39 protein-coding genes and 1 pseudogene are annotated in these 41,384 nt (G+C 60.8%); 12 read left to right on the top strand and 28 right to left on the bottom strand.

Annotation, left to right across the window (positions count from 1 at the left end):
* Positions 1-241: 241 nt before the first annotated feature.
* Both IP76_RS19270 and IP76_RS19275 read right to left on the bottom strand, forming a co-directional pair.
* A complete protein-coding gene (locus IP76_RS19270) occupies positions 242-2,131 on the bottom strand; it encodes an ABC-F family ATP-binding cassette domain-containing protein (protein ID WP_054159856.1) in 1,890 nt (629 codons plus the stop codon).
* A gap of 152 nt (positions 2,132-2,283) precedes the next feature.
* Positions 2,284-3,360 carry a GGDEF domain-containing protein gene (locus tag IP76_RS19275; protein ID WP_054159857.1) on the bottom strand — a complete coding sequence of 359 codons (1,077 nt, stop codon included), beginning with the start codon at positions 3,358-3,360 and terminating at the stop codon, positions 2,284-2,286.
* Between the two features lie 235 nt (positions 3,361-3,595).
* Between IP76_RS19275 and IP76_RS19280 the strand changes: the two genes are divergently transcribed.
* The 3 genes from IP76_RS19280 (at position 3,596) to IP76_RS19290 (ending at position 6,410) form a co-directional block, all read left to right on the top strand.
* Positions 3,596-3,925, top strand: coding sequence for a hypothetical protein (locus tag IP76_RS19280; RefSeq protein WP_054159858.1), 330 nt, complete (start codon positions 3,596-3,598; stop codon positions 3,923-3,925).
* Between the two features lies 1 nt (position 3,926).
* Positions 3,927-5,516: a methyl-accepting chemotaxis protein gene (locus IP76_RS19285; protein ID WP_054159859.1), complete on the top strand. Its 1,590-nt coding sequence runs from the start codon at positions 3,927-3,929 to the stop codon at positions 5,514-5,516.
* Between the two features lie 210 nt (positions 5,517-5,726).
* The gene (locus IP76_RS19290) at positions 5,727-6,410 is read left to right on the top strand and encodes a glutathione S-transferase family protein (RefSeq protein WP_054159860.1); all 684 of its coding nucleotides are present in this window, start codon (positions 5,727-5,729) and stop codon (positions 6,408-6,410) included.
* Between the two features lie 17 nt (positions 6,411-6,427).
* Here IP76_RS19290 and IP76_RS19295 read toward each other — a convergent pair whose 3' ends face one another.
* Both IP76_RS19295 and IP76_RS19300 read right to left on the bottom strand, forming a co-directional pair.
* Positions 6,428-6,976, bottom strand: a complete 549-nt coding sequence (locus IP76_RS19295; protein WP_054159861.1) for a YbhB/YbcL family Raf kinase inhibitor-like protein — start codon at positions 6,974-6,976, stop codon at positions 6,428-6,430.
* Between the two features lie 43 nt (positions 6,977-7,019).
* A complete protein-coding gene (locus tag IP76_RS19300; RefSeq protein ID WP_054159862.1) occupies positions 7,020-7,886 on the bottom strand; it encodes a helix-turn-helix transcriptional regulator in 867 nt (288 codons plus the stop codon).
* Between the two features lie 148 nt (positions 7,887-8,034).
* On the opposite strand from IP76_RS19300, the gene ndk reads away from it, so the two are divergent.
* A complete protein-coding gene (gene ndk, locus IP76_RS19305) occupies positions 8,035-8,457 on the top strand; it encodes a nucleoside-diphosphate kinase (RefSeq protein ID WP_054159905.1) in 423 nt (140 codons plus the stop codon).
* Between the two features lie 113 nt (positions 8,458-8,570).
* On the opposite strand, the gene IP76_RS19310 is transcribed toward ndk, so the two are convergent.
* Positions 8,571-9,095: a hypothetical protein gene (locus tag IP76_RS19310; RefSeq protein ID WP_054159863.1), complete on the bottom strand. Its 525-nt coding sequence runs from the start codon at positions 9,093-9,095 to the stop codon at positions 8,571-8,573.
* A complete protein-coding gene (locus IP76_RS19315; protein WP_054159864.1) occupies positions 9,092-9,643 on the bottom strand; it encodes a CGNR zinc finger domain-containing protein in 552 nt (183 codons plus the stop codon). Before IP76_RS19315 ends, IP76_RS19310 begins: the two co-directional genes overlap by 4 nt.
* Before the next feature lie 59 nt (positions 9,644-9,702).
* Between IP76_RS19315 and IP76_RS19320 the strand changes: the two genes are divergently transcribed.
* Positions 9,703-10,599 (top strand): branched-chain amino acid ABC transporter permease, encoded by an 897-nt coding sequence (locus tag IP76_RS19320; protein WP_054159865.1) that lies wholly within the window; start codon positions 9,703-9,705, stop codon positions 10,597-10,599.
* On the opposite strand, the gene IP76_RS19325 is transcribed toward IP76_RS19320, so the two are convergent.
* The 5 genes from IP76_RS19325 to IP76_RS19345 all read right to left on the bottom strand — a co-directional run bounded on the left by IP76_RS19325 (position 10,589) and on the right by IP76_RS19345 (position 14,833).
* Positions 10,589-11,059, bottom strand: coding sequence for a molybdenum cofactor biosynthesis protein MoaE (locus tag IP76_RS19325; protein WP_054159866.1), 471 nt, complete (start codon positions 11,057-11,059; stop codon positions 10,589-10,591). The genes IP76_RS19320 and IP76_RS19325 overlap by 11 nt on opposite strands.
* A 38-nt stretch (positions 11,060-11,097) precedes the next feature.
* Positions 11,098-11,352 (bottom strand): molybdopterin converting factor subunit 1, encoded by a 255-nt coding sequence (gene moaD, locus IP76_RS19330; RefSeq protein WP_054159867.1) that lies wholly within the window; start codon positions 11,350-11,352, stop codon positions 11,098-11,100.
* A 1-nt stretch (position 11,353) separates the two neighbouring features.
* Positions 11,354-11,935 (bottom strand): CDP-diacylglycerol--glycerol-3-phosphate 3-phosphatidyltransferase, encoded by a 582-nt coding sequence (gene pgsA / locus IP76_RS19335; RefSeq protein ID WP_054159868.1) that lies wholly within the window; start codon positions 11,933-11,935, stop codon positions 11,354-11,356.
* A 115-nt stretch (positions 11,936-12,050) separates the two neighbouring features.
* A complete protein-coding gene (gene uvrC, locus IP76_RS19340; RefSeq protein ID WP_054159869.1) occupies positions 12,051-14,078 on the bottom strand; it encodes an excinuclease ABC subunit UvrC in 2,028 nt (675 codons plus the stop codon).
* Positions 14,075-14,833, bottom strand: a complete 759-nt coding sequence (locus IP76_RS19345; RefSeq protein ID WP_054159906.1) for an SDR family oxidoreductase — start codon at positions 14,831-14,833, stop codon at positions 14,075-14,077. The genes uvrC and IP76_RS19345 overlap by 4 nt, the downstream gene beginning before the upstream one ends.
* A 363-nt stretch (positions 14,834-15,196) precedes the next feature.
* On the opposite strand from IP76_RS19345, the gene IP76_RS19350 reads away from it, so the two are divergent.
* Positions 15,197-15,859 (top strand): outer membrane protein, encoded by a 663-nt coding sequence (locus IP76_RS19350; RefSeq protein WP_054159870.1) that lies wholly within the window; start codon positions 15,197-15,199, stop codon positions 15,857-15,859.
* A gap of 73 nt (positions 15,860-15,932) precedes the next feature.
* On the opposite strand, the gene IP76_RS19355 is transcribed toward IP76_RS19350, so the two are convergent.
* Genes IP76_RS19355 through IP76_RS19365 form a run of 3 tightly spaced genes read right to left on the bottom strand, consistent with a single transcriptional unit; the run spans position 15,933 to position 18,206 of the window.
* Positions 15,933-16,529, bottom strand: coding sequence for a glutathione S-transferase (locus IP76_RS19355; RefSeq protein ID WP_054159871.1), 597 nt, complete (start codon positions 16,527-16,529; stop codon positions 15,933-15,935).
* 29 nt (positions 16,530-16,558) lie between these two features.
* Positions 16,559-17,329: a ribonuclease T2 gene (locus IP76_RS19360; protein ID WP_054159872.1), complete on the bottom strand. Its 771-nt coding sequence runs from the start codon at positions 17,327-17,329 to the stop codon at positions 16,559-16,561.
* Between the two features lie 13 nt (positions 17,330-17,342).
* Positions 17,343-18,206: a 23S rRNA (adenine(2030)-N(6))-methyltransferase RlmJ gene (locus IP76_RS19365; protein ID WP_054159907.1), complete on the bottom strand. Its 864-nt coding sequence runs from the start codon at positions 18,204-18,206 to the stop codon at positions 17,343-17,345.
* Positions 18,207-18,282: 76 nt separating this feature from the next.
* On the opposite strand from IP76_RS19365, the gene IP76_RS19370 reads away from it, so the two are divergent.
* Both IP76_RS19370 and IP76_RS19375 read left to right on the top strand, forming a co-directional pair.
* The gene (locus IP76_RS19370) at positions 18,283-20,397 is read left to right on the top strand and encodes a molybdopterin-dependent oxidoreductase (protein ID WP_054159873.1); all 2,115 of its coding nucleotides are present in this window, start codon (positions 18,283-18,285) and stop codon (positions 20,395-20,397) included.
* 4 nt (positions 20,398-20,401) lie between these two features.
* Positions 20,402-20,992: an NUDIX domain-containing protein gene (locus IP76_RS19375; RefSeq protein ID WP_054159874.1), complete on the top strand. Its 591-nt coding sequence runs from the start codon at positions 20,402-20,404 to the stop codon at positions 20,990-20,992.
* A gap of 2 nt (positions 20,993-20,994) precedes the next feature.
* Here the strand turns inward: IP76_RS19375 and IP76_RS19380 are convergent, their stop codons facing one another.
* The 3 genes from IP76_RS19380 to purM all read right to left on the bottom strand — a co-directional run bounded on the left by IP76_RS19380 (position 20,995) and on the right by purM (position 23,790).
* Positions 20,995-21,957, bottom strand: a complete 963-nt coding sequence (locus tag IP76_RS19380) for an omptin family outer membrane protease (RefSeq protein ID WP_054159875.1) — start codon at positions 21,955-21,957, stop codon at positions 20,995-20,997.
* A 106-nt stretch (positions 21,958-22,063) separates the two neighbouring features.
* Positions 22,064-22,720, bottom strand: a complete 657-nt coding sequence (gene purN / locus IP76_RS19385; RefSeq protein WP_054159876.1) for a phosphoribosylglycinamide formyltransferase — start codon at positions 22,718-22,720, stop codon at positions 22,064-22,066.
* Positions 22,717-23,790, bottom strand: a complete 1,074-nt coding sequence (gene purM, locus IP76_RS19390; protein ID WP_054159877.1) for a phosphoribosylformylglycinamidine cyclo-ligase — start codon at positions 23,788-23,790, stop codon at positions 22,717-22,719. The genes purN and purM overlap by 4 nt, the downstream gene beginning before the upstream one ends.
* A 237-nt stretch (positions 23,791-24,027) precedes the next feature.
* Between purM and IP76_RS19395 the strand changes: the two genes are divergently transcribed.
* The 4 genes from IP76_RS19395 to ppx all read left to right on the top strand — a co-directional run bounded on the left by IP76_RS19395 (position 24,028) and on the right by ppx (position 29,675).
* The gene (locus IP76_RS19395) at positions 24,028-25,173 is read left to right on the top strand and encodes an AI-2E family transporter (RefSeq protein WP_054159878.1); all 1,146 of its coding nucleotides are present in this window, start codon (positions 24,028-24,030) and stop codon (positions 25,171-25,173) included.
* Positions 25,174-25,887 (top strand): DnaA regulatory inactivator HdaA, encoded by a 714-nt coding sequence (gene hdaA / locus IP76_RS19400; protein ID WP_054159879.1) that lies wholly within the window; start codon positions 25,174-25,176, stop codon positions 25,885-25,887. It begins immediately after the preceding gene.
* Between the two features lie 101 nt (positions 25,888-25,988).
* Complete coding sequence (locus IP76_RS19405; protein ID WP_245281514.1) at positions 25,989-28,142, top strand: RNA degradosome polyphosphate kinase; 2,154 nt, start codon at positions 25,989-25,991, stop codon at positions 28,140-28,142.
* Positions 28,143-28,154: 12 nt separating this feature from the next.
* Positions 28,155-29,675 carry an exopolyphosphatase gene (gene ppx / locus IP76_RS19410; RefSeq protein ID WP_054159881.1) on the top strand — a complete coding sequence of 507 codons (1,521 nt, stop codon included), beginning with the start codon at positions 28,155-28,157 and terminating at the stop codon, positions 29,673-29,675.
* Positions 29,676-29,706: 31 nt separating this feature from the next.
* Here the strand turns inward: ppx and IP76_RS19415 are convergent, their stop codons facing one another.
* From IP76_RS19415 to IP76_RS23380, 11 genes and pseudogenes are all read right to left on the bottom strand, one after another.
* The gene (locus IP76_RS19415; protein ID WP_054159882.1) at positions 29,707-30,207 is read right to left on the bottom strand and encodes a hypothetical protein; all 501 of its coding nucleotides are present in this window, start codon (positions 30,205-30,207) and stop codon (positions 29,707-29,709) included.
* A 149-nt stretch (positions 30,208-30,356) separates the two neighbouring features.
* Positions 30,357-31,715, bottom strand: coding sequence for an esterase-like activity of phytase family protein (locus tag IP76_RS19420; protein WP_054159883.1), 1,359 nt, complete (start codon positions 31,713-31,715; stop codon positions 30,357-30,359).
* Positions 31,716-31,812: 97 nt separating this feature from the next.
* Complete coding sequence (locus tag IP76_RS19425; protein ID WP_054159884.1) at positions 31,813-33,504, bottom strand: aconitase X; 1,692 nt, start codon at positions 33,502-33,504, stop codon at positions 31,813-31,815.
* Positions 33,501-34,514 carry a DUF2891 domain-containing protein gene (locus IP76_RS19430; protein ID WP_054159885.1) on the bottom strand — a complete coding sequence of 338 codons (1,014 nt, stop codon included), beginning with the start codon at positions 34,512-34,514 and terminating at the stop codon, positions 33,501-33,503. Before IP76_RS19430 ends, IP76_RS19425 begins: the two co-directional genes overlap by 4 nt.
* Complete coding sequence (locus IP76_RS19435) at positions 34,511-35,488, bottom strand: small ribosomal subunit Rsm22 family protein (protein WP_054159886.1); 978 nt, start codon at positions 35,486-35,488, stop codon at positions 34,511-34,513. Before IP76_RS19435 ends, IP76_RS19430 begins: the two co-directional genes overlap by 4 nt.
* Before the next feature lie 9 nt (positions 35,489-35,497).
* Entirely contained in the window at positions 35,498-35,980 is a 483-nt protein-coding gene (locus tag IP76_RS19440) for a GNAT family N-acetyltransferase (protein WP_054159887.1), read from the bottom strand.
* A 3-nt stretch (positions 35,981-35,983) separates the two neighbouring features.
* Entirely contained in the window at positions 35,984-37,129 is a 1,146-nt protein-coding gene (gene rnd / locus IP76_RS19445) for a ribonuclease D (RefSeq protein WP_054159888.1), read from the bottom strand.
* A 117-nt stretch (positions 37,130-37,246) separates the two neighbouring features.
* Complete coding sequence (locus tag IP76_RS19450; protein WP_054159889.1) at positions 37,247-38,134, bottom strand: MBL fold metallo-hydrolase; 888 nt, start codon at positions 38,132-38,134, stop codon at positions 37,247-37,249.
* 1 nt (position 38,135) lies between these two features.
* Positions 38,136-39,542 carry a multicopper oxidase family protein gene (locus tag IP76_RS19455; RefSeq protein WP_156318649.1) on the bottom strand — a complete coding sequence of 469 codons (1,407 nt, stop codon included), beginning with the start codon at positions 39,540-39,542 and terminating at the stop codon, positions 38,136-38,138.
* A 111-nt stretch (positions 39,543-39,653) separates the two neighbouring features.
* Complete coding sequence (locus tag IP76_RS19460) at positions 39,654-40,892, bottom strand: MFS transporter (protein WP_054159891.1); 1,239 nt, start codon at positions 40,890-40,892, stop codon at positions 39,654-39,656.
* Between the two features lie 130 nt (positions 40,893-41,022).
* Positions 41,023-41,384 (bottom strand): annotated as a pseudogene (locus IP76_RS23380) (hypothetical protein); the annotation flags it as partial.

Here is a 41,384-nt window from a genome sequence, read left to right on the forward strand (position 1 = left end):
CACGCCTGAACGAACCCTGAATTGCAGCGACGAAGAAACTCGCGTCGATGATGTGGGTCTGGACTTAAAATTTTACTAAAATGCTCGCCATGGTTTCGAAAGATACCATGAATATTCAATATTTCTTGCTGATATTCAGCAGAAATGACGGAGACGCAGCGGATTTATCGCAGGGGTCTTTACAAGATATCGCGTATTGGTTGCTTTTTAAGGCTTCTTGATTTCGCCGAGCCAGACGGTTTCACCCTGACATCGCATCTTCATACTCGGCGGAAAGCTCAAGCCATTGCTCCTCTGCAGCAGAGAGCTTGGCTGCAGCCTCGCCACGCTGCTTCGCCTTCTCCGCGGCCTTGGCAGGGGCCTTCTCATACAGGGCAGGATCGGCAAGTTCCCTGTCGAGCGCTTGAATCAATGTCTCCAGCTTTTTCGTCAAAAGTTCGATTTCATTGATCTTTTTCTTCAGTGGCGCGAAGCTGGCACGCTTCTCGGCAGCAGCTTTACGTTGCTCTGCCTTGTTGACGGTCTCGGCACCTGCATCGTCCTTGCCCTTTTCCACCGGCCGCCTGGCCGACGCGATGATCAGGTTTCGATACTCTTCCATGTCACCATCGAAGCTGGTGACCGTGCCGTTGTTGACCAGCCACAGCCGGTCGACCGTCGCTTCGATCAGGTGGCGGTCATGAGAGATCAGGATGACGGCGCCTTCATAGTCGTTCAGCGCCTCGATGAGTGCCTTGCGGCTGTCGATATCGAGATGGTTGGTCGGCTCGTCAAGGATGAGCAGGTTCGGCGCGTGGAAGGCCGCAAGGCCCATCAGAAGGCGGGCTTTTTCGCCACCCGAGAGATCCTTGGCCGCTGTCTCCATTTTCTCTGTCGCCAAGCCCATCTGCGCGACGCGGGCCCGCACCTTGGCTTCCGGCTCCAGCGGCATCAGCCGACGAACGTGGTCGACGGGGCTTTCGTTCGGGATCAGGTCATCCAGCTGGTGCTGGGCGAAGAAGCCGATCTTCAGGCTCGAGGCCGTCTTCAGCTGTCCCCCTTGCGCTTCGAGGCGTCCGGAGATGAATTTGGCGAAGGTCGACTTGCCATTGCCGTTCGAGCCGAGAAGCGCGATCCGGTCGTCATTGTCGATCCGCAGATTGAGGTTCTTCAGGATGGGTTTGCCCGGTTCATAGCCGACCAGGCCGCCCGACACCGCAACGATGGGGGAGGCGGGCTGCTTTTCCGGCTTCGGGAAGGTGATTGGATTGATGTGGTCTTCGATCACCGCAGCAACCGTGCCCATGCGCTCCAGCGCCTTGATGCGGCTCTGTGCCTGCTTGGCCTTGGTCGCCTTGGCACGGAAGCGGTCGATGAAGCTCTGCAGATGTTTGCGCGCCGCATCATTCTTCGCCTTGGCCTTGGTCTGCAACTCGTCGTTTTCGGCCTTTTGCCGCTCGAAGCTGTCATAGCCGCCGCGATAAAGCGTGAGCTTCTTCTGGTCGAGATGGATGATCGAATTGACGGCGGTGTTCAGCAGATCGCGGTCATGGCTGATGATGATGACGGTATGCGGATAGCGACGCACGTAATCTTCAAGCCAGAGCGTGCCCTCAAGGTCGAGATAGTTGGTCGGTTCGTCGAGCAGAAGCAGGTCTGGCTCGGAAAACAGAACGGCCGCCAGCGCCACGCGCATGCGCCAGCCGCCGGAGAAGGAGGAGGCGGGACGAAGCTGCGCCTCGTGGTCGAAGCCGAGGCCTGACAGGATGGTGGCCGCCCGCGCCTCTGCCGAATGGGCGCCGATATCGGCAAGCCGGGTCTGGATCTCGGCGATGCGGTTAGGATCGGTCGCGGTTTCCGCTTCAGCGAGCAGGGCGGCGCGTTCCTTGTCGGCCGCCAGCACGATGGAGATCAGCGAGTCCTCGGTGCCCGGCGCTTCCTGAGCCACCTGGCCGATCCGGGCATTCTTCGGGATCGCAACATTGCCGCTCTCGGCGGAGAGGTCGCCGGTGATGATCCGGAACAGGGTCGACTTGCCGGCCCCGTTCTTGCCGACGAGGCCTGCCTTGGTGCCGCTTGGCAGCGAGACGGTCGCGTGGTCGATGAGGAGGCGTCCGGCAATGCGGGCGGAGATATCGTTGATGGTGATCATGGCTCTGGCTTTTGGCCGAAAGCCGCGACGCTTTCAAGGGGCGAGACCTCTTGCGAGCTCGCTCAACCGGCGGAACATTCAATAGGGGTTGAAACCGGTGAATTCATCAGGGCTCTTCTGCGCCGGATGTCTTCCTTCGAGCTCCAGCGGCGTCAGGCGGCGGGTCTGGCCGCCTGGCTGTTCTTCTCACCCTTGTAGCCGGCGATCGGCTGACGCGTATTACCATGCGCCACGGCAAGGGCTGCCTCCGCGCAGGCGATCATCTGCATGGCGTAATCCGCGTCGTCACTCATGGCAAAGCCGATCGAGAGCTCAAGCGATGTCTGTCCACCCTTATGCTCGGCGGCAAAGACGAGATTGTCCTCGACAGCGGCATGCAGTCGCTCTGCAATCGCATAGGCGTCTTTCGACGTGACGTCGCTGAACAGGAAGGCGAATTCGTCTCCACCGGAACGGGCGACAAAATCATGCTTCTTGATCGTCTTGCGGAAGATTGACGCCAGGCGCTTCAGGATTCGGTTTCCGGCTTCCTCGCCATATTGCTGGTTGATCTGGCGAAAATCGTTGATGTCGACGAGGATCAGAGCGGTCGAGACCCCGGCAACACCGGTCTCGAACAGCGATTCAAGCCGGTTGACCAGCGACAGCCGGTTCGGCAGGCCCGTGAGCCTGTCGCGTGTGGTGAGGCTGCGGGCAGCCTCGACAGTGCGGTTGTTGGTATTGAGTTCCTCGATACCGCCGCGCAGCACCTGTTCGATCTCGGTTTCGGCCGAAAGCAAGTCGCGGGTCGCGACTTCAAGGAATTCCAGCTCTTCGATCAGTTCGGAAACACTGCGAGCGCTATCTTCACGCACGGAATGCTGAATGGTTTCCAGTCCGCGTGCATAGGCCATTTTCTGCATGATGCCGAGGGAGATCTTCTCCTCGATCCGCCGCAGTGTCGCGATCGCCTGGCTGTGCAGCTTTTTCTCCGCAAGCCCGCAATGGCCGAGCACATGATGCTTCAGGCCGATCTGGTCGAGGGCTGTCTGGGTAATGGTATTGCCCAGTGCCGCAAGTTCTCGCGCCAGTGGCGGATTGCGGCCGTAAAGGGCTTCATGAATGAGCTCGAAGTTTCGCGGCAGGCCCTCGATCTGGTGTTTCGCCATGAAGCCGGCCACACGGTGTAGCCGGTCTGCTCCGCCTTGCCGTCCGCCTCCGACCGGCGATGCTACGCCTTCCTGCGTCATACTTCGAAAATCCCTTTTTGCTCTTTGCGACAATGATGATCACGCCGCCTTTGAAATCGGGTTAACCCACTGCCGCTGATGCGCAATTTCCCCTTCGACGGTTAATGAATATCTCCTTCGTTGCTCGGTTATATTGATATTGTCTATCGACCTGCAACTTAACGATAAATTAGAAAAAATGAAATAAATGTGATTGTACGCATGCATCTGGAACGGACATCGCAGATCAACGGACATGGCAGATTGTGGACATCGACCCGACGCATCTCCGCTCGATCTGAAGATCGTTTTTGCGGCGTTGCTCCTGTTCTTCTCTCTTGTGACCACAGTTTACGCGCGGCCCACGGGGCGGTTCGTCATGGTGATCACATCGCCTGATGGTGGCGCTGCAGCCAACATGCAGACGATCGCACAAGCCGGAGGAAGCTTCGTCTGGAGCGGACGCTTGCCCTGGATATCCGTTGCCTATTCCCCCGAATTGACATTCGCCGAGCGACTGCGCGGGGCCGGGGCGATACTTGTTCTTAATCATCGACTCGCGCTCGGTTGCGCGAAGGAGACCTGAAATGAATGCACTGGCGAAACTTCGTGGTTGGGCCGGAACGGCCATCATCTCGCTCCTATGGGTGAATCTGGCGCTGCTGGCCGCTCGTCTGGGTTTGCGCGAGGCTGGCATGGATCTTATGGCCCTCGTTGCTGGTGCAGCGATTGTCGGTCTTTCGACCATGATCTGGCTGCGTGACCGGACCGGGTCGACGACGCGCCTTGTAACCTCGATGGGGCAGGCAGCCATGGTCGCGTTGCTCGTGCTGGCCTTCGAAGGCTCGCCGCTTCAGATCGACATCCACATGTACTTCTTCGCAACCTTGGCCATCTGCGCGATTTGGATCGACTGGCGTGCGATCGTTGGCTACGCGGGCCTGGTCGCGCTCCACCACACGGTCATTTACTTCCTGTTGCCGGCAGCGGTCTTCCCTGGGGAATCCGATTTCAGCCGTGTCCTTTTGCATGCGGTCGTCCTGATCCTGCAGAGTGCAGTGCTGATTGCGCTGGTGCATGCGGTTGTTACCGCCTTCGTCGCATCGGAAGAGGCCGTGGCTGCTGCGACGGCTGCAGAGCGCTCGACCCGTGAGATGTCGGAACAGGTTCGGGCCTCTGATCTGGCCGCGGCCCGGGAGCGGGACAAGCGCGAAGAAGAAAAGGCACGCCAGGCAGAAGCAACGCGCGTCGTGGTCCAGACGCTTGATGCAGCCCTCGCTCGCCTGGCGGCCGGAGATCTATCCTGCCGGATCGAGACCGCCTTCCCGGACGCGCTCGACGCGTTGCGTATCTCGTTCAATGCCTCGCTGCAAAATCTTGAGCGGGTCGTGTCCCAGGTCCGTGGTGCGGTGCATGTTGTGCAGCATGGCTCGGCCCAGATCACGTCAGCCAGCGGTCAATTGTCCGAACGGACAGAACGCCAGGCCGCCTTTGTCGAGGAAACGGCGAGTGCGCTGACGATCATGATGAAGACGGTCCGCGATACGGCTGGTATCGCCGACAATGTTGGCAAACTGGTCGATCATGCGCGCCAGGGCGCGCAGCGGTCGGGTACGATCGTGACCGATGCCGTAGAAGCCATGAGCCGCATTGAATCGTCGTCTCAGGAAATCAGCCAGATCATCTCTGTCATCGATGAGATTGCATTCCAGACCAATCTTCTGGCGCTGAATGCTGGTGTCGAGGCCGCTCGTGCCGGTGAAGCGGGCAAGGGTTTTGCCGTCGTCGCTCAGGAAGTCCGCGAGCTTGCTCAGCGCTCTGCCCAGGCAGCCAAGGAAATCAAGCAGCTGATCAATTCCTCGGCGGATCAGGTGAAGCACGGTGTGGCCCTCGTCGACCAGGCCGGTGAGGCCCTGCGGACCATCGCTGACGAGGTCAATTCGATCAGCGGAGAGGTCGGCAAGATTGTTGCCGGTGCGCGTGACCAATCGACGGGTCTTACCGAAATCGACTCGGCAATCGGCCATATCGACCGCAACACCCAGCAGAACGCAGCCATGGTGGAGGAATCCTCCGGTGCAGCCCAGCAGCTCTCCAACGAAGCGCGGCAGCTGGAAAAGCTGATGGCCATGTTCAATCTCTCGAACGGCACGCAGACTTTCGCTCGCGTCGCCTGATCGTTGCCTGTTGGAACGGCCCCGATTGCGCAAGCGGTCGGGGCCGTTGTCGTCTGTGGTGTGAGCACTGGCGCGGACCTCGGGCAGGAAGCGGGCCGTTCTCGGGCAGCTGGACCGCGCGTTTCAGTGCGATATCCATCAAATCTCCTGAATTGTCCCCGCCCGCTCTCTCGGCCATCATCCGGCTTTCGATCCAGTCGGAGACCAAATATGGCGATCACCCTCTATTCCCTCTGCGGCGTCGACCAGACGCGGCCCTTTTCACCTCATTGCTGGAAGGTGGTGATGGCACTGCGCCACAAGGGCCTGGATTTCGAGGAGCGGCCGTTACCCTTCACCCAGATCCCGAATGCGGAGCAGGGGTTCTCGAAGACGGTTCCGATCCTGCGCGACGGGGGACATCTGGTTTCTGACAGCTTCTCCATCGCGGTTTATCTCGAAGACGCTTATCCGGACCACCCAAGCCTGTTTGGCGGGGACGGAGGCCGCGCTGCGGCCCGTCTCATCGAAGGTTATGTGCAGCACATCGTGCACCCGGTGATCACCCGGATTGCAGTCTTCGACATCCATCAGATGCTGGGCCCGGTTGACCAGGACTATTTCCGCACCACCCGGGAGAAGCGCCTCGGAAAACCGCTCGAGCAGATCCATGCAGACCGTGCCGAGGCCATCGCTGCATTGCCAACGCAGTTGCAGCCATTGCGCCACATGCTCGCCTTTCAGCCTTTCATCGGTGGAGAGGCGCCGCTGTTTGGTGATTATATTCTATTCGGCGCGCTGCAGTGGCTCCGTATCACCACCGGTGCCATCCATCTTGCAGATGGCGATCCGGTTCAGGGCTGGTTCGAGCGCTGCCTGGAGCTTCACGAAGGTGCTGGCCGCCTTGTAGCCTGAGGCGGCCTCTGCGCACATCACCGTCCGTAGCGCACCGTAATCGTCGATTGGGCAAGCGCATGGGCGCGCGTCATGAAGCCGACCATGGCGCCGCTCGCCGATCCGTCGAGGTCGAGCCTTGCCGTGTCGAGCGCGGTCACGGTGAAGACGTAGCGATGGTTCTGGCCCTCCGGCGGACATGCGCCGAGAAACCCGGGATAGCCGGCATCGGCGCGGCTCTGCACGGCACCCTCAGGCGCGCCGGCCAGTGCCGAAATGCCAGCCGGCAGTGCGGAAACGTTGGCCGGGATATTGAACATCACCCAATGCCAGAAGCCCGATCCGGTCGGGGCGTCCGGATCATAGAGAGAGACGACAAAGCTCTTCGTACCGTCCGGCACGTTGCTCCACATCAGGGCGGGAGACTGGTTGGCCCCGTCACAGCCGAAACTATTGGCGACCTGTGATACGGGCAGCACCCCGCCATCACGTAAATCCGGACTGGAGAGAGAGAATTCGGCGGCCTCAGTCTGTCCGGCAAGGACCGTCAGCGTCAGTATGGCGGCTCGGATCGTCTGTTTGGTCATGGTGGGCTCCTTTGGTGTTAGGAAGCCCAATCTAGCCGATCGCCTATTCGGCGGCGGCTCCAACCCGATCAAGCTCCGCCCCGTTTCGCGCAATTTCCAGTGCCGAAATCCGAATGTCGCGTGGGGATAGCCCGAAACGTTCACGAAACCTGGCCGCAAACTTGGAGGCTGACTCGTAGCCGACGGCGAGCGCCACCTGGTTGATCGGGAGTTCGGTTGCCTGGAGCAGGCCCACGGCGCGGGTCATGCGCATGTCGGCGATAATGTCGGTGAGACTGGTGCCGGAAAACGCGAGCTTGCGACGCAACGTGGCTTCGCTAACGCCAAGCGCCGAGGTGATGCGGCTTGTCGACCAATCGGTTGCGAGGTCTCCGGCGACGAGCGACCGAACCCGACTGTGCAAAGTCTCACCTTCGGCAGAGCGTAGACCCATGCCGAGTGCGTCCAGCCGAACGATGATTTCCCCGACAAGATGGCGGCAGAGCGCATTCGCTGGATCTTTTCCTGCCAACGCGTGGCCCGCGCGTTCGACTGCGCTCTCGAAGTCTGTATCCGGCTGGAAGATCGCTGCCTCGCGAAGCGGAGGCTTTCCAGAATCAGTGTAGGCCATGACGAGCTCGGGTGAAAACACCAAAGCATCGGCCTTGTAGTCTCCATCGGCGGCAACCTCGTTGACCACCGTCCATTCCTGGTTCATCGGCAACACAATCGCTTCGCCGGGACGCGCTTCCAAGGTGATCCTGTCGGAGGAAACGCTTTTCATCCCGTGCCGGACGATGATCAGACCAGGCTGATCGGAGCGCAGCCGACGGAATGTGCCAGACGTAGCCTGGATAATGAGGCAGTGTGCGCCGATTCCTGGGCTCACATGGGTAAACCGTGAGATACGACCCGACATTCTTTCGATCACGCCGAAATCTTCCTTCTCACGACTGCAATTTCCTTCATAGCTTCGATTATGACGCCGGCGTGAAATTCGTCCATCCCTCTTGTCTTCGTGATTCGGGCCTTGTAGATACCGCCCACTTTCCCTTCAGACACCAACAAGGATGAGACAGATGGCGATTGAACGCACCTTCTCGATGATCAAGCCGGACGCAACCAAGCGCAACCTCACGGGCGCCATCACCAAGATGCTCGAAGACGCTGGCCTGCGCGTCGTCGCTTCCAAGCGCGTCTGGATGTCGACCCGCGAAGCCGAAGGCTTTTACGCCGTTCACAAGGAACGCCCTTTCTTCGGCGAACTGGTTGAAGGCATGACATCGGGCCCGACCGTAGTTCAGGTTCTCGAAGGCGAAAACGCCATCCTGAAGAACCGCGAAATCATGGGCGCGACCAACCCTGCCAACGCTGACGAAGGCACCATCCGCAAGACCCACGCTCTCTCCATCGGCGAGAACTCGGTTCACGGTTCGGATGCTCCGGAAACCGCTGCTGAAGAAATCAAGTACTGGTTCTCCGACACCGAAATCGTCGGCTGAATCAAGATTTGAGCCTGATGGCTCAAGTGACTGATGCACAACAAGAACCGGGGTCGAAAGGCTCCGGTTTTTTCATGCCCGGCAGGTGCCTTGTCGCGATGAGCTGACAGGCTTCACTTGTTGGCAGGTGCGCCTGTCCGGCAATCTTCCTGTGCATAGTCAGCTTCGCCTTCCGAATTATAGACCTCTGGATTGGGCGTATAGACCGGCCCGATGACCAGCGGTTTGCCCGGAAGCAGGCTCTGGTCGAGGGTCGAGGTGAGGGTGGTTTCGATCTCTTGCAGCGTTACGTTCTGGCCGTCGGTCACCCGGATCGATACCGCATAAGGCCGTCCCTTGACCACGCAATGCACAGGGGGACTTTCCAGCGAGATCTTGTCCCAGAAGGGAAAAATCTGACTGCGGGTGATGAGCGCCGCGCCGCCAGCCGGGTTTTCATAACGTGCCTCCACATAGCTCGGATCGGGCAGCGGACCATTGCGGGCGAGCGTGAGGACATAAGTTGCCTGCGCGATCCGATAGTTAAAGATGAACACCTTGCCGCTTAACTTCAGCGGTTCGACTGCATCTTCCCGCTGACAGGCCGGAAGGACGGTCAACATCACGATCAGGAGCATTCCCCCGCGCACGGCCTTCATGGCGCAGTATCTCCTTTGCGGCGGTGATAGTGCCGGTTGGCCTTGACCCGGTTGCCGCAGACGGCCATGTCGCACCAGCTGCGGCTGCGGTTCTTGCTGCGGTCGATGAACAACCAGCCGCAATTGCCGCAGATTTTCACACGCTCCGGCTCGGGTTCGCAGATCAGCCCGAGCGCCGATCGGGCTGTCGCTGCGTCAAGGTGGCTGTCTGTTGGCGATGCACGCAGCGCCGAAGCGATGGCCTCCAGCAGAGCCGCCAGCTTCTGCCGGTCCTCGCCCTCCAGAATGCGCGACCGGAAGTAAGCGTCGATCGCCTCGCGCAGACGCAGAAAGAGCGGCTCGTTTCCGGCCAGAAGCGGCAGGAAGGGCCCGAACCTGGTGTGTTCGGCACAGAGATGGCTTGCCGCCTCGGCAAAATCCGAAAGTTGCGTCGGCACAGCGAAGCGATCGCGCCGCGCCTCCGGATCATCCCGCAGGATGACGCTATTGGCCACATCGAGCGCCAGCGCGCCGCCTGCGAAGCGGTGAGGGGTCCATGAGAAGGTCATTGCTCAAATATAACTGGTAAAAGCGCTTTTGTCAGTTATAAATGTCGAGGGAGGGATCGATGGCCTATCTGCTGCAACAGCTTCTGAATGCGCTGCCGGTTGCCAGCCTCTATGCCTGCCTGGCTTTCGGCTATGCGTTGGCCTTTGGCGTGACCCGTAGGCCCGATATAGCCTTCGGCGCCTTCATTGCCTTTGCCGGGCAAATCTGCCTTCTCTTCTTCGACTATGGATGGAGCCGCCTCTACCTGATCCTGCCGGCGGCCCTCGCACTCGGTCTCGCCGCAGGTCTCCTCTATGCCATGCTTGCCGGGGCATGGGTTGCGCGGCATGTCGTTCAACCGCTCTCCCGACAGTCACCGTACGCCATCATCGTGGCCTCGCTCGCCGTGATGATCCTTTTGTCGGAAGGCGCGCGCCTGGCGCTTGAAACGCGCAGTCTCTGGCTGCCGCCGCTGGGACAGGACGTGTTCGCGCTCGGGGCGGTGGAGGGGACGTCGCTCCGCCTGACGCATCTTCAGGTCCTGCATGTCGCCGCCATGCTCGCCGTTCTGGCGCTTGGACAGGTCATTCTGTCAACCAGCCGGGTAGGGCGGCTGTGGCAGGCCGTCAGCCAGGACCCGCTGGCCGCACGCCTTTGCGGCGTCGCGGTCGATCGGGTCTTCGTTCTCTCGTTGATGGCCGCAACTGCAATCGCAGCGGTCGGCGGTCTCTCCGCCACAGTCCTCTACGGTACGATGGATTTTGGAGCAGGGCTGGTCTTCGGGCTGAAGGTTGTTCTTGTCGCCGCGGTTGGCGGATACTCGCGACCGCTGCGTTCGGCAGCTGGCGGCGCGGCGGTCGGCTTCGCCGAAACGCTGTGGAGCGCCTATGGCCCGATGATCTGGCGGGACGCCGTCCTGCTCTCGGGTCTCGTCGTCCTGCTGGTAATGACGCGGCGCGAGCGGATCATTCCTTGATCCATCGGTCCCTTGCGCTGTCGTCGGCATCCTTGGCGGCGATCCAGTTGCCGGATCGGCCGTCGCGCCCGTGTTCCTTCTTCCAGAAGGGGGCGGATGTCTTGAGAAAATCCATGACGAAATTGGCACCGTCAAAAGCCGCCTGACGATGGGGGGCAGCGGCAATCACCAGCACGATCTGCCCGCCGGCTTCAATGCGGCCGTGGCGGTGAATGGCGGTAAGACCGAGCAGCGAAAAGCGGGACATCGCAATCTCTGCGATCCGCCGCATTTCGGCCTCAGCCATGCCGGGATAGTGTTCGAGCTCGAGTGCGGCAAGCGTGCCCGCCTCATCCCGGCAGAGGCCGACAAAGGAGACGAGCGCGCCGATATCCTTGCGGCCCGATGTAAGAGCGAGGCTCTCCGCAGCCGGATCAAAATCCTCCGATTGGACGCGAATGATCGGTTCGGCAGCGTTCATCGACCTGTCTCCGCCCGGATTGGGCCTGTAAGTCCGGTTCAGCCGCCTGTCATCGGCGGGAATATGCCGATCTCGCGGGCACCGGCAATGCTCTCGTGGTGCTCGACATGTTCCTGGTTGACCGCCACGCGAATGGCGTTCGGCACGCGCAACGCCTCCGCATAGTCTTCCCCGAGCGTGGCGAGATGGGCGATCAGGTCGCCCGCCGTCTTGACGCTCTCGGGCAGATCGATTTCTTCCTCGCCTTTGCCGATCCGCTCGCGGACCCAGGCGAAATAGACGAGCGTTACCATCTCAGTCCACCATATGCTTGGCGCCGGCGCGGAAGTAATCATAGCCGGTGTAAATGGTCAGGATCGCCGCGATCCAAAGCAGTGTCATGCCGACCTCGGTCGTATAGGGCAGAACCTTGTCACCCGCCGGACCGGCCAGCAGGAAGGCGAGCGCGAACATTTGCGCGGCCGTCTTCCACTTGGCGATCTGCGTAACCGGTACGCTGACCTTGAGGGCCGCCAGATATTCGCGCAGACCCGAGACGAGGATCTCGCGGCACAGAATGGTGATGGCCGCCCAGAGCGACCAGCCGGCGATCGTGCCATCGGCCGCCATCAGCAAGAGGACGGAGGCGATCAGCAACTTGTCGGCGATCGGGTCCAGCATTCGGCCGATATTCGAGGTCTGATTCCAGATCCGCGCCAGATAGCCGTCGAGATAGTCGGTGATCGAGGCGACGATGAAGATGGCAAGCCCTGCCCAACGAGCGAAGTCGGAGGATTCCAGCCGGCCCTCGATAAAGAAGCACAGCACGATCAATGGCACGGCGAGGATGCGGGCGTAAGTGAGCAGATTGGGAATGTTGTATGCGCGCGAAGCCATGGTGACCTGTCTTTGTGAACTGCCTGTCATTAGATGAGAGTGATAGGCGGGGTCGTCAACTCGTGTTTTGCAAATCCCCTGATATCACGTCAGGAATCGAGGCGGGGGATTTTCGTCAATTCGACGCGTTCTCGTGGAAATGGTTGTAGATCAGGCGGGCAACGGCCTCCGAAATCCCCTCAACCGCCATGAGATCGCTGATGGCGGCTCGGGAGACGGCTTTCGCCGTGCCGAAGTGCTGCAACAGCGCCCGCTTGCGCGTGGGTCCAATGCCGGAAATCTCGTCGAGCGGATTTTTCACCAGCTCCTTCTTGCGCCGTGCCCGATGCGAGCCGATTGCAAACCGGTGTGCCTCGTCCCGCATGCGCTGGATGAAGTAGAGCACGGGATCGCGCGGCGGCAGCGTGAAGTCTGGTTTGCCGGCGACGAAAAAGCGCTCGCGTCCGGCATCACGGTCGACGCCCTTGGCAACACCGATGGCAATCACGCTGTCGGTGATGTCGAGTTCATCGAGGATCTTGCGCACGGCGGACATCTGCCCCTGGCCACCATCGATCAGGATCACATCTGGCCAGGCGGGGAAGGCAGTATCGGCGCTATCGTCAGGCGTGACACTGCGATCCGGCTTGCCCTCTTCCTTGAGGAGGCGGGAGAAGCGCCGTGTCATGACTTCCCGCATCATGCCAAAATCGTCGCCGGGCGTGATGTCGGTCGATTTGATGTTGAACTTCCGATACTGCCCCTTCACGAAGCCCTCCGGCCCCGCGACCACCATGCCGCCGACGGCATTCGTGCCCATGATATGCGAGTTATCGTAGATCTCGATCCGGCGCGGCACATAGGGCAGGGCAAAGGTCTCTGCGAGCCCTGCCAGCAGGCGCGATTGCGATGCGGTTTCCGCCAGCTTGCGGCCATGCGCCTCGCGCGCATTGGCGCTGACGTGATCGAGCAGGTCCTTCTTCTCGCCGCGCTGCGGAACGGAGATCGAAACCTTGTGGCCCGCCTTCTCGGTCAAGGCCGTCGCCAGCAACTCCTGCTCCTCGACCTCTTGTGACAGCAGGATCAGCCGTGGCACCGGCTTGTCGTCATAGAACTGCGCCAGGAAGGAATTGAGCACTTCCGCCGCCGTCAGTTGCGGATCGGCCTTGGGAAAATAAGCCTGGTTGCCCCAGTTCTGGCTGGCGCGGAAGAAGAAGACCTGAATGCAGGACAGCCCGCCCTCGTGATGGATGGCGAAGACATCCGCTTCTTCGACACCGGCCGGGTTGATGCCCTGATGGCTCTGCACATGGGAAAGGCCGGCAAGCCGGTCGCGGAATACGGCGGCGCGCTCGAAGTCCAGCTCTTCTGCCGCTTCGTTCATGGTGCGCGCCATGGCTTCCTTGACGTTCTGGCTTTTGCCCGAAAGGAAGTCCTTGGCCTCTCGCACGAGGCCTGCATAGTCCTGGTCGCTGATTTCATGCGTGCAGGGGCCGGAACAACGCTTGATTTGATAAAGCAGGCAGGGCCGGGTGCGGCTTTCAAACACACTGTCGGTGCAGGTGCGCAGAAGAAAGGCGCGCTGCAGCGAATTGATCGTGCGGCCGACGGCGCTGGCCGAGGCGAACGGGCCGAAATAGTCGCCCTTGCGGGCGCGGGCGCCGCGATGCTTGTAGATAGCCGGCGACCGGCTGTCACCGGTGATCAGGATATAGGGAAAGCTCTTGTCGTCACGCAGAAGCACATTGAAGCGGGGCCGCAAACGCTTGATCAAATTAGCTTCAAGCAGCAGCGCCTCGACCTCGGTGCGGGTCGTGACGAACTCCATATGCACGGTATCGCGCACCATGCGCGACAGCCGGTTGGAGTGCACCCGGCCTTGCGCATAATTGCTGACGCGCTTTTTCAGGCTGCGCGCCTTGCCGACATACATGACTTCGCCATCCTTGTTCAGCATGCGGTAGACACCAGGCGCATTCGGCAGGCGCTTGACGAACTCGGCTATGAGGTCAGCACCCGTCAGGCCCGTTTCGTCCAGTCCGTCCTCGTGCCAGTCGATTTCAATGCCGGCACGCGCGGGCTCGACGTCGAGAACTGTGTCGTCGTCGTCCTCTTCCGTTCCATCATAGAGTATGCCGCCATCCGGCAGCTTTCCTCCACTCATTCATTGATCTCCTGACCGGCCCAAATCAGATGTTGGCCTCCATCTAGGGCGATCATTTGGCCGGTGATCGACGGTGTGTCAAAAAGAAAGCGGATCGTCTGCCCGAATTCCGCAAGTAAAGGCCCCCGCTTCAGCGGCAGGCTGTCTACCTGCGCCTGAAAGTCCTCCGGCCGCTGCCGCTCCGAAATGAGGCTGGGTCCGGGGCCGATCGCATTGACCCGGACGCGGGGCGAGAAAGCCTGCGCCATTGTGCGCGTCGCCGTCCAGAGCGTCGATTTGGAAAGTGTGTAGGAAAAGAAGGTGGGTTTCAGGGCCAGCACGCGCTGATCGATGATATTGACGATCAGGCCAGAGCCATCCTCGCCAATCTGCCGCATGAAGGCGGCACCCAGCGCTGCTGGTGCGCGCACATGGACGGCGAAGTGCCGGTCGAAAAGCTCGGCGTCAAAGCTGTAGGCATCATCTTCCTCGAAGACCGAAGCATTGTTGACCAGCACACCGATCGGCCCAAGTTGGGCCGCCGCCTCGCTGACCAGGGTGTCGATCTCGGAAATGTTACTGAGATCGGCGGACAGTGCGATCGCATTGCAGCCTGCCGCCCGCAATTCCCGGGCAGCGACCTCTGCTTCTGCGATCGACCCGTTTGCGTGCAGTGCAACAGAGAAGCCGGCATGCGCCAAGTCTTCCGCTATAGCCCGTCCAAGTCGTTTTGCGGCGCCGGTGACCAGGACCGTCCTGTGTGGTGGTTTCTGCATGGCGTTAACCTTGAAAATTTCCGTGTTCAGCTGGGCGTATATGGGCAGCAATGGCGAACCGGCAAGCATTCTCTATCGAAACACCTGTGAGGCTTCTGTTCAGGGGAGGAGCCGCTGGATGTAATATTTCCAAATCACTATAGTATAGAAAGTAAGGAATCGTTAAGGTTAATAAATAGTTTGTGTCTAAATGACAACATCTTCAATTTGCACTCAATTTGCCACAAAGTTTTCACAATTATGCTCTTTCTATTCCTCAATTCGAGTTCATATCTACAATCCGAACGGACCGGATTACCAATCAACGTTCAGGCCGCCGTTGGTTCGCATTAAGAGCGGCCGCGAACTGATAAGGAGACTAAAATGCGCACTCTCAAGATCGTGCTTCTGGCATCGGCAACCACTTTCGCAGCGTTCCAGGGCGCCCAGGCTGCTGACGCCATCTACGAAGCTCCGGAAGCACCGGCCGCAACCGAATCCTATTCCGCTCCGGCAGGCGACTGGTCTGGCGCCTATGTCGGTGGCGCTGCCACCTATGAGTTCGGCAAGTTCACCGGCTCGAACGATGGCCGCGACGCCAATGGCCTCGGCGGCACCGTCTATGGCGGTTACAACATGCAGAGCGGTTCGATCGTTTACGGTGGCGAAGCCGACATCAGCTACGCCGGTGAAGATGGTTCTGCTGGCTCGGCAGTTGGCGTCGGTAGCCTCAAGGGCACCCAGGGCGTCAACGGCTCGGTCCGTGGCCGCGTTGGTTACGACCTGAACCCGGTTCTCGTCTACGGTACGGCTGGTGTGGCTGTTGCCAACCACGAGCTCGAAGGTGGCGGCAGCAACGACGAGAAGCTGGCAGCCGGTTACACGGTCGGCGCCGGTGTCGAAACCTTCGTCACTGACAACATCACGGCTCGCGTTGAGTACCGTTACAGCGACTACCAGAAGCGCGACTTCAACCTCGGTGGCTCGACCATTTCCAAGGGCTTCGACGACCACTCCGTCAAGGTCGGTATGGGCGTAAAGTTCTGATCTGATTGATCGTCTGAAACGAACAAAGCCGGGTTTCAAACCCGGCTTTTTTCGTTTTCGGCAGAAGCAGCGCTCAGGCCTTCGGGCGAAGGGCGGGGTAGGGCTCGAAACGCTTGACGAATTTCGCCGGCCATTCGGTGAGCGCGGTCCGGCCGTTTTCCCATTCGCCGGGAAAGCGCAGCATCAGGTAGCCAAGCATGGCGGCCAGCGCAAAGTGGCCACCATTGAGCTTCTTGCCCAGCTTCGGCAAATTGCGGTCGAGATGATCGAGGCCGCGATTGATCTTGGCCCATTGCCGGTCGATTACGTCCTGGCTGACCAGTTCCGGCGGCCGGAAGCGTTTTTCGTAAACGATGGCGAGAAGGCAATCGCAAATCCCGTCGGCGAGCGCCTCCAGGACATCGGCCTCGGTGCGCTTCTCGTCCTTCTTCGGATAGAGCCCCTTGTCCGACAGGCGGTGCAGATATTGCATGATGGCACGGCTATCGAAAATCGCCTGGCCTTCATCGGTGATCAGGGTCGGGATTTTGCCGAGTGGATTGTTGTCCACCAATTCCGGCGGATTGTCTGCAGTGTTGACCCGAATTTCCTCAAGGTCGATGCCGAGATGGCGAGCGGCCATGCGGACTTTGGAGGAGTAGGGCGAGGCGGGCGCGAAGAGCAGCTTCATGATCGGGTTCCTGTGGCTCTCGAGGCGGATCAGCGAATAGGCGGCACGGTTAAATCAGCGCGTCGACAGCTGTTTCGGTCGACTTCCTGGCAGGCGCGAAAGGCAAGAGACCTGTCGAGACAGATCCGCACTTCATCGATTCTGTCCCTATCACAGGTCACGGCGACTGCCGAGCGGGGGAGGCCCGGATTGCTGCGGATGAAGGCGGTTTCGACCGTTTGCGGCGAGAGCCGGGTCTGGACGCCAGGACGCGAAAATTGGGCGGGAACCTTCACAATCTCAGAGGCTTGCCGGACGAGCTTGAAGTAATCTTGCATGCGAAGGCCGGAGCAGCTCCCGTGTTTGCGCCATTGATGGCCGATCAGCCCCATGCTCGGCATGATGTCCATCACTGTGCGACCAAGCGACGTCGGGACCCGGTCTCCTTCGTCGGTCGGGCAGCTTTCCGGATAGCCGCGCTCATATTGCGGCCAAAGCCCATGGACCACAAAGCCGAAGTTTTTGCCCTCACCGCATTGCTCGCGATTGCGCCCGGCGGCCTCTCCGAGACAAAATGTTGGCGACCAGGACAGGGCCAACACATAGAAGTCGAAATCCGAACTCGAAGTCGGGGAACTGGGCTGGGACGAAGGGTTTCCAGCGCTGGTATTCGTGTTTGCCGTTGGTGCAGGACTTTTTGGACGGGGCGCCGCTGCTGTGGTTTGATCGCTGTTCGAAATGGGGGCGGTCGGAAACAGGCTGTAGGCCAGTGCCATCACCATCATCAGTCCAAGGGCGACGAAGCCGGCATAGCGTCTCATCTGTGTCCCCACCTCAGTCTTCGCCGCGCAGCCAGAAGCAGCGATGCGAGGCATAGCGATCCTGCGCCATCAATCGCTTCAGCTCGGGCAAGGCCAGATGCATCTCGTCCTTGAGCGTGAAGGGCGGGTTGACCACGATGAGGCCGGTGCCGGACAAGCCGGTCTGATCACGGTCGCTTTTCACATGCAATTCGGCGCAGAGCATCTTCGGGATCTCAAGCGCCTGCAGGGCCTCATGGAATTCCTTGATCGGCGCGCCCTTCTTGATCGGGTACCAAAGGCAGAAGACACCATTGCCGAAGCGGCGATGCGCCTTGGCCAGGCCATCCACCAGCCGCTCATATTCGCCCTCCTTCTCGAAGGGCGGATCAACGAGCACGATGCCGCGCTTTTCCTTCGGCGGCAGATGCGCGTTCAAGGTCAGCCAGCCGTCGAGTTCGGTCACGCGCACCTGGAAATCGCCTTCGAACAGCCGCGAGAGCGCGCGCGAATCGTCCGGATGCAGTTCCATTGCCGAAAGCCTGTCCTGCGGACGGAAGAGGTCGCGCGCAAGCTTCGGCGAGCCTGGATAGAGCGTGATCGCGCCGCCGGGCGCGCGATCCGGGTTCAGCGCCTTCACGGCATCCAGATAGGGCGCCATGATCTGCGCGACCTTTTCCGGCAGCTCCGCATCGATGACCTTGGCGATGCCCTCGAGCCATTCGCCGGTCTTCTGTGCTTCGCCGGAGGAAAGGTCGTAAAGCCCGATCCCCGCATGGGTATCGAGGACGCGGAACGCCTTGTCCTTCTGTTGCAGGTAAACGATCAGCCGCGACAGCACGAGATGCTTCAAGACATCGGCAAAATTGCCCGCGTGATAGATGTGGCGATAATTCATGAGCGGATCCGATGGCAGTGATGAATTGTTCGAATGGGGCTTTTGACCCTCCGGGCCATGGCCTATAACAAGCGCCATGAACATCCAGAGCCCCATCCGAAACCGGTCGGTCGGTCATACGGCCTGTCCGCATGACTGTCCATCCACCTGCGCCCTCGACGTCGAACTCACCGAGGACGGCCGCGTTGGCCGTATGCGCGGCGCGACCGAGAACAGCTACACCGCCGGCGTCATCTGCGCCAAGGTCGCGCGTTACGCCGAGCGGCTCTATCATCCCGAGCGCCTGATGAAGCCGGTGCGCCGGGCAGGCGCAAAGGGCGCAGGCCAATGGCAGGATGTGACCTGGGAAGCTGCCCTCGATGAGATTGCCGATGCCTTCGTCAAGGCCGAACAGGCCCATGGCTCTGAAGCCGTCTGGCCTTACTTCTATGCCGGCACCATGGGCCTCGTGCAGCGCGACTCGATAGAGCGTCTGCGCCACGCCAAGAAATACTCCGGCTTCTTTGGCACGATCTGCACCAATATGGCCTGGACCGGCTATGTCATGGGCACCGGCACACTGCGGGGCCCGGACCCCCGCGAAATGGCGGTCTCCGATTGTGTCGTGATCTGGGGCACCAATGCGGTGGCCACCCAGGTCAATGTCATGACCCATGCGATCAAGGCCCGCAAGGACCGTGGCGCGAAGATCGTCGTCGTCGACATCTATGACAATCCGACGATGAAGCAGGCCGACATGGCCTTGATCCTCAAGCCCGGTACCGATGCAGCCCTTGCCTGCGCCGCCATGCACATCGCCTTCCGGGATGGCTATGCCGATCGCGAATACATGGCGAAGTTCGCCGATGATCCGGCAGGGCTCGAAGCGCATCTGAAGGACAAGACGCCGGAATGGGCGTCTTCCATCACGGGTCTGCCTGTCGAGGAGATCGAGGCTTTTGCTCGCCTCGTCGGTGAAACAGAGAAGACCTACTTCCGCCTCGGTTATGGCTTTACCCGCAGCCGCAACGGTGCTGTCTCCATGCATGCGGCCCTGTCGCTTGCCACCGTGCTCGGGTCCTGGCAATACGAAGGCGGCGGTGCCTTCCACTCGAACAGCGATATCTTCCAGCTGAACAAGGCACAGCTGATGGGCACGGCCATGGTCGATCCTGAGATCCGCATGCTCGACCAGTCGCAGATCGGTCGCGTTCTGACTGGCGATGCCGAGGCACTGCGCCATGGCGGGCCGGTGACGGCGATGCTCATCCAGAACACCAATCCGGTGAATGTTGCGCCCGAACAGCGGCTGGTGAAACAGGGTTTTCTGCGCGATGACCTCTTTGTGGCCGTGCACGAGCAGTTCATGACCGAGACGGCGGAGCTTGCAGACATTGTCCTTCCGGCCACCATGTTTGTCGAACACGACGACATCTATCGCGGCGGCGGCCAGAGCCATATCCTGCTCGGGCCGAAGCTCGTCGATGCGCCGCCAATGGTGCGCACCAACCTCTTCGTTATCGAGGAACTGGCAAAACGCCTTGGCATTGCCGATCGCCCAGGCTTCGGCAAGACGGAACGCCAGCATATCGAGCATATGCTCTACATCAGCGGCAAGCCGGATTTCGACACGCTGATCGAGGACAAGTGGCTCGACTGCCAGCCGGCCTTCGAAGATGCGCATTATCTGAATGGCTTTGGCCATCCCGACGGCAAATTCCGCTTCAAGCCGGATTGGGAGGGAACGCCCGCCCCAAACAAGCCGCCAGCCAGACTCGGTTCGCTCGGACCAGTGAAGTCACTGCCGGTCTATCCCGATCAGGTCGATCTGATCGAACTGGCCGATGCCGAGCATCCGTTCCGGCTCGCCACGTCGCCAGCGCGCAACTTCCTCAACTCGACCTTCGCCGAAACCAAGACCTCCCGCGACAAGGAAGGCCGCCCGGAGCTGATGGTCAATCCGGCTGATGCTGCGCAGCTTGGTCTCGCAGATGGTGACGTTGTTCGCTTGGGCAATACCCGCGGGGAACTGCGCATCCATGCCAAGGTCACCGACGCCGTGAAACCGGGCGTACTCGTCGCCGAAGGCCTGTGGCCAAACAAGTCCCATCTCGACGGCGAAGGCATCAATGTCCTGACCGGTGGCGATCCGGCGGCTCCGCATGGCGGCGCTGCCTTCCACGACAACAAGGTCTGGCTGAGAAAAGCGTAAAAGCATGAGCATATTTGACAAGGCCCGGATTGCGATCCTGGAAGACAAGACGCTGTTCAAGGGCTGGAGCCATCTGCGCGGTGTCACCTTCGACTTCTTCCGCGAGGGCAGGGCGCCGCATCGCCTTTCCTGGGAAGTCTTCGACCGCCGCGAGGCCGCCGGCATCCTTCTGCACAACACGGAGCGCAACACGGTGACGCTGGTGCGCCAATTGCGCATACCCGTGCATCTCATGGGCGATAATCCCTATCTTCTCGAAGTCCCCGCCGGCTTCATTGATGAGGGCGAAACGCCGGAACAGGCGGTGATCCGCGAGGCGATGGAAGAGACCGGTTACAAGATCGCCAAGGCGACATCTGCCTTCGCCAGCTATATGTCGCCGGGTTCTGTCACCGAAAAGCTCCACGGCTTCTATGCCGAAGTCACCGATGCCGATCGTGTCGCCGCAGGCGGCGGACTGGAGGAGGAAAAGGAAGACCTCGAGATTGTCGAGATCGCCTTTGCTGACGCGCTGGCTATGATCGAAACAGGCCTGATCGTCGATGCCAAGACGATCATGTTGTTGCAATGGGCGGCGTTGCGCGCCGCCCGCTGAGGTCAGAAGCGGCCTTTGACGCCGACGGAGACCGCGACTGATTGAAAATCAGCCTTGGCGCCATTCTCGTACTCGGAGGTCGCGCCCGTCGTGGTGTCGCGGGCTGTCGTATCCCCACGCGCCGTAAAGATCTTCTGGAAATCGCCTGAGACGTAAAGCGAAGTGCTGGCTAGCAATTGGTAGTCGGCAGTGACCGTGGCGCCGACCATCGGCGCAAAGAGGATCTCATCGGTGTAGCGCGTGTCCGTCAACCAGTGGTCGTCAATGCCTTTGAACCCGACGCTGGCCCCGCCGCGCATGGTGCCGGACAGAGTAAAGCGCCCAAGGCTCTGTTCGGCATTGGCTGAAAGGAAAAGCGTCGGTATGCGCTGCTCGTAGCTGATGCCCTTCTCACCATCGGGAAAGTTTCCGACGTCGTCGTGAAGGGTCACGTCGGTGTAGATGTAGCTGCCGCCGCGGGCGGTCCATTTCACATCAGTAAAGCCAAGGCCGCCGCCCAGGCCGAGCCGCGTGCTGCCGGTATCGATGAGTGACCTATCGGCCTCGATCAACAGGTTGATGTAGCGGTCTAAGCCTGTGTCGGGGTGAATGGACTGATCCGTCCAGTCGTCAATGCTCGGATTCAGCCAGTCGCGGTCAACCATATGACCATCGCCGCCAATCCCGATATCGAGCCGCCCTTTCAGCCGCCAGCTATAGCCGAGGTCGAGTTCGGCACCGACTGTGCCCGTCTTGACGCCCTGGCTCTTCCAGTCGAGCTGGCTGACCTTGTAATCGCCGTTGTAGACATATTCGCCGGCCTTGATATTGGCCATGCCCACACCGGCAAAGAAGCGAACTGTGGAATCGGCCGCTGGGCTTTGGCCGTAAAACGCATCCTGGGCCAAGGCCGAGGAAGAGGAATGCGAGGCGAACAGCAAGGCAGCGCCCAAGACGCCGGGGAATCGTTTTCTGACCAAAGACATGAGCTCAACCGCTTTTGACGATAATCGCCACGGTTGCATGTTTATGGTTAATACTTCGCTGCCAGGCGGTGTACGTCAGTCACCTTTTTTGGCGTCGGACGGCCCGTCAGCCGCTGATCAGCGTCGCTTCGGCGTTTGTCTCGGAGGCCAGCCGCTCGACGCTGCCATCGGCACGCATCGTTACATGCCCTGCAGCGACCAGCTTCAGCGCCAGCGCATAGGTCTTGTGCTCGACGGTGAGCACGCGCCCAGCAAGGCTATCTGCTGTGTCGTCAATCAGCACCGGTACCACAGACTGGGCAATCACCGGACCCTCGTCCATGCCTTCCGTTACGAAATGCACGGTGCAGCCCGCAACCTTCATGCCGGCGTCCAGTGCACGCTGATGGGTGTGGAGCCCCGGAAAGAGCGGCAGAAGGGAAGGGTGGATGTTGAGGATCTTGCCCTCATGGGCGCGGATGAAATCGCCGGAGAGAAGCCGCATATAGCCGGCCAGACAGATCAGGTCGGGGGCAATGCTAGCGAGGGAGTCCAGGATCGCAGCCTCATGTTCGGCTTTCGAGCCATAGGCCTTGCGTTCGAACACGAATGTCGGAATGCCAAGACCAGCTGCCTTGGCAAGCCCGCCGGCATCCGGCTTGTCGGAGAAAACGGCGACGATTTCGGCCGGATACCCGGCAGCCTCGCAGGCTCTCGCCAGCGCCAGCATGTTCGATCCGCCGCCCGAGATAAAGGCGACGACGCGTTTGCGCCGCGCCGTCATAGGGCGAGCGTGCCCTTGTAGGTTACGCCATGGTCACCCTCTTCGCGGGCAATCATGCGGCCAAGGCGGGCAACAGCCTCACCTTCGGCTTCGAGCGCGTTCGTCACCTCTTCGACCTTTTCGGCGGAGACAACGACGATCATGCCGATGCCGCAGTTGAAGGTGCGCAGCATCTCGCTCTGGGCAACGCCACCGGTCTTGGCGAGCCAGGAAAAGACGGCCGGAACCTGGAAAGACGCAAGGTCGATTTCCGCAGCGAGGTGCTTGGGCAGCACGCGCGGAATGTTTTCCGGAAACCCGCCACCGGTGATGTGGGCAAGCGCCTTCAGCGCCCTGGTTTCCTTGATCGCCTTCAAGAGCGGCTTCACATAGATGCGGGTCGGGGTGAGCAGGGCGGCACCCAGCGATTGGGCTTCGGAGAATGGGGCAGGGGCATCCCAGGCAAGGCCAGAGATTTCGACAATCTTGCGCACCAGAGAAAAGCCGTTGGAATGAACGCCGGAGGAGGAAAGCCCGAGGATCACATCGCCTTCGGCGATATCACCTGATGGCAGCAATTCGCCGCGCTCGGCAGCCCCCACGGCAAAGCCTGCAAGATCGTAGTCGCCCTTGGAATACATGCCCGGCATTTCCGCGGTTTCACCGCCGATCAGTGCGCAGCCCGCCTCGCGGCAGCCGGCAGCGATGCCCTGAACAATCGCCGCACCCTGGTCGGGATCAAGCTTGCCAGTGGCGAAATAGTCGAGGAAGAGCAGCGGCTCGGCACCCTGGACCACGAGATCGTTGACGCACATGGCAACAAGGTCAATGCCGACGGTGTCGTGAATATCGGCGTCGATGGCAATCTTAAGCTTGGTGCCGACGCCGTCATTGGCGGCAACCAGGATCGGATCCTTGAAGCCCGCAGCCTTGAGGTCGAAGAGCCCGCCGAAGCCGCCGATCTCGCCATCCGCACCGGGACGACGGGTCGACTTCACAGCCGGCTTGATCTTCTCGACCATCAGGTTGCCGGCATCGATGTCGACGCCCGCATCGCTATAGGTCAACCCGTTCTTGCCAGCCTGGCTCATGCCTGCCTCCGATCCTGAGAGAGTTCGGCTGGCCATTGCATGAAGAGCCTCGATATGCAAGCGCGGAGCCGCCAAACCCCACGATTTCCCGGGCAATATCGGTCTTTGATTGTGCATCGCACGATTGCACCGTCGCGCGTTCTTGACCTGGGCTTTGCGCGTAACCTATCTCCTAGTCCGCGACATGCGTCGCGCCCGCGCATCTGGCAAAGCCCGAAACGGAAGACGGAGACGGACATGGCTCACAATATCAGTGCAATCGGTCTTCGGCGCCAGGCGCTGTTCTGGGTTACTTTCCTTGCCATCTTTGTACTCTTCCTGATGATGTTCAGCTCGGTGCTGCTGCCCTTCATCGCAGGCATGGCGCTCGCCTATTTCCTCGATCCGGTCGCCGACCGGCTGGAGCGGATCGGGCTCAGCCGCTTGATGGCGACGGTCGTCATCCTGGTCTCCTTCGTCATCGTCTTCGTCTTGTCGCTGATGATCATCATCCCGATCCTTGCCAGCCAGCTCAACGATTTCATCATCCGCGTGCCGGGTTATGTCTCGCAGCTGCAGACCTTTATCGCGACCTCGAATGCCGCATGGTTGCCCGACTGGGTGGATGGCCAGATGGAAACGATCCGGCAGAATTTTTCGCGTTATATCAGCGAAGGCGTCAGCTTCATCGGCACGCTGATTGCGCAGATCTGGAATTCCGGCAAGGCGCTCCTCGACATTGCCTCGCTGCTGGTCGTGACGCCCGTCGTCGCCTTCTATCTGCTGCTCGATTGGGACCGCATGATCGAGAAGGTCGACAGCTGGGTTCCTCGCAACCAGCTGGCAACGGTCCGCCGCCTGGCGACGGAACTCGACAACACGATTGCTGGATTTGTCCGCGGTCAGGGCTCGCTCTGCCTTATCCTTGGCGTCTTCTATGCAATCGCGCTCTCGGTCGCCGGCCTCAACTTCGGTCTTTTGATCGGTTTCTTTACCGGCATGATCAGCTTCATTCCCTATGTCGGCTCGACTGTGGGTCTGCTTCTCGCTGTCGGTGTGGCTCTGGTTCAGTTCTGGCCCGATTTTATCTGGATCGGCGTGATTGCCGGCATCTTCTTCCTCGGTCAGTTTCTGGAGGGTAACATCCTGCAGCCGAAGCTGGTCGGCAAGAGCGTTGGCCTGCACCCGGTCTGGCTGATGTTTGCCCTTTTTGCCTTCGGTGCCCTCTTCGGCTTCGTCGGCGTCCTTGTCGCCGTCCCGGCCGCAGCCGCTGTCGGCGTCCTTGTGCGCTTTGCCCTATCGCGGTATCTTGACAGCGATCTCTACTACGGCACGACGCTCGATCTGTCCTTGCCGACGAAGCCCGTTGTCAGTGAGATCCCATCCCAAGCCATCGAGAAGTGAATGACTGAGGCCAAGAAGATCGCCGGGCGGCGCAATGCCGCCGAACAACTGCCGCTCGTTTTCGAGCATGGTGCAGCCAGCGGCCGCGACGATCTTTTGGTGTCGGAGCGTCTGGCAGCAGCCGTGTCGCTGGTCGATGCCTGGCCAACCTGGCCATCGCCAGTCGTGATCCTGACCGGTCCGGCCGGCTCGGGAAAATCGCATCTGGCCCAGATCTATCGAGAGACGGCGGAAGCAGCGACCATCACCGCCCGGCCCGGCGAGGGCGCCTCCGAACGGGCGGCGGAAGGCCCCGTTCTGCTGGAGGATGCCGACCGCGCCGGCTTCGACGAGGTGGAGCTCTTCCACGTCATCAATGCTGTCCGCCAGCACGGCACGACGCTTTTGATCACCTCGCGCAGCTTCCCGCCCTCATGGAATGTGGCGCTGCCAGACCTGGCCTCCCGGTTGAAGGCGGCAACCGTCGTCGAGATCGGCACGCCGGACGAGGATCTTCTCGGCCAGCTGATCACGAAGCTTTTTGCCGACCGGCAGCTTTACATCGACGACAAGATCGTCAGCTATATCGTACAGCGAATGGAACGGTCCTTCTCGGCGGCGCAGACCGTGGTCGACCGAATGGACAAGCTGGCGCTGGCCCGACGCGTGAAGATCACGCGGGGACTGGCAGCGGAAGTGCTGGAGACACTGGAGACGGCGCAAGTCCGGGAGTGAGTGTCACAGATCTGTCGTCGAATTGTTATAATCGGCGGAAACACAAAAAGGGGCGGAGAATCATGGACCAGTCGGCGATCGACACCAGCGGCGAAACAGGCATGGAAGCGTTGGCCGCCGAGGACATGATGCTCAGTCCGGCCCGCTTCATCAATCGTGAGTTCTCCTGGCTGCAGTTCAATCGCCGGGTCCTTGAGGAAACGCTGAACACCGCCCATCCTCTGCTGGAGCGGGTTCGCTTCCTGTCGATCTCGGCCGCCAACCTCGACGAATTCTTCATGGTCCGCGTTGCCGGCCTCGAAGGACAGGTGCGCCAGGGGATCGTCATCAAGAGCCCCGATGGCAAGACGCCGGCTGAGCAACTCGACGACATCCTGAAGGAAATCGACAATCTGCAGATGGAGCAGCAGGCATCGCTGGCCGTGTTGCAACAGTATCTGGGGCAGGAAGAGATCCTGATCGTACGCCCGGCTGCCCTGTCCGACGTTGACCGGACCTGGCTCGAGACGACATTCGAGGAATCGATCTTCCCGGTCCTCACCCCGCTTTCGATCGATCCTGCTCATCCGTTCCCCTTCATTCCGAACCTCGGCTTCTCCATGGGCCTGCAGCTCTGCTCCAGCCGCACCGGCGAGCCGATGACGGCTCTTCTGCGTCTGCCGCCGGCCCTCGATCGCTTCATTCGCCTGCCGGACGAAGGCGCGACGATCCGCTACATCACGCTGGAAGATGCCGTCGGCCTCTTCATCAACCGGCTTTACCCCGGCTATGAGGTGAAGGGCTTTGGCACCTTCCGCATCATCCGCGACAGCGATATCGAAGTGGAAGAAGAAGCCGAAGATCTGGTGCGCTTCTTCGAAACGGCCCTAAAGCGCCGCCGCCGTGGCTCGGTGATCCGCATCGAGGTGGACAGTGAGATGCCGCTCGCGCTTCGCCAGTTCGTGGTCCATGAACTCGGCGTCGCCGACAACCGGGTGGCCGTGCTGCCGGGTCTTCTTGCACTCAACACGATCTCGGAAATCACCAAGGCGCCGCGCGACGACCTGCGCTTCGAGCAGTACAATGCCCGTTTCCCCGAGCGGGTCCGCGAACATGCAGGCGATTGCCTGGCCGCGATACGTGAAAAGGACATGATCGTCCACCACCCCTATGAGAGCTTTGATGTCGTCGTGCAGTTCCTGCTGCAGGCCGCCCGCGACCCGGACGTGCTGGCGATCAAGCAGACGCTTTACAGAACCTCGAACGACAGCCCGATCGTCCGTGCCCTTATCGATGCGGCGGAAGCCGGCAAGTCGGTGACCGCGCTTGTCGAACTGAAGGCGCGCTTCGACGAAGAGGCGAATATCCGTTGGGCCCGCGACCTTGAACGCGCCGGGGTGCAGGTCGTCTTCGGCTTCATCGAGTTGAAGACCCATGCCAAGATGTCGATGGTCGTGCGCCGCGAAGACGGCAAGCTTCGCACCTACTGCCATCTCGGTACCGGCAACTATCACCCGGTCACCGCGAAGATCTATACCGACCTGTCCTTCTTCACCTGCAACCCGAAGATCGCCCATGACATGGCGAATGTCTTCAACTTCATCACAGGCTATGGCGAGCCGGAAGAAGGCATGAAGCTCGCAGTGTCGCCCTATACGCTGCGCCCGCGCATCCTCAAGCATATCCGTGAGGAGACCGAGCATGCCAAGGCTGGTCGCCCGGCGGGCATCTGGATGAAGATGAATTCGCTGGTCGATCCCGAGATCATCGATGCGCTTTATGAAGCAAGCCGGGCAGGGGTCGAGATCGACCTCGTCATTCGCGGCATCTGCTGCCTGCGCCCCCGCGTTCCGGGCCTGTCCGATAATATTCGCGTCAAGTCCATTGTCGGTCGCTTCCTTGAGCACAGCCGCATCTTCTGCTTTGGCAACGGCCATCGCCTGCCTTCGGAAAAGGCGCTCGTCTATATCGGCTCGGCCGACATGATGCCGCGCAATCTCGACCGCCGCGTCGAGACGCTGGTACCGTTGATCAATCCGACGGTGCATGAACAGGTGCTCTCACAGATCATGCTCGGGAACCTGATTGACAATCAACAGAGCTACGAGATATTGGCCGACGGCACGTCTCGCCGCATGGAAGTGCGACAAGGTGAGGAACCTTTCAACGCGCAGCAGTATTTCATGACCAATCCCAGCCTATCCGGCCGTGGAGAAGCCCTGAAGTCCAGCGCACCGAAACTTATTGCCGGCCTGATTTCCGGCAGAAACAGATAACACTGGTACCTCATGACAAGATCTGAAGCCCAGGGGCGCCTACCCGGCATCGCCCCTGTTTCCGTTGTCGATATCGGTTCTAACTCGATCCGTCTGGTGATCTACGAGGGGCTGTCGCGGGCGCCGACCGTCCTTTTCAATGAAAAGGTCCTGTGTGGCCTCGGCAAGGGCGTCGCCTCCACCGGCCGCATGGACGAGGAGGGGGTTGAGCGCGCGCTTGTGGCCCTGCGTCGCTTCCGTGCCCTTTCCAACCAGGCTCAGGCGACCCGCATGTATGTGCTGGCCACCGCTGCCGCACGCGAGGCCTCCAACGGTCCCGATTTCATCGCCCGCGCAGAGAAGATCCTCGGCCACGAGGTTCTGGTCCTGACCGGTGAGGAAGAGGCCCGCTATTCGGCGCTTGGTATCATCAGCGGCTTCCACGACGCGGACGGCATTGCCGGTGACCTCGGCGGGGGCTCGCTGGAACTGATCGACATCAAGGGCAAGTCCTTCGGCCAGGGCATCACCATGCCGCTGGGCGGCATCCGGCTCTCCGAAACGGCGGAAGGTGCGCTGCCCAAGGCACGTGCTTTGGCAAAGAAGCTTGTCGCCGGAGCCACGCTGCTCAAAAACGGTGAGGGGCGCACCTTCTATGCGGTCGGCGGCACCTGGCGCAACATCGCCAAACTGCACATGGAAATCCGCAAATATCCGCTGCACATGATGCAGGGCTATGAACTGCCTTTCGACGAGATTGCCTTCTTCCTCGACGAGATCATTTCCGGCGCCAATGCCCGCGATCCCGCCTGGTCGACGATTTCGAAAAACCGCCGCAGTCTGATCCCCTATGGTGCCGTCGCCCTTCGCGAAGTCATCGAGGCAATGAAGCCGAAGAGTGTCTGCTTTTCCGCCCAGGGCGTGCGCGAAGGCTATCTCTATTCGCTGTTGCTCGAGGAAGAGCAGGCCCTCGATCCGCTGGTCGAAGCAGCCGACGAATTGGCAATTTTGCGTGCGCGCTCGCCCGAGCACGCCCGGGAACTGGCCGACTGGACCGGCCGGATGATGCCCTTCTTCGATATCGTCGAGACGGAAGAGGAAAGCCGCTATCGTCAGGCCGCCTGCCTGCTTGCCGATATCAGCTGGCGCGCCCATCCCGATTACCGGGGCCTGCAGGCGCTGAACGTGATTGCCCACTCGTCTTTCGTCGGCATCACCCATCCGGGTCGCGCCTTTATCGCGCTGACAAACTACTACCGTTTCGAAGGCCTGCATGACGACGGGCAGACCGGCTCGCTGGCCACAATTGCCACCGAGCGCCTGCTCGACCGCGCCAAGCTCGTCGGCGGCATGCTGCGTGTGGTCTATCTGTTCTCGGCCTCGATGCCGGGCGTGGTCCACAACCTCACCTTCCGTCGCTCGGACAATCCCGATCTCGACCTCGAATTCGTCGTGCCGAAGGCCTATCACGATTTCGCTGGCGAACGCCTGGACGGACGCTTGATGCAGCTCTCCAAACTGACCGGCAAACGGTTGGCGTTTGTGTTTGAGTAGGCCCCACCGGACATTTCGGAGATAGCCTCGTTTATTTAATGGAGTAGTCTATCTGCAGGTCGCTAAGTTTATTGCCTACATAGGTGTAGTCGACACTCATGGCGTATATTGGATCCAGTCCAAAATATTGTAAATTAATGATCCGCCAATTGAGAGGGCATTTGTTTTCTCGGTGTTGGCATAAGAAGTATAACCTTCTCTCATCTGGCGCAGAATATCGTGCCGGAAAGACACTGAGGTTTAAATCAAATTGCAGAAGCCAGGCCCTGAGGTTCTCTTCTGAACCCAGCCGTGTCATCAGATGGTAAAAACAGGTCCAGTAATCCGACGTCCAGATCAGCTTTCTCCAGATGAGGTCATTCTGCCTCGGAGAGCTTTTGTCGTGGCACGCCGCGAAGTCAGGAAAACGCCTGAGTGACCATCGCACGCCCCACTGATTGCTGCGGTCCGCAATCTCCAGGATCTGAGTGTCTTCCGCCCGTGCCGCACACGCGCTCAAGAAAAGCATCCCAACAAACAGCAGCCATTTCATCAAACCATCCCGATATCGCGAGAAGCGGGATGCTAGGGAGGAACTGGATCGGAAGCAACCCTTAGGCGTCTATCTAGTGCCTTGCAATCTTTCGGATTGCTGGGTTGGGAGAGCGGGCACTGCCCGCTCTCTTCGCTTCAGGCCTTCGCTTACTTAGCCGCGAGGAACTCGCTCACTTCGAGCAGAACGAACTCATTGTCGTCCGCCTTATCAAGTACGCGGCCGGCCGAGAAGGGCAGGTTGTTGTCGTTGCCGACGACGATATGCGTGGCATCGATGATATCGACATTCTCGATCGTGACGAAAGGCATGTCGTAGTAGCCTTCGCCGCCGCCCTGGCGCTTCTTGTTGTCGGGATCTTCGATCTTCATCAGATCGATGAAGCCGATCTTGCGAACGGCCTTGCCCGCGTTTTCTTGCGTCATCTCGATCTTGTAGATGCGCTTGTGCTTGGCCGGGACGGCAAAGCAGTCGGGGGCCGGGGCCTTCGGATCGGCGCAAGCCTTGTCTGCGGTACCAGCTCCATTGTCGCGTTCGATAACCAGTGCCGTCGTCTCGTCGATCATGTTGAAATCGCCGATCGCCTCGCCGCCTTCCGACAGCGGATAGAGCCAGCTCTTTCCGGTCCAGGCCTTGGACGCGACATCCAGTTCGACGATGCGCAGGGCCGTCAGGCCATCTGCTTTTTCGACCGAGCCGTCTTCGAGATAGAGCGGGCCTTCCAGCAGGCCGTAGAGCTTGGTGCCATCCTTCGACAGCGCAAGGCCTTCATAGCCACCGGAGCGCTTGAGGTTGAAAACCGGCATCTTGGCAGTCGGGTTGGCAGGCACAACAAGCGTTGCATTGTCAGGCGACTTGACCTCGGTCTCACCGACCTTGGTGGCGATGACGTCGGTCAGCTTGCCGTCCATCGAGAATTTCAGGAGATAGGGGCCGAATTCTTCGCCAACCCAGAAACCGTCCGCAACCGGTTGGATCGACTCGACATCGAAATCGGCGCCGGTGAGATATCGCTGGTCCGAGCCTTCCATGACGATCGGAAAGGGAGCTTTCTTGTCCGGGTCGGTCAGGAAGAGCGTGGAGATCGGCTCGACCTTGCCGGCATCCCAATTGAACTTGAGATGATGCAGCATCAGCATGGAATCGGAGGATGTGGCCTTAGACCCGAAACCATTGTCGGAGAGGCTCCAGAATGTGCCGTCTGCCATGGTCTTGATGCCGGAAAAGCCCTGCATCGCCTGGCCGTCGAACGGCATTTTCAGGCCGGTCTCGCGAACGCCGTCCTTGCCGGGAACGGTGCCGAGCGCCTCCGCGCGCTTGCGGTCCGGCGTGGTGAACTTGCCAGAGGTCTTCAGGTGCTGGGGTGCATCGGCCGGTGCCGCGATGATCGTGTTGGCCGGCAAAATGGCGTGCGAAACGAGCTTGGCGGAAAAGGCCTTGTCCTCGGCCATGGCAGATGTGGATGCGAGAAGGAAAAGGGATACGGAAGTCAGAAGCAATTTTTTCATCGGGGCACCTTGGATGAAGGAGGAACCCGCTGGCCTTTAAGCCTGCTTCATGACGGCCAGATTTTCATTCGGTGACGTTTCGGTAACGATCAACCGGTCAGTTGATCCAGGCCGGTATAGCCCCCGTGTCCTGTCCAGAGGCGGCCGCCTCGACGCAGGCCGAGAGACTGCCGAAGCGCAGACCGCGGCCGGTCAGCCCCGGGCCGTAATGGGCGTATTTGCCGGAATTGGTCATGATCGTCTTCACATGGCGCGGGATCAGTGGCTCGACGATCATGCACCAGCAGGTATCGGTGACGAATTGCACGCCGAAACCTTCGAGCTCTTCCACATGACCGGCCCTGGTCGCTTCTTCGAGCGTCCAGCGGCCGCAGGTCACGATGATCGCCACATCCGGATGTTTCGTTCTACCGATGCAAAGCGCAGCCAGGCTTGCGATTTCCGTTACCGAAAAATGCGGATTGCCGAGGGAGATCAGATCCACCGAGCCGACTTCCGCGCCGTTCAACTCACCCCAGGCCTGCCGGAGCTCGGCATGGGTGACGACAACCTCCCGAAGCGCAAGCGACCGAAAATCTTGCGCATCCTTTGCCTCAGGCGTGACGCCCGCGATGTGAAACATCGGCGCGCCTGAGGTCGTCGCGAAGGCGGCTCCATAGGCCTTCAAGTCGTCGCTGTCGGGTGCCAGATGGCCGATACCGTCGATGATCGGGATGTCGTCGGCAGCAAGCAGGCCGGTGAGATAGCCAAGAAGTGGATAAAAGCTATCATCGACCGCCGGAAGCTGGGGCAGGGTGATGCGGAGCTTGGGTTGCCGCTCTCGGTCCAGATGGCAGCCGGCCTTCGGCGCACGCCCGGTGAGCGCGATGCAGATATCCAGATAGTCGGGATATTTCATCGTGCGCGCGGCAAGCACGCTGTTGGCATAGACGACCGCATTCGATTCGGCCCAGACGATCTGCTCATCGCGCTTCGGAGCGGTCTCCAGCAGATAGGGCGCGCAGGTGAAGCTCGGGGCCGCACCCATGTCGACATAGGCATCCGCCAACCGGCTGGCCGCTTCGCCGAAACCCGTTTCGATCCCTTGCGTCCGCCAGCGCCTTTGGTCGACGGAGATCGCATTGAGCGTGGTCGGGACTGCGACCTTGCCACCGAGGTCGCGCAGCCGTTCGGCAAAGGCGAGCCCGCCGGGTCCGGTGTAGATGCAGCCGTCGATATGGGCCTGACTGATGTCGATAAGCTCGCTCGCGCCCTCAATCGCCGCCATCCGCAGCACGATCCGCATCGCGACCTGCGCCGCATCGCCATGCCTGCCATCAAGCATGGCGCGATCTCCGTCCGTCAGCGTGATCTGGCTTGTCGTGGAGGCGGGCAGGGCGGCGGTGGTTCCAGGAACCCGGACATGCGTCGTGCCGGCCAGAGAACGAAACGCCTCTGTGCCCAGACAGTGAACCGGGATCGACTGCCCAAACACCTCTTCCGCAACAATTACGCCAAGCGTGATGATGGCTTCGGGGCGCTCCAGCAGGATGGCGGCCGGGCCCTGTCCGTTGAGAATGAGTTCGAGGATCACGCCGCTGCCGGAACAGGAGCCACGGCTGCTGGGAATGGCCAGCACCTGTCCGGCCAATCTTCGCCCGCTCAAGGGATGATGCCGGTCGATCACTTCGCCGGTGATCGGCTCGACGCCACCCCAGAAGCTCAAGGGCACATCGCTGTAGAGAAGCGGTCCCTCGGCAGTACCCGGAACCAGCTCATAGCCGGATATGTCGACGACTGGTCCGTTCATCCGTTTTTCTCCGTCAGTGCCAGAACCGCAAAGCTCGCAAGCCAGTGTTCGCCCATGTAATCGCCCGAGACGTGATCAAGCCCGATCGCCAGATGGTGCTCCGAGGCGTCGAGCATGGGGCTTCGCCTGCTGTCGCTGTCCGGCAGGGTAGCGGCCAGCGCCTTCCAGCACCAGGCACGGCTGAGGTTCAGCCCGTCGAGATGGGCGATCTTGCCGTCGGAACGGTCTGACACGCGGGCGGGGTGAAACAATGTGCGCGGTTCATGCCGGGAAATATCTGGCAGGAAGGCATCGAACCACGCGGTAAAGGCCTTGGGCGGCATCAGGCGTCGCATGCATTCCGCTTCGATCAGGGCCGGCGACAGGAAGTCGTCGCCTGAGGGCTCCCCCCATGCCGGACAGTGTGTGTCCGCGCCATACCAGCGAAGCGCCGTCTGCAACAGGAGTTCGAAGAGATCAGCATCACCGGTGGCACTCGCATAATCCGCGGCCAGACGCAGGGCGAAGGCCGTGTTGTAATGCGTGCCCGTGCGGACAGGATAGGTGGCAAGCGGCAGGAAATCGCAGAAGTGCGCGACGATCCGTTTGGTCAGGGGCGCGAGTGCCGCGCTCCAGTCTGCCGTTTCGTGTCCGTCAAGTTCAGCCGCGAGCTTCAGCAGCCAAGCCCAGCCATAGGGGCGTTCATAGCCGCGGGCCATCGGCCGGTCGAAATAGGCGCATTCCCCCGCCACCTTGTCCGCGACCAGCATTCGATTGAAAAGGTGACGCACCGCTTCGGCTTCCGGCAGCGATGGGAAGAGACGGATCAGCCGCGCCAGCATCCAGTAGCCATGCACGCAGGAATGCCAGTCAAAACTGCCGTAAAAGATCGGATGCAGCTGCGACGGTGTTTGCGCGTCCTCAGGACCGTCAAGTCCATGCAGGATATGGTTGGGATACTCACGCCTGACATGGCTAAGGGCGATCCGGGCAAACCGCGAGGCGATGTCTGGCGTGAGCGTTGCTGTCACGGCGTCTCTCCCCCATCGAGAAGATCGCCCCAGTCTGCCCGGCGCAATTGCTTGAAGGCTTCCCCGTCGCGCTTGCTGAGCGTGATTTCGTCTACCGTTCCACCGGGACGACAGAGCTTGGCCCGCCCCACACCCCCATTGACACGCGGCGGGACGAGAATCCGGGAGCCCGAATGTGCGACCGGTTCACGCGACGCCGCGATGAAGATGTATTTTTCATCCTCCCATGGCACTTCGGCACCCTTGGCCAGGCGATGCACACGCGAGCGGGCCACACGCCTTGAGAAGTGGCACCAGTCGGGTGCTGCGATCGGACAGTCCTGCCCATGCGTGCAAGGGGCCGCGAGATGCGCGCCGAGCCCCCGAAGCCTGTCGCGGACGGCAAGAATACGTTGCCAGCCGGCCGGTGTCCCAGGCTCGACGATCACCAGCATCCCACTGGTCAGCGCCCAGAGCTTGTCCGTGACGGCGGCAATCGTTGCCGGCGGCAATTCGTCCAGCACATAGGCGAGCGTCACCAGATCGGCCTTTGCCAACGTTGGAAGCTTGAGTGTGACGTCGCCGCTCTGCCAGCGGCTTTTGACCGGGCTTGCCTTGGACAGTTTTTCCCCGACGCTGCGAATGGCGCCGCTCGCCTCGACCATCTCGGCCGTCTTCAGGCTGTCAAAGGCGTCAGCGGCTGCCCAAAGGGCGGTACCGGGACCGGAACCGAGATCGATCTGGCTTTCCGGCTGAAAGTCCGGACAGATCTCCTCGACCATCGCTAGGGCGGCGCGCACGGCCGCATAGGTCGCCGGCATGCGTGTCGCGAGATAGGCCTTGGCAGCCAGCGCATCATCGATATGAAAACGACCGTCGCGCACTTCCCGGCGATAGCGGTCGGAGAGCAGCGCACTCGCCTTGGCAAGCGTCTCCAGCGGCGCCCCCGAAAGCTCCTGATCGACGGCGGCGCGGAGGGCGGCGGGCAGTTCCATTGGATAGCCTCAGAGATTTCTTGCGGCCCATTCCGGGCGGAGGAGCGATGCGTTGATCAGGTCGAATCGAGAGCCATCGGGCCGCACACCTGCCTCTCGATCGACGCCCTCGATCTGAAAGCCGTGTCGGGCATAGAGGCGTGCGGCAATCTCATTCTCGCGAACATAGTGCAGCCACAGCCGGTGAGTTTGGGTCTCTTCGAAGACCGTACGGACCACAGCCGGAAGGAGCACGGTTCCGATGCCGCAAAACTGCCGGCTGACCATGAACCGGCGCATGCAGAGATTGCCGTCACGATTGTTCAAGCCGTGCATGATGGCCAAACCGCTTCCGTCTGCGACCAGATAGAGCCAATCGGGATCAGCGAGGTGCTGTTCGTGCTCATGGGCTTCGAAGCGTCCAACCGTGCGCTCATAGCCCGGCAGCCGCTCCGTCTCCATGATGAACGGAACATCCGCCTCCGTCGCGCGGCGCAGGGTGAGCGCCGGCACGGATCAGAACTCCACGGCTTCGACGCGCTTGTCGACGAAGCGAAGGCCGACGCCGCCGGAAATCAGCTTCAGCGCCAGATCACCGAACAACTCCTTGCGCCAGCCCTGGAGGGCTGCCACTTCGGCTGCTTCGCCTTCGGCCGCGATCTTTTCAAGATCCTCGCTATTGGCGATCACCTTGGCCGCGACACCGTGCTTTTCGGAGGTCAGGCGCAGGAGAACCTTGAGCAGCTCGACGGCCGACTGCGTGCCTTCTGGGGCATGGGAATGGCGTTGGAGATGGGGCATGTCCGACTTTGGCAAGGCGAGAGCGGCATTGACCTGCTCGACGATGGCGGCACCCGACGACGAGCGCTCCCAGCCTTTCGGAACGGTGCGCAGGCGGCCAAGCGCTTCCGTGTCTTTCGGCTGCTGCTGGGCGATCTCATAGATCGCGTCGTCCTTCAGCACGCGCGAGCGCGGCACGTTGCGCGAACGCGCCTCGCGTTCGCGCCAGGCGGTAACATACTGCATGACGGCAAGTTCCGTCGGCTTGCGCAACCGCATCTTCAGTCGCTGCCAGGCCTGGTCGGGATGCAGGTCATAAGTGTCGCGCGATTCGAGGACAGCCATTTCCTCGGTCAGCCACTCGGCTCGGCCTTCGGCTTCCAGCTGGGCCTTCAGCTTGGCATAGACGTCGCGCAGATGGGTGACGTCTGCCAGCGCGTAATCAAGCTGCTTTTCAGACAGCGGACGACGGCTCCAGTCGGTAAAGCGCGATGTCTTGTCGATATGGACGTTCTTCACCTTCTGCACGAGCTGGTCGTAGGAGACAGAGTCCCCGAAACCGCAAACCATCGCGGCGACCTGCGTGTCGAAGATCGGATGCGGGATCAGATTGCCGAGGTGGAAGATGATTTCGATATCCTGGCGGGCGGCATGGAACACCTTGACAACCGCCGGATTGGCCATCAGCTCGAAGAACGAGGTGAGCTCGATGCCCTTGGCCATAGGGTCGACGATGAATTCATGCTCCGGACTCGCCATCTGGATCAGGCAGAGTTCGGGCCAGAAGGTCGTTTCGCGGAGGAATTCCGTGTCGATCGTGATGAAATCGGATTGTGCGAGAAGGCGGCAAGCCTCCTCAAGCGCGGCAGTGGTTTCGATCATTTCGGCTCGGTCATGGAAAAACTACGATCAACCTTAGTTTCCCTTCTGATCTGCCTTGTCAAGTTGATGGCGCAGCAAACGAGCCGCTAACCCGGCCTTTCCAGGGCCAAATACCCCTTATTCGTCGGGTTCAGCGCCCCGCAGCACGGCGATGTTCTGGCTGTGGACGGTTTCATAGGGGGCGAAATAGTGGATGGCTCCAGAGGCAATGTCTGCCGCCACGAAGCTTTCGAGGCTCTCGTCGGACAGTGCCGGATCGTTCAGTCGTGCAATCAGACGTTTGAGATAGTCGCGGGTGGCGGTGATCAGCGAGGGCGGGTAGCCGCCGGCAGCGATCAGCTCTTCAGCGCCATGATTGGGCAGGATGCGCGTCACGTTGAGTGTGGCGAGCCGGTCGAGTTCCGCGATGTGCCGCCCTGTATGTTCGGGCTCGGAAATATAGGTGACGGTGTCTTCCAGCGTATCGCCGGCCAGGAGCAGGCCGAGATGCGGCAGCAGGAGCACGGTGCCGTCAGCGCTATGGATATCGAATTGCAGAAGGTGAACATTGATGGCGCCCACCGTCAGCATCGTCTCTCCCTCGAATGTCTCCGTCGGCATGATGACTGGCCGGATCGGCGGATCCTTGGCTTCGAGCACGGTGCGCTTCCGTTGGAGCGTTTCGAAGGTCAGCTTGTTCGACAGGATCGGGCAATCGGCAAAGCCTGCATTGCCGGCGACGTGATCGGTGTGCCAGTGGCTGAGCACGACGCGGATCGCGGTCACCCCAAGGCTTGCCAGATGATCGCGGATGGCCTGGGCGTGGTCCAGCGAGATATGGGTATCATAAACCAGCGCTTCGGCACCGGAGACGATGGCATAACTCGCGACACCGAGCCCATAGGCGCCGTCGTCAAGCCAGTTCGGTGCGTCCGAATGCAGGCGCTTGCCGGCAATCCGCCCGTCATAATAGGCGAAAATGCCGGGATAGGGCTCATGGATGCGCATGGTTTCGGCAAGGCTCATATTATGTGACCCTGAAATAGCCGGTCATGCCGGTCTTCTGGTGTTCGATGATGTGGCAGTGAAACACCCAGTCGCCCGGGTTGTCGGCCACCAGCGCAAGCTGGACCTTTTCATCCGGCAGCACAAGGAAAGTGTCGGAGACGAGCGGCGGTACTTCCCGTTTGTTGGAGGCGATCGCCTTGAAGTTCATACCGTGCAGATGGATCGGATGGGCATGCGGCGTGACATTTTCGACATTGAGGATGTAGCTCTGGCCCAGCTTCAACTCGGCGATCGGGGCGGTCGGATCTGGCGTATCGCCCGGATAAGGCACCTTGTTGATCGCCCAGAAGGAAAAGCCGATCGAACCGCAGATGGAATCCCGTGCGGTGTTTTCGGCCGTCGCGCTGAGCAGAAGCGGGATTTGGGTTGCGGTTTTCACATCGATATCGACGCCTGCATTTTCAGCCAGCGGCCCCAAGTCTCTCAAATCTCTCTTGAGTGACGAGCCGACAGCGCGCAGTCTTGCGACCGTCTTGGGCGTCGAGGGACGCACATCCTCGAGAGCCATCACGGCGCCCTCCTGATCTGCGATCCGAAGCGCCAGATCGAGTCGCTGGCCGGGTGCCACCACCGTCATGTCGAGTGGCATGCGGCTGGGCACCGGATGCCCGTCAATGGCGATGATCTCCGCATCGGCGCCGGAAAGCCGCAAATTGTAGATGCGCGTGACATCGGACGCGAGAATGCGCAGCCTGACGAGCCCGCCGGCCGGAACGTCATAGACCGGTTCTGGTGTCCAGTTCGCTGTGCGCAGTGTCCCGAAGGTCCCGGTCTTTGCGGCATCGCGCGGCTTGAACGGCGCGATGAATTGTCCATCGCTGCCGAGCCGGAAATCGCGAAGGTTGAGCGCAAGTTCCGCGTCAAACACAGGATCGGCATCATCCTCGACCACCATCATGCCGGTTAGGCCGCGGCCCATCTGGGTCAGTGTGTTGCAATGCGGATGGTACCAGAAGGTGCCGGCATCCGGTGGAGCAAACGCGTAGTCATAGCTATCGCCCGGATATACATAAGGCTGCGACACGAAGGGCACGCCATCCTGCGCATTCGGCAGGCGGATACCGTGCCAATGCACTGTGGTTGGCTCGTCAAGCCGGTTGATCAGCTTGGCCCGGAAGGTTTCGCCACGTTTGACCCTGAGGATCGGCGGGGAGGGATCGGCTGTGGCCTCGCCGGAAAGGGCATAGCGCATGACGTTTCGGGTTGGCTGTTTGCCGTCGAGCATCGTATCGGCGATGCTGGCTTCAAGGCCGATCGGCGTCGATGCGAGCGCCTGCGACAGACGCGGCATGGCCGCAAGCCCGGCCCCATAGGTGCCGAGAACGGCGGCTGACTTGAGAAGCGTGCGACGGGAGATGGTTGGCACGGCCATGACCTCTGTTTCGATCGCCTGCTTTTAAAGTTGACGCGGCGCATCGACAATAGAGGTTTGGCGTCATGCTGTCGCAGCCATGGCAAAGGCCGTGAATGCCTGAGATCAGCCGCCATCCTTTTCCGAGGGCGGTGTCGCAAGCCTGCTGAAATAGGTGGAGGTTCGCAGCAGACTGCGGAAACGCATCCGTCGCTTCTCGGTGGGCACGGCATCCCGGATTGTGATGCGGGCGATGGTATAGGCGGCGAAGAAGGCCAGGACGACGATGACATAGGCAAAGAGAGCGTGCGGCCCAAACGCATCCATCAGGAAGGATGCGATCAAGGGGCCGACCACTGCACCGACCGACCAGAAAAACAAGGTGCCGGCCGAGACCAGCGCATGCTGGCCAGGGGCGGCATGATCATTGGCATGGGCCGAGCACAGCGAATAAAGCGGCAGCGCAAAGGCGCCGAAGGCGAAGATGCCGATGAAATTGGCAATCTCCCCATTGCCGGCGAAAAAGGCGAGGAAGACAGAGGCGAGAAGCGCGCCAAGCGTGGCGAAAAGGATGATCACGCGCCGGTCGAGTTTGTCCGAATAATGCCCGAGCGGATATTGCAGTACGATGCCGGCAAAGATGCCGATGCTCATGAAGGTGGCGATCGAGGTCACCGACATGCCGATGCCATCCGCATAGATCGGCCCGAGCGAGCGGAAGCTCGAATTGGTCAGTCCGATGACGATGCAGCCAACTGTGGCGAGCGGTGATACGGACCAGAGAACCCGGATGTCGAATTTCACATCCTTGGGTGGCGCCGGGCTCGACTTGTCGGCAAAGGAAATCGGCACGAGCGACAGCGATAGGGCCATGGCGATGATGGCGAAGAGATCGAAGCCGCTGACCCCGAAAAGGGGGATCATGTACTGCGCGGCCGTCACTGACCCAAGGTCGACGAAACGGTAGACGGAGAGCGTGCGCGCCCGCGTCGAATTGTCGACGCGCGCATTCAGCCAGCTTTCGACCACCGCAAAGAGACCGGCAAAACAGATGCCTTGGGCGAGGCGCATGACGAACCAGGAAATCGGGTCGATCACCAAAAGCATCATGATCGACGCGGCCGAGGCGATCGCCGCCAGGGCCGAGAAGGTGCGGATATGGCCGATCGCCCGCATGATCTTGGTGACATAAACGCAGCCGATGACGAAGCCGAGGAAATAACCGGTCCCGACCATGCCGATGACGGAGGTGCTGAAACCCTCCTCGATGCCGCGCAGGGAGACGAACGTGCCCTGAAGGCCGTTGCCGCCAATCAGAATGCCGGCGGTGACGAGCAGCGGAATGAGGGGACGGATATCATGCATGGGGGCCTGCTGGCCGCGGCGGAGGCGTGCGTGTGAGTCGGTGGCGTCGCGGACACCGACTTCTAGTCCCGATTGCGCGCAGGCGACAGGCCAAAATTGACGCCGGCCGCCACGCGCACCGAATTCGTCGTTAGAGGAACGGTCGCCCCTGTACCGCTTGCGCGAAGGTGGCGACGACCACCGCAATGGAAAAAACGGCGCCGAGTGCAATGCCGGGTCTCGCGAAGCGGGGCGCGACCCGATCCAAGACCAGACCGAGGATCGGCAATGCCTGCATGATGTGGGTGGCAAAGAAATGCGGCACGCGCAGATCACCCCCCGTGCGTGACCAGCCGAACAGCGGCAGGCCGCCGAGATCCGTCTTGATGCCGCCCACCCAATGGCCGGGACCATCGATCTGACCGCCGCCGAGCGCAAAGGCGGTGACGAGCGTTGCGAGGCTGCCGAGCACGAGGCCCCAGCCACCGCCGAGCCGCAGGCCGGCGGGCGAAT

The organism is Rhizobium sp. AAP43 (genome assembly GCF_001296045.1).
Lineage (GTDB): Bacteria > Pseudomonadota > Alphaproteobacteria > Rhizobiales > Rhizobiaceae > Allorhizobium.

What these genes read in the sequence shown, in the direction of transcription:
- IP76_RS19425 (WP_054159884.1), bottom strand. Translation starts at nt 33,504, where the DNA reads ATGAACGGACCAGTCGTCGACATATCCGGCTATGAGCTGGTTCCGGGT.
- IP76_RS19320 (WP_054159865.1), top strand. Translation starts at nt 9,703, where the DNA reads ATGGCCTATCTGCTGCAACAGCTTCTGAATGCGCTGCCGGTTGCCAGC.
- IP76_RS19370 (WP_054159873.1), top strand. Translation starts at nt 18,283, where the DNA reads ATGAACATCCAGAGCCCCATCCGAAACCGGTCGGTCGGTCATACGGCC.
- IP76_RS19415 (WP_054159882.1), bottom strand. Translation starts at nt 30,207, where the DNA reads ATGAAATGGCTGCTGTTTGTTGGGATGCTTTTCTTGAGCGCGTGTGCG.
- uvrC (WP_054159869.1), bottom strand. Translation starts at nt 14,078, where the DNA reads ATGAGTGGAGGAAAGCTGCCGGATGGCGGCATACTCTATGATGGAACG.
- IP76_RS19290 (WP_054159860.1), top strand. Translation starts at nt 5,727, where the DNA reads ATGGCGATCACCCTCTATTCCCTCTGCGGCGTCGACCAGACGCGGCCC.
- IP76_RS19325 (WP_054159866.1), bottom strand. Translation starts at nt 11,059, where the DNA reads ATGAACGCTGCCGAACCGATCATTCGCGTCCAATCGGAGGATTTTGAT.
- IP76_RS19295 (WP_054159861.1), bottom strand. Translation starts at nt 6,976, where the DNA reads ATGACCAAACAGACGATCCGAGCCGCCATACTGACGCTGACGGTCCTT.
- hdaA (WP_054159879.1), top strand. Translation starts at nt 25,174, where the DNA reads ATGACTGAGGCCAAGAAGATCGCCGGGCGGCGCAATGCCGCCGAACAA.
- IP76_RS19285 (WP_054159859.1), top strand. Translation starts at nt 3,927, where the DNA reads ATGAATGCACTGGCGAAACTTCGTGGTTGGGCCGGAACGGCCATCATC.
- moaD (WP_054159867.1), bottom strand. Translation starts at nt 11,352, where the DNA reads ATGGTAACGCTCGTCTATTTCGCCTGGGTCCGCGAGCGGATCGGCAAA.
- IP76_RS19365 (WP_054159907.1), bottom strand. Translation starts at nt 18,206, where the DNA reads ATGAATTATCGCCACATCTATCACGCGGGCAATTTTGCCGATGTCTTG.
- rnd (WP_054159888.1), bottom strand. Translation starts at nt 37,129, where the DNA reads ATGATCGAAACCACTGCCGCGCTTGAGGAGGCTTGCCGCCTTCTCGCA.
- IP76_RS19275 (WP_054159857.1), bottom strand. Translation starts at nt 3,360, where the DNA reads ATGACGCAGGAAGGCGTAGCATCGCCGGTCGGAGGCGGACGGCAAGGC.
- pgsA (WP_054159868.1), bottom strand. Translation starts at nt 11,935, where the DNA reads ATGGCTTCGCGCGCATACAACATTCCCAATCTGCTCACTTACGCCCGC.
- purM (WP_054159877.1), bottom strand. Translation starts at nt 23,790, where the DNA reads ATGAGCCAGGCTGGCAAGAACGGGTTGACCTATAGCGATGCGGGCGTC.
- IP76_RS19310 (WP_054159863.1), bottom strand. Translation starts at nt 9,095, where the DNA reads ATGAAGGCCGTGCGCGGGGGAATGCTCCTGATCGTGATGTTGACCGTC.
- IP76_RS19375 (WP_054159874.1), top strand. Translation starts at nt 20,402, where the DNA reads ATGAGCATATTTGACAAGGCCCGGATTGCGATCCTGGAAGACAAGACG.
- IP76_RS19360 (WP_054159872.1), bottom strand. Translation starts at nt 17,329, where the DNA reads ATGAGACGCTATGCCGGCTTCGTCGCCCTTGGACTGATGATGGTGATG.
- IP76_RS19395 (WP_054159878.1), top strand. Translation starts at nt 24,028, where the DNA reads ATGGCTCACAATATCAGTGCAATCGGTCTTCGGCGCCAGGCGCTGTTC.
- IP76_RS19280 (WP_054159858.1), top strand. Translation starts at nt 3,596, where the DNA reads ATGGCAGATTGTGGACATCGACCCGACGCATCTCCGCTCGATCTGAAG.
- ppx (WP_054159881.1), top strand. Translation starts at nt 28,155, where the DNA reads ATGACAAGATCTGAAGCCCAGGGGCGCCTACCCGGCATCGCCCCTGTT.
- IP76_RS19435 (WP_054159886.1), bottom strand. Translation starts at nt 35,488, where the DNA reads ATGGAACTGCCCGCCGCCCTCCGCGCCGCCGTCGATCAGGAGCTTTCG.
- IP76_RS19355 (WP_054159871.1), bottom strand. Translation starts at nt 16,529, where the DNA reads ATGAAGCTGCTCTTCGCGCCCGCCTCGCCCTACTCCTCCAAAGTCCGC.
- IP76_RS19315 (WP_054159864.1), bottom strand. Translation starts at nt 9,643, where the DNA reads ATGACCTTCTCATGGACCCCTCACCGCTTCGCAGGCGGCGCGCTGGCG.
- IP76_RS19345 (WP_054159906.1), bottom strand. Translation starts at nt 14,833, where the DNA reads ATGCAGAAACCACCACACAGGACGGTCCTGGTCACCGGCGCCGCAAAA.
- IP76_RS19350 (WP_054159870.1), top strand. Translation starts at nt 15,197, where the DNA reads ATGCGCACTCTCAAGATCGTGCTTCTGGCATCGGCAACCACTTTCGCA.
- IP76_RS19380 (WP_054159875.1), bottom strand. Translation starts at nt 21,957, where the DNA reads ATGTCTTTGGTCAGAAAACGATTCCCCGGCGTCTTGGGCGCTGCCTTG.
- IP76_RS19460 (WP_054159891.1), bottom strand. Translation starts at nt 40,892, where the DNA reads ATGCATGATATCCGTCCCCTCATTCCGCTGCTCGTCACCGCCGGCATT.
- IP76_RS19420 (WP_054159883.1), bottom strand. Translation starts at nt 31,715, where the DNA reads ATGAAAAAATTGCTTCTGACTTCCGTATCCCTTTTCCTTCTCGCATCC.
- IP76_RS19450 (WP_054159889.1), bottom strand. Translation starts at nt 38,134, where the DNA reads ATGAGCCTTGCCGAAACCATGCGCATCCATGAGCCCTATCCCGGCATT.
- ndk (WP_054159905.1), top strand. Translation starts at nt 8,035, where the DNA reads ATGGCGATTGAACGCACCTTCTCGATGATCAAGCCGGACGCAACCAAG.
- IP76_RS19405 (WP_245281514.1), top strand. Translation starts at nt 25,989, where the DNA reads ATGGAAGCGTTGGCCGCCGAGGACATGATGCTCAGTCCGGCCCGCTTC.
- IP76_RS19270 (WP_054159856.1), bottom strand. Translation starts at nt 2,131, where the DNA reads ATGATCACCATCAACGATATCTCCGCCCGCATTGCCGGACGCCTCCTC.
- purN (WP_054159876.1), bottom strand. Translation starts at nt 22,720, where the DNA reads ATGACGGCGCGGCGCAAACGCGTCGTCGCCTTTATCTCGGGCGGCGGA.